The following is a 56,273-nucleotide window of genomic DNA, read 5'->3' as shown; positions in this document are numbered from 1 at the left end:
ACGCCATCCTGCTTGGCGCCCAAGCGCGCGATGGCGGTGCGCGAGGTGACGTTGAACCAGCTGGTTTCCAGTACCACGCTGATGCAGCCCATGGCCTCGAAGGCGTGCTGCAGCAGCAACAGCTTGGCTTCGGTGTTGGCGCCGGTGCGCTGCACGCGCGGCGTGTACCAGGTGTAGCCGAGGCTGAGCCTGGGCACGCTGGCATCCATGTCGTAGAAGCGCGTGCTGCCGATGATGTCACCCGCCGCATCACGGATCACGAACGGCAGCACCTTGCCTTCGCTCTGCGCCTGCACCGCGGCCCGCACATAGGCCTCGGCCTGTTCCGGCGATGGCACCTGGGTGTACCAGAGCTGGTCCAGGCCGCTGCCTTCAAGCGCATCGCGCAGGCCGGGCACGTGCTCCATCTGCAGCGGCTGCAGGGTTACGTGCTGGCCGCGCAGGGTAGGAACCGTGTTCCAGGCATCGAGGTTGCTCATTGCTCAGCCCTGCAGGCTCGGGGTGCGCTGCGCGCAATGATCGACATAGGTCTTGATCCGGTCGATGCCATCGGCACCGAACCAGAATACCTTCCACTGATCCTGCTTGTAGCAGCCATCGGACTCGGCGTAGTAGAAGTGATTGATCGGGTTGCCACGGCGCGAGCGCCAGAACAGCTGCGGCGTTTCTTCCAGCATCACGTTCCAGACCGCACGGCCGAGGCCTTCGCCCTGTGCGTCGTCGAGCACGGCGAACTTGTCCAGGTACACGCCTTCGGCCTCGTCGGTGAGGATGACCGCGGTGCGGTAGTTCTCGCTGACGTAGGCGCGCAGCAGCCTGGTCTTCTGGAAATAGTCCGGCACCAGGGTGCGGCCGAAGCTGGATTCGATCAGGCCCTTCAGGCGCGGCAGGTCCAGTTCGTCCCAAGCGGTGGCGCGCAGCACTTTTTCGCCCTTGCGCACCAGCGTGCCCGAGCCCTTGTGGGTGAACAGTTCCTTGGCCAGGTCGGCCGGGCGGGTGATCGACACCGACGATTCCAGCGGCAGGCGATCGAGCAGATCCTTGATCTGTTCGATCTTCACCTTCATGCCGCCGTGGATCCACGGCTGCGCGATCAGGTGGTCGTACTCGGTGGACAGGTTGATCGAATCGATCACGTTGCCCGCCTCGTCCAGCAGGCCGCCGGTGCCGGTCAGGAAGATGATCTTGTACGGCTGCAGTTCCTGCACCAGCTCGTTGGCGGCGAAGTCGGCGTTGACGTTGAGGATCTGGCCACCGACGGTTTCACCCAGGCTGGTGATGACCGGGATCGAGCCCGCACGCAGGCTGGCCTCGATCGGCGCCAGGTTGACCTTCTTCACCTCGCCGACCAGGCCGTAGGTATCCACGTCCAGGTACTCGGCCTCGAACACGCCACCGGTGATGGAGGTGGCGCGCGCGCCGTTCTGCTGCAGCGCCTCGACCAGGCGCAGGTTGGACTGCTGGAACACCCGGCGCACGATCGCCAGTGCTTCCGGCGAAGTCACGCGCAGGCCGTTCACGGTCTGCTTGTCGATGCCGGCCGCCGACAGCTCGGCATCCAGCTGCGGGCCGGCGCCGTGCAGCACGATCGGGGTCAGCCCGACTTCCTGCAGGAACGACAGCGAAGAGGTCAGCGCGTCGAGATCGTCGCGCAGCACCGCGCCGCCGACCTTGACCACGGCGAAGCGCTTGGCATCCAGCTGCGAAAAGCGCTTGAGGTACTGGCTGATCTCCTTCGCGCTGGCCATGCTGGAAAGCAGGCGCACGATGGTCTGGCGGGTCTGGCGGTGGGGCTGGAGGGCAGGAGACATTTCGGTTTCGTCGGAAAGGGAAGAATCAGGCGCCGGCGGCGATGATGCGGTGCACGGCGTCGGTGTAGCGCTGCAGCTGGTCCAGCGTCACGAACTCATCGGCGGTGTGGGCCTGGGCAATATCGCCCGGGCCAAACACCAGGGTGGTGTAACCGGCGGCGGAGAACAGCGAGGCCTCGGTCCAGAAGTCCACGGCGTTGCCGATCGGCAGCTCAAGCGCGTCGGCCACGTCACGTGCCAGCAGGCGGCGGTTCTCGGCTTCGGCGATGTCGCCGGCCGGCAGGCTGGGGCCACGGAAGGTCTCGGTGAATACCGCCGCTTCCGGCTCGGCGAACCCGGCGAAGGTGGCCAGCAACGCGTCGATGTTCATCGACGGCAGCGGCCGGAAACCGAAGCGCACTTCGGCAGCGGGCGCGATCATGTTGGCCTTGATCCCGCCTTCGACGCGACCGATGTTGAAGCGCAGGCCCGTCAGCCCACCGAAGCGCGCCGAAGCCAGCGATTCCACATGGTCCAGCGCGCGGTTGCCCCAGCGCATCGCCTGGTGCAGCGCGCTGGCAGCCGCATCCTGCTTGCCCGAGGCGTGCCCGGCACGACCGGCGAACTGCATCAGCACCGAGCTGATGCCGCGATGCGCCAGCACCGCTTCGCTCATGGTCGGCTCGGCCACCAGCACCGCTTCATACGGCAGGCCACGGGCCAGGAACGCGGCGATGCAGCGCGGATCGTTGGCTTCTTCATCGCTGGAGAACAGGAAGGCCGCGTCACCGTCGCTGGCATTGGCTGCGGCCACCAGTGCGGCGGCCGCGCCCTTGATGTCACACACGCCCAGACCGACCACGCGGTCGTCCAGGCGGCGCATCACGTGCGGGTCGGCGCTCCAGTGCGGCGAATCGGGCACGGTATCAAGATGTACGTTGAACAGGTACTTCGGCGTCCCGCGCACGGCGTACAGGCTGACCGCACCGGCGCCGTGGTCGATCACCTCGACGTTGAAGCCGGGCAGGTTCGCGCGCAGGTAATCGAAGATGCCACCGGTGGTGATCGCGCGCGGTGGGTTGCGGGTGTCGAAGGACACCAGGACCTGCAGGTGATCGAGCGTCTGTTCAAGCATGAAACAAAGATCCTGTGGAATTCCGCCGGGCATGGCCCGGCGCTACCGTGATGCGTCTGGTGGAGAGCCCCCCTTCTTGTTGAAGGGGGCGCGCCAACGGCGCAGGGTTAAGGTGGAATGCGCGGGAGACGCGCGCGCAATTCAATCGCTCAGCGATTGACTTGCGCGTAAAGCGTCGAGCTCATACCGAACAGCTTGATGAAGCCTTCAGCCTCCTCCACGCCCCAGTCGGCCGACTGCGCGTAGGTGGCACCCTTGGTGTTGAGCAGGTGCGGCGACTTCACGGCCACCGCATCGACGCGGCCACCACGGGTTTCCAGCACCACTTCACCGTTGACCTTGGCCTGCGAGGACTTCAGGAAGGCTTCGATGTCGGTCTTCAGCGGGTCGTGGTAGAAGCCTTCGTACACCAGCTCCACCCACTTGCGTGCCACGTCCGGCTTGAAGCGGTTCTGCTGCTTGGTCAGCACCGCATCTTCCAGCGCGCGGTGTGCGGCCAGCAGCGAGACCAGGCCCGGGGCCTCGAACACGATGCGGCCCTTCAGGCCGATCACGGTGTCGCCGGTGTAGACGCCGCGACCCACGCCATACGGGGCGAACAGCTTGTTGAGCTGGGCCAGGATCTGGTCGCCCGGCAGCGCCTTGCCGTTCAGTTCAACCGCTTCGCCTTCAATGAACTTCAGGGTGACGGTCAGCGCTTGTTCCGGCCATTCGCTGCGCGGCGAGCACCAGCCACGCGCACCTTCGCCCGGGGTTTCCCAACGGTCGATCTCGCCACCGGACATGGTCACGCCCAGCAGGTTCTCGTTGATGGTGTAGGCCTGCTGCTTGGCGCGCACGCCGAAGCCGCGCTCTTCCAGGTATTTCTGCTCGTAGGCACGGGTCTGGGTGTGTTCCTTCTGGATCTCGCGGATCGGCGCGATGATCTGGTAGTCACCCAGCGCCTTCACGGCCAGGTCGAAGCGGACCTGGTCATTGCCCATGCCGGTGCAGCCGTGGGCGATGATGTTGGTGCCCAGTTCGGCGGCACGCTTCAGCGCGGCATCCACGATCAGGTAGCGGTCCGACACCAGCAGCGGGTACTGGCCCTGGTAGCCTTCGCCGGCCCACACGAACGGCTTGACGAAGCCTTCCCAGATCGCCGGGCCACCGTTCACAGTGACATGGCTGGTCACGCCCAGCTCGGCGGCACGCTTCTCGATGAAATCGCGCTCTTCATCATCCACGCCGCCGGTGTCGGCGAACACGGTGTGCACGTTGTAGCCACGCTCCTGCAGGTAGGGCACGCAGAAGCTGGTATCCAGGCCGCCGGAGAAGGCGAGAACGACGTCTTTATTGCTCATGGGGAGGGTATGTCCTGGTAGCGCCGGGCCGTGCCCGGCGGAAATGATTGAATCGGAAAAAATCAGCGCCCGGCAACCGCGGCCATGATCGCCTTCTGCACGTGCAGGCGGTTCTCGGCTTCGTTGATGGCGATGCACTGCGGCGAATCCATCACCGCATCGGTGGCCTTCACGTTGCGACGCAGCGGCAGGCAGTGGCTGAACACACCGTTGTTGGTCAGCGCCATCTTGCGTTCGTCGACGATGAAGTGCTTGAACTGGTCGCGGATCGGCTTTTCCGGTTCCCAGTTGCCAAAGAACGGCAGCGCTCCCCAGCTCTTGGCGTAAACCACGTCGGCGCCGGCGTAGGCGCTGTCGACATCATGGCTGATCTTCAGCGAACCACCGCTTTCGGCCACGTTCTGCTCGGCCCAGCCCATGTAGCGCTCGTCGAGGATGTAGTCGGCGGTCGGGCAAAGCAGTGTCACGTCCATGCCCATGCGGGTGGCGATGGTCAGCGCCGAGTTGGCCACGGCGGTGTTGAGCGGCTTGGGGTGGTAGGTCCAGGTCAGCACGTACTTCTTGCCACGCAGGTCCTGGGTGCCGAAGTGCTCCTGCAGCGCCATGATGTGCGCCAGCTCCTGGCACGGGTGGGTGATGGTCTCCATGTTGATGACCGGCACCGGCGAATACCTGGCGAAGCTGTTGAGGACGATGTCCTGGCGGTCGTACGCCCAGTCCTGGAACTTCGGGAACGCACGCACGGCGATGATGTCGCAGTAACGGCCCAGCACCTTGGCCACTTCCGCGATGTGTTCCTCGGTATCGCCGTCCATCACCGTGCCGAGGTTGAACTCGATCGGCCACGCATCCTTGCCCGGCTGCAGCACCACCGCATGGGCGCCGAGCTGGAACGCGCCCAGTTCGAAGCTGGTGCGGGTGCGCATGGACGGGTTGAAGAACACCAGCGCGATCGACTTGCCCTTGAGCTGGTCGCCGAGCTTGTTGCGCTTGAACAGCGCGGCCTGGGTCAGCAATGCGTCGAGATCGCTGCGGCTCCAGTCCTGGGTGTTCAGGAAGTGCTTGGGGGACATCTTCTTTCCTTGCGTGGCGGCGCCGGGTTCGACGCGGTGGAAGGGAAAACAGGAAGCAAAGGTGAAACGAAAAGGTTGCAGTTGCAGCTTTCAGAACGCGGAAACGAAAAAACCCAGCCGACGGGCTGGGTTTTTTTCGGACGAACAGCAAAAAGCTCCGGTTACCCAGCGAGAATGTGGGGTTCCGGTCGACGCGCACGCGAGGTCATGCCCGACGCCTGTCGGGCTGCGCTGCTGTCGTGCTGGAAGTCGGTGAGCTTCATGGCCGAATATCTTTGCATGCGGCCGTGACCGGCGCAAGGGGCCGGGGTCGCAGAATCAGGGATTGCCGGCGGCGCCCTGCTCAGGACCGACCCAGGGGGTGATCGACACCCGGATCTTGAGCCGGTTGCCCGGGTCTTCCGGCAGCCGCGACCGATACTTGGTGCCCTTGTAGACGTAGTCCACGTCGTAGGCGATGGGCCGGCGGAATTCACGCCCCACCGGCACGATGCGGCAGTCACGGGTCAGCATCGGGCCATTGTTGGCAGGCGCCGGGGCCGGCGTTTCGGGGCCGGCCTCTTCGGAGGGCTCCTCGTCGCTGCGCTTGAATATCGAGCGCACCGAGTCCCAGAAACGGCTGATCCGGCCCTTGTCCTCGACCGGCTCCTCGCCGGTCACGTTGACCGGGGCCAGGGTGCGGGTCGACACCGGCTCGCAATGTTCCTCGGTACGGGTCGCGCGCAGGGTCTGGAATACCGGCTCGACGTTAAGTACCTGGGCGTAGTCGAACTTCACGTTCTCCACGATCACCACCCGGTTGCGGGGCTCGGCCTCCTGCGCCAGCACCACGGCGGGCAGCGCCGACAGGCAGGCCAGGGTCAGCAATGCGGTGGATTTCAGTGGCGACGGGAGCAAGGACACGGCGATAGTGTAGGCAGTGGCGAGCGCAAGGGGCTGAACATTACCCGTCCACGCCGCTCCTGCCCACCCCACCCTGGCTCCCTCCGGCGTCCACCGGTGGCAACCAGCGCCCCCAAAGGGAGCGACACGTTCTAAAATCACAGACTTGTCCCCCAGCCACAGCCCCATGACCCTGCGCCTGCACAACAACCTGACTCGCCAGCTCGAACCGTTCACCCCGCTCGACCCGGCCTGTCCGACCCTGTATGTGTGCGGCCCCACGGTCTACAACTACGTGCACATCGGCAACGCCCGTGGCCCGGTGGTGTTCGGGGTGCTGGCCGACCTGCTGCGGCGGCGTTTCGGCGCACTGCGCTACGCCCGCAACATCACCGACGTGGACGACAAGATCAACACCGCCGCGCGCGAGCAGGGGGTGCCGATCAGCACCATCACCGACAGGTTCGCCGCCGCCTACCGTGAAGACATGGCCGCGCTGGGCGTGGTGCCGCCTGACATCGAACCGGAAGTGACCGCGCACATGCCGCAGATCATCACCATGATCGAGCAGTTGATCGCCAGTGGTCATGCCTATGCCGCCGAAGGCCACGTGCTGTTTGCGGTGGCCAGCTTCGATGGCTACGGCAAGCTCTCCCGCCGCGACCCGGAAGAAATGCTGGCTGGCGCCCGCGTCGATGTCGCCCCCTACAAGCGTGATCCGGGCGATTTCGTGCTGTGGAAGCCATCCAGCGACGACCTGCCCGGCTGGGAATCGCCCTGGGGCCGTGGCCGCCCGGGCTGGCACATCGAATGCTCGGCGATGGCCGCCGCCCACCTGGGCGAGACCATCGACATCCATGCCGGCGGCGTCGACCTGCAGTTCCCGCACCATGAAAACGAGATCGCGCAGAGCGAATGCGCGCATGGCGGCAGGATCTTCGCCCGCTACTGGCTGCACAACGGCATGCTCAACTTCGGCGGCGCCAAGATGAGCAAGTCACTGGGCAACATCGAGCGCGTGCATGACCTGGTTCGCCAGCATCCGCCGGAGGCACTGCGCCTGGCCCTGCTGTCGGCCCACTACCGTCAACCGCTGGACTGGTCCGATGCGCTGATCGAACAGTCGGTGCGTACGCTGGACCGCCTGTACGGCACCCTGCGCGAACTGGCCTCGGTCGAGGCCAGCGCGGTGATTCCGGCCACGGTCGAAGCGACCCTCGACGACGACCTCAACACCCCGCAGGCGCTGGCCGAAGTGGCCCGCATCGCGGCCGAGGCGCGTCGTGCCACGGACCCGGCCGAACAGTCGCGCCTGAAGGCCGAGCTGCTCGGTGCCGGCCTGGCACTGGGCCTTCTGCAGGCCGATCCGGCGCAGTGGTTTGGTACCGCTGCGGGCGCTGACGGCGACGATGCCCGTATCCAGGGCCTGATCGACGAGCGCGCTGCGGCCAAGAAGGCGCGCGACTTCGCCCGTTCCGATGCCATCCGCGACCAGTTGGCCGCCGAAGGCATCGTGCTGGAAGACACCCCGCAGGGCGTGCGCTGGTCGCGCAAGCGCGGCTGACCTGCTGCCCTGCCCCGTGGCCGGCCCGCCGGCCACGCCCCCACTGTAGAGACTGTTGTGACCGACTCCCCGTTCCCGCTTGAACCCACCGCCGCCGAGGCCCAGACCGCCATCGCCGAGGAATTCGGCTTCTTCGGCGACTGGTCCGAGCGCTACCAGTACCTGATCGACCTCGGCCGCAAGCTGCCGGCCTTCCCGGAAGAATGGAAGACCGAAGAGCATCGCCTGCTCGGCTGCCAGTCGATGGTCTGGATCGTGCCGGAAGGCAATGCGCAGTCGCTGCGCTTCCATGCCATCAGTGATTCGGCCATCGTCTCCGGCCTGATCTTCCTGGCGCTGCGCGTGTACTCCGGGCGCTCGGCGCGGGAGATCCTGGACACCGAACCGAGCTATATCCAGGACATCGGCCTGGCCCGCCACCTGTCTCCGACCCGCAGCAATGGTGTGGCTGCGATGCTGGCCTTCATCCGCGAGACCGCGCAGACCCAGCTGCAGCGCGATCCGTCGTGAACGAGCCTGCCACAGCCGAGGACACCGCGCTGGGCCTGCTGTCCCGGCCCGGCTTCGCCAAGCTGCTGGCCTACCGCATCTTCGCGATGCTGTCCTACCAGGTGGTGGCAGTCACCGTCGGCTGGCACATCTACGAAGTCACCCGCAATCCGTTCTCGCTGGGCCTGATCGGCCTGGCCGAGGTGCTGCCGTTCTTTTGCGTGGCGCCATTCGCCGGCTACCTGGTCGACCATCTGCCGCGGCGTCGGTTGGGCATGGCGGCCTGTTCCGGGCTGATCGCCACCGCGCTGGTACTGACCAGCGTGGCCAAGGGCTGGCTGCCGTTTGAAGGCGTGTGGCCCATCTATGCAGCCATTGCCCTGACCGGCATGGTCCGCGCCTTCCTGTCACCTATCTACAACGCACTGTTCGCCCGCGTGCTGGCCCGCGATCAGTTCGCGCGCGGCGCAGGCCTCGGCGCGGTGGTGTTCCAGGCCGGCATGGTCGCCGGCCCGGCGCTGGGCGGCGTGCTGGTCGGCTTCGGCGGCAAGGGCCTCTCCTACGCGGTGGCTACGGCCTTTGCGCTGGTGGCGATGGCCTGCCTGGCTACATTGAAGGTGGAAGAACCGGTGCACACCGGTCCCGCCGCGCCGATCTTCAAGAGCATCGCCGAAGGCGCGCGCTTCGTGGTCGGCAACCGGATCATGGTCGGGGCGATGGCGCTGGACATGTTCTCGGTGCTGCTGGGGGGCGTGGTGGCGATGCTGCCGGCCTTCCTGCACGAGATCCTGCACCACGGTCCGGAAGGCCTGGGCATCCTGCGCGCGATGCCGGCGCTCGGCTCGGTGTGCGTGGGCCTGTGGCTGGCCCGCCACCCGCTGCACCGCAATGCCGGCCGCGTGTTGCTGTTCGCGGTGGCCGGTTTCGGCCTGTGCGTGATCGGCTTCGGCCTGTCGCAGCACTTCTGGCTGTCGGCGCTGATCCTGCTGTTCTACGGGGCCTTCGATGGCATCTCGGTGGTGATCCGATCGACCATCCTGCAGTTGGCCACGCCGGAAGAGATGCGCGGCCGGGTGTCGTCGATCAACGGCATCTTCATCAGTTCGTCCAACGAGCTGGGCGCGTTCTATGCAGGCACGATGGCGAAGCTGCTCGGCCTGGTGCCGGCCGTGGTGCTGGGTGGGTTTGCGGTGCTGAGCGTGGCCGGGATCACCGCGTGGAAGAACCCAACGCTGCGGAAACTGAATCTTCGCGACCTGCAGTGACGCTGCTAACAGCGGATTCGGCGGCGCCGGGTGTTTGGCTGGGGCCGTTGCTCTCCCTCGATGATTGGGCTTGTCACTTTCTTTTTGCGAAAAGAAAGTAACTAAAGAAACGCTCCGCCATCCGCGAGCCGGCGCTGCGCGCCGGTGCCCTGTGCTCCTCGGTGAATCAGGGGACGGCGCGGAGAGCCAGCCGACTAGCAGTCGGCTCTACTGGATAGAGCGGCCTCTTCGCCCCTGATTCCCCTGCGGTGCTCGGCTCGCTACAAAGCGGACTCAACAGCCGCGAGCACGCATGACCGCTCCTGTCGGCCTGAGCAGAGCGTGGGCTCGGCTCTACATCGGCCGCGCACGCAGGAAACCGTCGAGAGCCTGCGGGTGGGTCCGGGCGGGACCGTCCGCGGCATGGATGCCGCGGCCGAGCTTACAGGGATGGCTTGCAGCGTGTCCTGCCCGGACCCACCCGCAGGCTCCACCCGATACCCGGAAGGCGCTGCTCTACACAGCCAACTCGAACCCAACAAAAAACCCGGCCAAGGCCGGGTTCTTCGCATGACCAGACAACGAACTGGAATCAGTCGCCCTGCTGCTTCTGCAGGTGCTCCCAACGCTCCTGGGCGTCGATGGTGCGCTCGGCGGTCAGGCGCGCTTCCAGGCGCTCCAGGCCGATTTCTTCGCCGGTGTCGACGCAGTACCCGTAGTCGCCGGCTTCCAAGCGCTTCAGGGTGCTGTCGATCTTGCCGATCAGCTTGCGGTAGCGGTCGCGGGTACGCAGTTCCAGCGAGTTCTCGGTCTCGCGGGTCGCGCGCTCGGCTTCATCGCCGATGTCACGCACTTCCTCACGAAGATTCTCGATGGTCTGCTTGGACTCTTCCACCAGGTCCGCGCGCCAGTTCTGCAGACGCTGACGGAAGTACTCCTGCTGCAGCGGGCTCATGTATTCCTCTTCCGAGGACGGCTTGTAGCCAGCCGGCAGGATCGGGCGGCCGGTGGCCTCGTCGGTCTTGTATTCGACCACCTTGTACTTGCTGCGCGGGGCCGGTGCTGCCGAGCGGGCGGCGACGGCCACGGCAACCTTGCCGACAGGGCGCGACACGGTCTTCGGGGCGGAATCGGATTTCACGGCGGTTTTGGCAGGCGATTTCGAAACGGGCACGGGATTCTTGGATTGCGGGGCCTTCGAAGCGGCAGGAGCGGCGGCCGGGGCCGGCTTGGAGGCCGGTTGGGCTGCTGCCACTGCCACGGTCTTGGCCGGGACAGGCTTGGCCGGAGCCGGCTTGGCAGCAGGCTTCGGTGCGGACTTCACTACTGGGGCCGGGGCCGGCTTTACGGCCGGTGCGGCAACATTCTTGGCACCCTTCTTTACAGCGGCAGGCGTGGCGACCGGCTTGGCCGCAGCGACCTTCTTTGCTACGGGCTTGGCGACCGGCTTGGCTGCAGCCTTCTTCACCACCGCCTTCGGCGCCGGCTTGGCGGCGGCCTTCTTGGCCACCGGCTTGGCGGCAGCTTTCTTCACCGGCGCAGCCTTGCTGACGGTCTTCTTCACCGGCGCCTTCTTGCTGGCAGCGGCTGGCTTGGCCTTGGCGGGCGCAGCGGCCTTCTTCGCCACCGGCTTGGTTGCCTTGACCGGCGTTTTCTTTGCGGTGGCCTTCCTGGCCGCCGGTTGCGAGGACGCTGCCTTGGTCGCCGGCTTGCTGGCCGGCTTCTTGGCAACGGGCTTTGCCGCCAACTTCTTCACAACAGGCTTGGCGGTTTTCTTGGCGGCCGTTGCGGCCTTCTTTGCAGTTTTTTTAGCAGCCACGAAACGCTCTTCCTTGGATTCCCCGGGGCCCGGGAAAGCGGGCCTTTATAGCCTACCCGACCCGCAGCAGCAACCTCGGCACCCTGCCCCATTCAGTCCTGGAGCCAAGGCGCCCAATGGGCAGTCCGACGAACACGGACCGCCTTGCGCGGTACGGAACCTGGCCAGCACCCGACGGTGCTGGTACCGGTCGCAGGCCATCGGCGACATGCGACCAACGGCCCATCCTGCACAAATGCGGCCTTCATGCCAACTGGCATAAGATGACTGGGTGATCTCGCGCCTGCTCATTGCCCTGCTGCGCTTCTACAAGCGCTTCATCAGCCCCCTGCTGGGGCCACGCTGCCGTTTCGTGCCGAGCTGTTCTGAATACGCGATGGAAGCCATCTCGCGGCACGGCCCGCTGCGCGGCAGCTGGCTGGCTGCGCGCCGGCTGGGCCGCTGCCACCCGTTCCACCCCGGCGGCTTCGACCCGGTGCCCGAATCCAACCACGCCCCCTCTTGCCGTTGCACAGGAAAACACTGACATGTCCTCCACCCTCATCACCAACGCCCGGATGGTCAACGAAGGCCGCACCTTCGACGGCGACCTGCGCATCGAGAACGGCCGCATCGCGCAGATCGGCAATGGGCTGGCGCCGCGCGACGGCGAGCAGGTGGTGGACGCGGCCGGGCGCTGGCTGCTTCCCGGCATGATCGATGACCAGGTGCACTTCCGCGAACCGGGCCTGACCCACAAGGGCGACATCGCCAGCGAATCGGCGGCGGCCGTGGCCGGTGGCCTGACCAGCTTCATGGACATGCCCAACACCAACCCGCCGACGCTGGATTCAACCATCCTGGAAGCCAAGTACGAGCTCGCGCGCGGCCGCGCCTGGGCCAACTACGGCTTCTACCATGGCGCCAGCAATGACAACCTCGAAGCGATCCGTGCGCTGGACCCGAAGAAGGCCCCGGGCGTGAAGGTGTTCATGGGCGCCTCTACCGGCAACATGCTGGTGGACAACCCGGAAACGCTGGATGCGATCTTCCGCGAATGCCCGACCCCGATCATCACGCACTGCGAAGACACGCCGATGATCGATGCCAACCTGAAGGCCTTCCAGGAAAAGTACGGCGACGCGCTGACCCCGGACATGCATCCGGATATCCGTTCGCGCGAGGCCTGCATCAAGTCGACCCGCCTGGCGATGTCGCTGGCGCGCAAGCACGGCACCCGCCTGCATGTGCTGCACATCTCCACCGCCGACGAGCTGGCGCTGTTCGAGAAGGGCCCGCTGATCCGCGCCGATGGCAGCCGCAAGCAGATCACCGCCGAAACCTGCGTGCACTTCCTGCACTTCGCGCGCCCGGACTACGCGACCAAGGGCAACCTGATCAAGTGCAACCCGGCGATCAAGGAAGTGTCCGACCGCGAGGCAATCACCGCTGCACTGGCCGATGACGTGCTGGACGTGCTGGCCACCGACCACGCGCCGCACACCTGGGAGGAGAAGCAGAAGCCCTACGCGCAGGCGCCGTCGGGCCTGCCGCTGGTGCAGTACGCGCTGGTGGCCGCGCTGGAGCGGGTGCACGAAGGCAAGCTGACCCGCGAGCAGGTGGTGCAGAAATTCGCACATGCGCCGGCGCAGCTGTTCGACGTGGAAGAACGCGGCTTCCTGCGCGAAGGCTACTTTGCCGACCTGGTGCTGGTGGAGGACGTGCCGTTCACCGTCAAGCGCGAGGACGTGCTGTCCAAGTGCGGCTGGTCGCCGTTTGAAGGCACCACTTTCCGCTCGCGCATCGCCTCCACCTGGGTCAACGGCCAGCTGGTGTGGGACGGCAGCAAGCTGGTGGGCGAACCCGCCGGCCAGCGCATGACCTACGACCGCTGATGCGTTCGGCACTTCTGTTCGGAGCGCTGCTGCTGGCCGCGCCCCTGTTCACCGCACCGTCGGCGCAGGCACAGGACGGCATCGGCAGCCTGATCGACAGCCGCGTGGTGTTCCCGGCCAGTGCGTCACAGGGCGCGCTGGTGATCGGCAAGGTGCCCGCTGGCAGCCGCGTGCAGTACGCCGGCCGCCAGCTGCGGGTGAGCGGCTATGGCAGCGTCGTGTTCGGCATCGGCCGCGACGAGAAGGGTCCGCTGCACGTGCAGGTGCAACGCCCCGATGGTGGCAGCGAGACCGCAACCATCGCGGTGACGCCGCGCGACTGGCCCACCGAGCGGGTCAACGGGGTGCCACCGAAGACGGTGAATCCGCCGGCGGCGATTGCCGAGCGGATCAAGCGCGAACAGGCGCAGGTAACCGCTGCACGTTCGCGCGACGACGACCGTACCGACTTCACCCAGACCTTCATCTGGCCGGTCCAGGGCCGCATCAGCGGCCGCTTCGGCAATGCGAGGGTGTACAACGGCCAGCCCGGTGCCGGTCATTCCGGCATGGACATCGCGGTGCCGACCGGCACGCCGGTAAAGGCACCGGCCGCCGGCATCGTCACCTTCGCCGGCCCCGACCTGTACCTGACCGGTGGCACGCTGCTGCTCGACCACGGTTTCGGGGTCAGCTCCAACTTCCTGCACCTGTCGCGCATCGACGTAAAAGTCGGCGACCGTGTGGAGCAGGGCCAGGTGATCGCTGCCGTCGGCGCCACCGGCCGTGCCACCGGCCCGCACCTGCACTGGGGCATGAACTGGTTCGAGACCCGTATCGACCCGCTGCTGGTGCTGGAGCGCAAATAACGCCCATCGCCCGGTGCAGCGGTGAGCCACTGTTGTAGAGCCGAGCCCACGCTCGGCTGCTGTCGCGCAGAGATGGGCCGAGCATGGGCTCGGCTCTGCAGACAGCATTCAATCAACCGCGCGAGGTAGCGCCGGGCCATGCCCGGCGGAGCGCGGGATCAGCCGCGCGCCGCCCACCACACGCGCAGCAGGGTGCGCACCGGAGTGGCTTCGATTGGCTTGCCTGCGGCCTGCGCGGCCACACGGGCACGTGCCAGGCTGGACCACACGCGGCGCGGGCGCGGGCCGGGCACGCGGGTGCCCCACCCCTTCAACAGATGCTGCGCCCAGCGCTGCGCAGCGGTGCTGGCATCACCGTCCAGCAGGCTGCGCGGCACACCGGCCACGCCGGCATCCTGCAAGCGCTGGGCCAGGGTCTGCAGCTGCACCGCGCGACCGGCACCGGTGCGCGGCTTGTCCGCGAACAAGGTTGCCTCCACTGCGGCTACGGCCTCGGCGTAGTTGGCCAGCGCGCGCTCGGCGCCGGCTGCATCGGGCGCGACGGTGCGTGCTTCAACCAGATCCGGCAGCGCTTCGGCCAACTGCGCCCACGGCGCACGCACCGGCTCCAGCAGCCGGCCCAGCGGATGGCGCGAACGATGCCCGGCCCAACTGCGCAGCTCCTCGCCCCACCACGCCAGCTTGGCGTCGGCCGGCAACGGGTCGCCGCTGGTGTTGAGCATGTCGTCGAACTCCTGCAGCAGCGCAAACCACGCCACGGCCAGCTCGCGTTGCGATTCGGCCACGAACGGGGCGGCCACCGACCATTCCGGCCAACGGCTGCGCCACTTGTCGAGGAAACTGTCCAGCGCGGTACTGCTCACTACACCATTCCTTACGGCTGGGCCGGGGCTGCCGGCCGGGTCGGCCAGAGACTGGCCAGTTGCAGAAGTTCAGCGTTCTCGACCAGCACGTCGGCCTGCCAGGCCAGCGGATCGTCGCTGTGCAGGCGGTAGCCCCACAGCGCCGCCACCGACGGCATGGCCGCGGCCCGCGCGGCGATGATGTCGCGCTCGTCGTCACCCACGTACACGCAGTCTTCGGCAGCAACGCCAATGGCCTGCGCAGCGTGCAGCAGCGGCAGCGGGTGAGGCTTGCGCTCGGCCAGGCTGTCACCGCCGACCAGCACCGCGCAACGCTGCTGCCAACCATGTTGCGGCAGCATCAGGCGCGCCAGGTACTCCGGCTTGTTGGTGACGATGCCCCACACCGTACCGGCCTCATCCAGCGCGGCGAGCATGCCGGCCACGCCGTCGAACAGCACTGCGTGCTGGCCGATCAGCGCTTCGTAGCGCTGCAGGAATTCCGGGATCAGCGCGTCACGTGCGGCGACGTCCAGTTCCGGGAAGGCAGCCGAGACCATCGCCCGCGAGCCCTTCGACACCACCGGGCGCAGTGCAGCCGGATCGATGGGTGCACGACCACGTTCGGCCAGCATCGCGTTGCAGGTAGCGACGAAGTCCGGCGCGCTGTCCAGCAAGGTGCCATCCAGATCGAACAGCACCGCGCGCGGGAAGCGTGCGGCGGTCATGCCGGCTTGACCGCGTAGGCCAGATAGTTGATGTCGGTGCGGCTGCTCAGGCGGGCATGGTTGCGCCACGGCTCGTAAGCCATGCCACTGACATCCACCAGCTGCACATCAGCCTCGCGCAGCCAGCGCGCCAGCTCGGCCGGCTTGATGAATTCCTGGTAGTGGTGCGTGCCCTTGGGCAGCAGTCGCGCCACGTACTCGGCGCCGACGATCGCCACCGCGAACGCGGCGGCGGTGCGGTTGATGGTCGACAGGAACAGGTGGCCGCCCGGCTTCAGCAGGCGATTGCAGGCGTCGATGATCGCGCCCGGGTCGGGCACGTGCTCAAGCATTTCCATGCAGGTGACCACATCGAAACTGCCCGGCTGCTCGGCGGCCAGATCCTCGGCGGCCTGCACGCGGTAGTCGACCTTGGCGCCGCTTTCCAGCGCATGCAGGCGCGCGACCTTCACCAGCTCCGGGGCCAGGTCGATGGCGGTGACATCGGCGCCGGCCTGGGCCAGCGCTTCGCTCAACAGGCCGCCACCGCAACCGATGTCGAGCACACGTGCGCCGCGCAGCGGCACGCGGTCGGCCACGTATTTCAGGCGCACCGGGTTCAGCGCATGCAGCGGCTTCTGCGGGCCGTCAGCGTCCCACCAGCGGTTGGCCAGCGCGGCGAACTTGTCCAGCTCGGCCTGATCGAAATTGGAGGAAGCGTGGGGGGCAGTCATGAGGGGTCCTTGCGGCGCCAGGGATCAGGCGCGGATATGACGGATGCGCTCGCGCCACTGGCGCGCGTTGGCGATGATGCCCGGCAGGTCCATGCCGACCAGCTCGCGCTGCACCAGCTTCGGCTTGCCGGCGATCCAGACGTCGCTGACCTGCTGGCGGCCGGTGGCGTACACCAGTTGCGACAGCACGTTGTGCAGCGGCTGGGTTTCCAGCGCAGACAGGTCGACGCAGACCAGGTCGGCCTGCTTGCCGACTTCGATCGAGCCGATGCGGTCACCGAAGCCCAGCGCGCGTGCGCCACCCAGCGTGGACGCGCGCAGCGTGGTTGCCGCATCCAGTGCAGTGGCGTCGTCGGCCACGGCCTTGGCCAGGATCGCCGCGGTGCGGTTCTCGCTGAACATGTCCAGGTCGTTGTTGCTGGCGCAGCCATCGGTACCGATCGCCAGGTTCACGCCTGCGCGCTGCAGGGCGCAGGCCGGGCAGAAACCGGAGGCCAGCTTCAGGTTGGATTCCGGGCAATGCACCACGCTCACGCCGCGCTCGGCGCACAGGTGGATTTCCGCATCGGTCAGCTGGGTCATGTGCACCGCAATCAGGCGGTCGTTGACCAGGCCGAGCCGGTCCAGCCGCGCCAGCGGGCGCTGGCCGTGCAGCCTGATCGAATCGTTGATTTCCTGCGCGGTCTCGTGGGTATGCAGGTGCACCTGCATGTCGAGCTGGTCGGACAGCATCCGCACCCGCTCGAAGTTGGCATCGTTGACCGTGTAAGGCGCATGCGGCGCGAACGCGGTGGCGATCAGCGGATCGGTGCGCCACTGGTCGTGCAGTTCACCGGCCTTGGCGAAGTACTCGTCGTCGGTCTTGGCCCAGGCGGTGGGGAAATCGATGATGACCGCGCCCACCAGCGCGCGGAAACCGTGTTTCTTGTAGACCGCGGCCTGCACGTCGCCGAAGAAGTAGTTCTCGTTGGCGCAGGTGGTGCCGCCGCGCAGCATCTCGGCGATGGCCAGGGTGGTGCCGTCGGCAACGAATTCGGGGCCGATCACCGCCGCTTCCACCGGCCAGATGTGCTGCTGCAGCCAGGTCATCAGCGGCAGGTCGTCGGCGACGCCGCGCAGCAGGGTCATCGGGTTGTGCGTGTGGGCGTTGACCAGGCCCGGCATCAGCGCGGCCTCGGGGCGACTGACTACCTGGGCGGCACGGAAGCGCGCGCGCGCCTCGGCACGCGGCAGGATGGCCACGATCTCGCTGCCACGCACGGCGACGGCATGGTCTTCCAGCACCACCGCATGCGGCTCGATCGGAACGACGTAACCGGCTTCGATGAGCAGGTCGCAGGCTTCGGGGAGGTGCGGGCTATCGCTCATGCGGGCTCACTGGCTATTGGAGAAGGGCCTGGCGGGAGGCGGTAGCGCCGGGCCATGCCCGGCGGCTGTCCGCTGCGGCGCCATGGGCGCCAGCAACGGGTTCCGGGTTATGCCCGGAAAGCCGAGCATGGCTCGGCTCTACAGGTAATCCGGCTGCGCCGGATTACTTGACGCGTGCGGAGTACTCGCCCGAACGGGTGTCGACGCGGATCACTTCGTCCTGGTTGACAAACAGCGGCACGCGGACCACGGCGCCGGTTTCCAGGGTGGCCGGCTTGCCGCCGCCGCCCGAGGTGTCGCCACGGACGCCCGGATCGGTCTCGGTGATCTTCAGCTCGACGAAGTTCGGCGGCTGCACGAAGATCGGCTCACCGTTCCACAGCGTGACCACGCAGGACTCTTCGCCCTTCAGCCACTTCTCGGCGCCGCCCATGCCGGCCTTGGTGGCCTGGACCTGCTCGAAGGATTCCGGATCCATGAAGTGCCAGTACTCGCCATCGCTGTACATGAAGTTCATGTCGGTATCGACGACGTCGGCTGCATCCAGCGAGTCAGTCGACTTCATGGTGACTTCCTGGGTACGGCCGTCCTTGATCAGGCGGTACTTCACGCGGGTGAAGGCCTGGCCCTTGCCCGGCTTGACGTATTCGGTGTCGATGATGACGGCCGGTTGGTTGTTGACCAGGATCTTCATCCCGTTCTTGACGTCGTTCATGCCGTAGCTGGCCATGCGTAAACTCCTGAGTGGCAGAAACGCCGCGGGTGCGGCGAGCCGTTAGAATGGAAAGCCCACCGGATGCCGGTGGGCGACTGTTTTTCTGCCCCCATGATAACCGCAGGCCCCCTCTCCATGCAGCTTTCCGCCTTCCCCCGGCCCCAGTCGCCAGGCGCGCCCGCGCGCTGGCAGCAGCTCTGGCGCCAGGCACTGCGCGACCCACAGGCCCTGCTGGCCCGGCTGCAGCTGGACCCGGCCGCGCTGGGCGTCTCGGAAGCGGCAATGGCCCAGTTCGCGCTGCGCGTACCGGAGGGGTTCGTGGCCCGCATGCGCAAGGGTGATCCGGCCGATCCGCTGCTGCGCCAGGTGCTGCCGATCGACGAGGAAATGCGTCCCGCGCCCGGGTTCAGCTTCGATGCGGTGGGCGATGGCGCGGCCAAGAAGGCCACCGGCGTCATCCAGAAGTACCGTGGCCGCGCCCTGCTGGTCGCCACCGGCAGCTGCGCGATCAACTGCCGCTACTGCTTCCGCCGCCACTTCGACTATGGCGCGGAGAACGCCGCCAAGGGTGGCTGGCAGGAGGCCGTAGCCGCCATCGCCGCCGACCCGGACATCGACGAGGTGATCCTGTCCGGCGGTGACCCACTGTCGCTGGCCACGCACAAGCTGGTCGAACTGACCGATGCCCTGCGCGCCATCCCGCATATCCACCGCCTGCGCATCCACACCCGGCTGCCGATCGTGCTGCCCGAGCGCGTGGACGATGAGCTGGTCTCCTGGCTGGGCAGTCTGCCCTGGCCGCTGGCGATCGTGGTCCACGCCAACCATGCCAATGAATTCGACGCCAGCGTGGACGCGGCGATGGCCCGCCTGCGCGCTACCGGCGCCCAACTGCTGAACCAGGCGGTGTTGCTGCGCGGGGTCAATGACAGCGTGCAGGCCCTGCAGGACCTGAGCGAGCGCAGCTTCGACGCCGGCGTGCTTCCCTACTACCTGCATCAGTTGGACCGGGTCGAGGGCGTGGCCCACTTCGAAGTGGATGACGCCCAGGCCAAGGCGCTGATTGCCGGCCTGACCGCGCGCCTGTCCGGTTATCTGATCCCGAAACTGGTGCGCGAACTGCCCGGCGACCCGAGCAAGCGTCCGCTGTAGCCCCAAAAAAGGGGACGGAGGGGATTAAGTCGCAAATGCACAAGCGACTTAATCCCCTCCGTCCCTTTTTTTTGTGTCGGTCAGAGGCCCGATTCGATCATCCGCACCACTTCGGTGGCGGTCACCGGATGACTCAGCCAGTAGCCCTGGCCAAGATCGCAGCCGCGCTGCACCAGCAGGTCGAACTGCGCCTGCTGCTCGATGCCCTCGGCCACCACGGTGATGCCCAGTGCGTGGGCCATGGCGATGATCGCCGTGGTCAGCGCCAGATCGTCGGGATCGCGCTGCATGTCGGCCACGAAGCTCTTGTCGATCTTCACCCCGTCCACCGGTACCTGGCGAAGATGGCTGAGACCGGAGAAGCCGGTGCCGAAATCGTCCAGCCAGACCTTCACGCCGGTGCGGTGCAGCTTGTCCAGCAGCTGTGCGGCCACCATCTCGTCGCCGATCACGGCGGTTTCGGTCAGCTCCAGATGCAGGCGCGAGGCCGGTAGCCCGGACTCATGCAGGCACTGCGCCACCAGTGCCGGCAGTTCGCCGCCGCGCAACTGCCGTGGCGACACGTTGACCGACACGAACAGGTCGTCCCCGGCCGTCCCGCGCGGCCATTGCGCGGCCTCCATGCAGGCCGCACGCAGCACCTTCGGGCCGATGACTTCGATAAGGCCACTCTGCTCGGCCACCTCGATGAACACCGAAGGCGGGATCGTGCCCAGGGTCGGGTGCTGCCAGCGCAGCAGCACTTCAACGCCGACCATGCGGCGGTCGCGCATGCGGAAGATCGGCTGGTAGGCCAGGCGCAGTTCGCCGCGCTCCCAGGCGCCGCGCAGCTCCTGTTCCATATGCACGCGACGCTCGACTGCATGGTCCATCGCCCGGCTGTAATAGCGATAGCAGTTCTTGCCCGCCATCTTTGCCTGGTACATGGCAATGTCGCCGTTCTTCAGCAGGGTGGTGGCATCGGCCGCATCGTCAGGGAACAGGGTCACGCCGATCGAGGTACCCAGGAACAGTTCCCGGCCCTGCACCACCAGCGGCTTGCCCAGCTCCCGCACCAGCACTTCAGCCAGCAGCCGCGCATTTGCGGCCACATCACCATCGCCCACCAGGATCACGAACTCATCTCCGCCGAAGCGCGCCAACAGGGCTTCATCGCCCCCGGCTTCGGTGACCGCGCGATCGATACGCTGTGCAAACTGCAGCAGTGCTTCATCGCCAGCTTCGTGGCCAAGGGTGTCATTGACTCGCTTGAAGTCGTCGATATCGGCGAACAACAGGCCCAACCGGTGATTGGCGGCACGGGCAGCCATCAACCGATGATCAAGCGCCTCGCGGAATGCCAGCCGGTTGGTCAGCCCGGTCAACGCGTCGGTATAGGCCATGCGCCGCACTTCGCGGTCATGGCGGGCGATCGCATCACGCATGCGGGCAAAACCGCGCACCAGTTCACCCACCTCGTCGTCGCGGGTGTTCTCGGCCAGCGGCGTCTGGTAGTCGCCCGCCTCGATGCGACGGGCAGCGACGGCAAGATCACGGATCGGCGCAACCAGAGTACGCTGCACGTACAGGATCACGACCACGCCGATCACCACCAGTAGGCCCAGCATCAACAGCAGCCAGCCCAGGTGACGGCTGCCGACCTGCTGAAGGCGTTCGCCCAAGGTGGCGTTGGCTGCCTGCTCGCGCTGCTGCACCTCATCCAGCGCCATGCCGACGCGGACGCCGCCAATGCGCTGGTTGCCGACCATGATCGGCATGGTGTTGTCGAGCACCTTCGGCGACTCCTGCACGACCAGCGCCTGCGCAGCCGCGGCCTTGGGTGCAAGAGGATCAGCCATCGGCTGGCCGAAACCGGATACTTCGACCGAGCCGTCGTGAACCAGCCGGCCGCGTTCGTCGAACACCAGCACGTAGCGCACCACGGGCTGGCGCGCAGTACTGCGCACCAGTACGCCAACCTGGTCCAGGTCACGGTAGTACAACGGGTTGGCCAGCGCATCGGACAACTCGCGCGCCATCGCCTCGCCGCGGCTGCGCACGCTGCGGTCGAACAATTCATGGATGACGCCACCGCTGAGGTTGCGCACCTCGCCCTGCATCGCCGCTTGCCGCCCCAACAACACTGCCAGGATCGCGATCACCACGACCATTGCCCCGCCCATCGCGAGCAGGAACCGGGCCTGCATCCCCGAGCCAAGCCACTTCATTCCACTTCCATCCGCACGCGCGTCAATCCTTGTTTCAATTCATCCAGCCGCTGCTGCGCATGCGCATCGACACGGTGGAACCCGGAAGTGCCAAAAAACCGATGCAGCGCTCCCCGTGCCCTCGGGTCGCCGGCCGCCTGCAGCAGCACTTCCTGCAGGCGATCGCGCACGCGTGGATCAAGGTCGGCGCGGACCATCTCCACCGCACGCGGGTAGGGTTCGGTGCGCAGCAGCTCGCGGAAGTCGCGCCGGAACGCTGCTGGCATCCGCCGTTCGTCATTCCAGTCCACGCTGCTCACTGCTCCCACGTCAACCACCCCCTTGTGCACGAACGTCGCGATGTTCAGCTCGCTGCGTGCAAATACGTAGCCCACGCTATCTGGGCCCGGCATGTCCCATGCACCGGCCAGGATCTGCGGCGACAGGCCTTCCTGCAGCAACGTCATCACCGGCACCAGGTAGGCACTGGTGGACGCCGTGTTCTGCAGGGCCAGGCGATGGCCCCGCAGATCCTGCATGCGCTGGATCGGGCTGTCGCGGCGCACGAAGAAAACCGTCTGGTACTCCCGCACACCGTTGCGCTCGGTCAGCAGCAGCGGACGGGCGCCACTGCGCTGGCCCAGCGCCACCGCCGTACCCGAGGTTTCCGTGACCCAGTCGACACGACCGCGCCGCAGATAGCTGGCCATCTGCTGTGGATCGCGTGCCATCAGGATCCTCCCCTCCTTGATGCCAACGTCGTGCATGCGCGCCACCACGTAATCCAGCAAGGGCTGAAGCTGCTCGTAGTGGGCCTTGGGATCATCGCTGATCCGGCCCAGCACCAGCACGTGGTCCGGTGCTGCACGCACCGTCCCGGCCAGCAGGACCATGGCCAGGCTCAGCAGTCCCCCCTGCATTGCCTTTCGCAGACCCGACACAGGCTTCATCCCCCCCTGGGTATCCAGACAGACTACCCGAAAAAATGAGAACGTCGTCAGCTATCCTTGTTGCCTGCTTGTGCCAGTCGCGCCATGCGCTGGGTGTCGGCGAGGATGCCGCGCAACAGGCGCACTTCCTGCTCGCTTGGCTCGCTACGCAGGAACAGGCGGCGCAGCTTGCGCATCGCCGATTCCGGCGCGCGGCCCTTGTGGAAATCGATCTCGTCCAGCGTGTCGCCGAGCTGGGCGAAGAAGCTCTCCATCTGCTCATGGCTGGCGGCCTGTTCGCGGAAGCCGGGCTCGGCATTGGGGGCCGGCTGCGCGCCCAGCAGCTGCATGCGCGTTTCATAGGCCAGCACCTGTACGGCGGCCGCCAGGTTGAGCGAGCTGAACTCAGGATCGGACGGGATGTGCACCGCCGCATGGCAGAGCTGCAGTTCCTCGTTGGTCAGGCCGGTGCGCTCACGACCGAACACCAGCGCCACCTCGGCGCCCTCGCCCGCCTTGGCCACCGCGCGGGCGGCGGCATCGGCCGGCAGGTACTCCTCCAGCTGCACGCGGCGGGCACGCGCGGTGCAGCCCAGCACCAGGCGGCAATCGGCCACGGCCTCGGCCAGGGTGGCGACCACCGGGGCGTCCCCCAGCACATCTTCGGCCCCGGCCGAGCGGCGGAAGGCCTCCTCGTCCAGAGGCTTTTCGGGAGCGACCAGCACCAGGCGGGCCAGGCCCATGGTCTTCAGGGCACGGGCGGCGGCCCCCATGTTGCCGGGATGCTGGGTACCGACCAGGACGAATCGGAGGCGGGTGGCGGCGGGAAACTGGGACATGAACAGGGAAAAGGTCGAGCTGGACGATGACCAATGGTAAACTGTGCGGCCGGCCACTGCGCCGGACCCGCTCTTTTCCCCCGCCAGTCCATCTCTTCTGCCTTTCCGGGAGCCCACGCCATGCAGAAACCCGCCGTCACCGTCATGGTCAAGGCCGCCCGCCTCGCCGGCAACGTCCTGTTGCGCAACATCAACAAGCTCGAGGCACTGAACGTGGTGCAGAAGGGCCGGATGGACTACGCCAGCGAAGTGGATGCGGACGCGGAAAAGGTCATCGTCAAGGAACTCAAGCGCGCTTACCCGGACTACGGCATCTTCGGTGAAGAAGGTGGCGTGCAGGGCGAGCGTCGCCAGATGTGGGTCATCGACCCGCTGGACGGCACCAGCAACTACCTGCGTGGCGTGCCGCACTACTGCGTGTCGATCGCGCTGGTCGAGAACGGCGAGCCGACCGACGCGGTCATCTTCGACCCGCTGCGCAATGAACTGTTCACCGCCAGCCGTGGTGCCGGCGCCGTGCTGAACGACCGCCGCATCCGCGTGGCCGACCGCAAGGATCTGGAAGGCACGATGATCCACACCGGTTTCGCCCCGCGCGAGCGCAGCCGCGCCAGCGCCCAGCTGAAGGCGGTCGACGCCCTGCTGGTGCACGGCGAGGACATCCGCCGCACCGGTTCGGCCGCATTGGACCTGGCCTACGTGGCCTGCGGCCGCGCCGACGCCTACTTCGAAGCCGGTGTGAAGGCGTGGGACATCGCCGCCGGCCTGCTGCTGGTCCGCGAGGCGGGCGGCAAGGTCTGTGACTTCAAGGGCGCGACCCTGGGCCGCATGGACAACCGTGGCCCGGAGACCCACCAGATCGTAGCCGGCAACCTGAAGGTGGCCGAGTCGCTGCAGAAGGTGCTGGTGAACACCGGCTACGCCGCCGAGTTCGACGCGAAGTTCTGAGGTTTCGCGTAAAGCGGTTCATGGGGACGGCATCTGCGAAGGTGCCGTTTTCGTTTGTGCGCACGGAGAGTCGTTTCCGCGACCGCGGAGGGGTGTCACTTTCTTTGCGCGCAAAGAAAGTAACCAAAGAAACACGCCGCCGGGGCGCGAGCCGACGTGCTGCGCACGCCGGTACCCTGCGCTCCTCGGACCGTCGAGGGACGGTGCGGGAACTCGCTGCGCTCAGACACCCGCACCTCTTCGCCCTCGCCGGACCTGCGGTGCTCGGCTCGCTCAAGGCGGACCCAACGTCAAATGCCACAGCTGCACCCAGTAGATCCGCGCCACGTGTGGATGCTGTCGATCTTGATCTTGATCTTCCAGTCCGCCTTGAGCGAGCCGAGCATCGCAGGGGAATCAGGGGCGAAGAGGCGCCGGTGTCTGAGCGCAGCGAGTTCGGCGCCGTCCCCTGATTCACCGAGAAGCGCAGGGTACCGGCGCGTAGCGACGGCTCGCGGCTGGCGGAGCGTTTCTTTGGTTACTTTCTTTGCGCGCAAAGAAAGTGACACCCCTCCGCGGTCGCGGAAATGATCCTAGGCATCGCCTGGCGCCACCAATGCGTGCGCGCGCAAAACAAAAACGCCCGGCGCGGGGCCAGGCGTTCCTGCACTAACAAGGAGCAGAGAGTTACGCCACCGTCGACGCCCGCAGCGCGGCGATGCGCTCTTCCAGCGGCGGGTGGCTCATGAACAGCTTCTTGGCCGTCGAACCGGCAATACCGAACGCGGCGATCTGGGTCGGCAGCGTGCTCTGGCCGTGGTTCAACTGCAGGCGCTCCAGCGCGGCGATCATCTTCTGGCGGCCAGCCAGCGAGGCACCGCCTGCATCGGCGCGGAACTCGCGGTGGCGCGAGAACCACATGGCGATCATCGTCGCGAACAGGCCGAACACCATCTCCAGCACGAACACGATGATGTAGTAGGCGAAGCCGCGGCCGCCGCCTTCGCGGTTGCCCGACAGCGCGCTGTCGATGATGCCGCCGACCACGCGGGCCAGCACGATCACGAAGGTGTTCAACACGCCCTGCAGCAGTGCCATGGTGATCATGTCACCGTTGGCGACGTGGGCGATCTCGTGGCCCAGCACCGCTTCGGCCTCGTCTTCACTCATGTTGTGCAGCAGGCCGGTGGACACCGCCACCAGCGCGTTGTTGCGGTTGGCACCGGTGGCGAAGGCATTGATCTCCGGGCCGTCATAGACCGCCACCTCGGGCATGCCGATGCCGGCCGCCTTGGCCTGCCGCTCGACGGTGGCCAGCAGCCAGCGCTCGGTCTGGTTGCGCGGCTCGGTGATCACCACCGCACCGGTGGAGCGCTTGGCCATCCACTTGGACAGCAGCAGCGAGATGAAGGAGCCACCGAAACCGAAGATGCCGGCCATGATCAGCAGACCGCTCATCTTGCTCGGGTCGGTTCCCGCCAGCGACATCACGATGCTGGCGAGGATCAGGACCGCGAAGTTGGTCGCCAGGAACAGGGCAATACGGGTGAACATGGGAAAATCCGGCTCGGAAGGGGTCGATATCCGTCAATTTGCGGTGCGCTCAGCTTGAATTCAAGCGCCAACCTGACCGACGATTCAGCCTGCATGACCGCCATTGTTCCCTGCGGCCGCTTCGCGCCCTCGCCGACCGGCCTGCTCCATCCCGGATCCCTGCTCGCCGCCTTCGGCAGTTGGCTGCTGGCCCGCCACCATGGCGGCCTGTGGCGGCTGCGCATCGAAGACGTCGATCCGCCGCGCACCGTGCCCGGTGCCGCCACATCACAGCTGCAGGCGCTGGCCGCGTTCGGCCTCGCCCACGACGGCCCGATCCTCTGGCAGAGCACCCGCGGCGAGGCCTACCAGGCCGCACTGGACATGCTGCTGGCCAGCGATCTGGCCTTCATCTGCCACTGCAGCCGCAGCGAGTTGGCCGCCAACGGCGGCATCCATCACCGCTGCGTTGCGCGGCAACCGCGACCGGACCCTGCCGTCCGCTTCCGCGTGCCGCCGGGCAGCATCGTGCACTTCGACGATGGCCTGCGCGGCCCGCAGCAGCAGGACGTGCATGCCGAAGTCGGCGACTTCGTGCTGCGCCGTGCCGACGGCTGCTGGGCCTACCAGCTCGCGGTGGTGGTCGATGACGCCGCGCAGGGGGTGACCGAAGTGGTGCGCGGCGCCGATCTGCTCGATTCCACCGCGCGGCAGATCCTGCTGCAGCAGGCGCTGGGCCTGGCCGTGCCGCGCTACTGGCACCTGCCGCTGCTGCTGGACGCCCCCGGCCACAAACTGTCCAAGTCGCTGGCGTCGCTGCCGGTGGACAGTACACGGCCGGTGCCGGTACTGCGCGCGCTCTGGCAGCTGCTGGGCCAGGCCCCTGCCGCACTGGACGGCGCCGATGACCGGGATGCGCTGCTGCACACTGCGCAACGGGCATTCGACCCGGCTCGACTGCCGCGGACCGACATCCTGTTGCCGGCCGGCGCACTTTCCGCGCCGATGTTGCAGAATCCCCCTTCCCCCACCTGATTCCGGACAGCATTCCATGACATCTCGCGTCGCACTGGTCACCGGCGGAACCGGCGGCATCGGTACCGCCATCTGCCAACGCCTGGCCGACCAGGGCCACCGGGTCGCCACCAACTACCGCGACGAGGACAAGGCCCGCGCATGGCAGCAGGCGATGACCGAGCGCGGCTACAGCGTGTCGATCTTCCCGGGCGATGTCTCCGATCCAGGCAGCGCCGAGGCGCTGGTGCGTGCGGTCGAGGCCGAGCTGGGCCCGGTCGAGATCCTGGTCAACAACGCCGGCATCACCCGTGACACCACCTTCCACCGCATGCGCGCGGACCAGTGGCACGATGTGATCAACACCAATCTCAACTCGGTGTTCAACGTCACCCGGCCGGTCATCGAAGGCATGCGCCGCCGCGGCTGGGGCCGGGTCATCCAGATCAGCTCGATCAACGGCCTGAAGGGCCAGTACGGCCAGGCCAACTATGCTGCGGCCAAGGCCGGCATGCACGGCTTCACCATCTCGCTGGCCCGCGAGAACGCCGGCTTCGGCATTACGGTCAACACCATTTCGCCCGGCTACGTCGCCACCGACATGGTGATGGCGGTTCCGGAGGACGTGCGCGCCAAGATCATCGCCGACATTCCCACCGGGCGCCTCGGCAAGCCGGAAGAAATCGCCTATGGCGTGTCCTTCCTGGTGGCCGAGGAAGCCTCGTGGATCACGGGCAGCAACCTGGACATCAACGGCGGCCACCACATGGGCTGGTGAGCCGCGCAGGGGGCGCCGCGGCATGCACCGGCGGCCCCTGCCGATGGTCATGCTGCGCAGCACGCAAACCCTTGTTGCGCAACATGATCGCCCCTGAAAGCCAAGCCTGGCGGGGGCTGGGGCGGTTGCAACCGCTGCTGCACTGCGCCATGCTGCGCGTCTACTGTGACGAGTACCGCTTCATGGCTGCGACCCGCATCATCAAGAAGTATCCGAACCGCCGTCTCTACGACACCGAGATCTCCAGCTACATCACCATCGAGGACGTGCGCCAGCTGATCCTGGACGGTGAAGACTTCGAAGTCCGCGACGCCAAGAGCGGCGACGACCTCACCCGTTCAGTCCTGCTGCAGATCATCGCCGACCAGGAACAGGACGGCGAACCGATGCTGTCCACGCAGCTGCTGAGCCAGCTGATCCGCTTCTACGGCGATTCCCTGCAGGGCTTCATGGGCAACTACCTGGAGCGCAGCATGCAGGTCTTCCTCGACCAGCAGCAACAGTTCCGCCAGCAGATGGGCAACCTGCTGGGCCAGACCCCGTGGGCGATGATGAACCAGCTGACCGAGCGCAACCTGGAGCTGTGGCAGGAATTCCAGCGCAGCATGGGCAGCGGCTTCGGTGGCCCGCGCCCGGGCGGCACCGGTACGGGCACCGGCAACAAGCCGAACGAACCGGGCACCGGCACCGGCAGCAAGACCCGCCGCTGAGCCGCTTCACAGGCTGACACGAGAACGGCGCGCCCCTGGCGCGCCGTTTCTGTCTGGATCGCGCCAACGATACGTCAGCGTTTCGCCTTGCACGCCGAGCACACGCGCTCGACCTTGTACCCTTTCGCCTTCAGTTTCTCGACCACGCCATCACTGCCCAGCAGGTGCAGCGTGCCGACCACCACCAGCGTACCGCCCTGCCCGGCCTGCAGGTACGGCTGCAGCTTCGGCACCCAGGCATCGTTGCGCCCGGTGTTGATGCGCTGGTACAGCTGCGGGTACTGCTGGCGCATCTCTGCCGCCATCTTGGTCCACAGCAGGCGATCATCACCGCGGCGCCACGCATCATGCAGCAGCCGCGCCTGCTCATCGGCCTTGCCGGCCTGGTCCAGTGCTTCGGCCAGCATCTGCCGCTGTTCCTGCAGCGTCATTCCGTCAAGCATGCCGATCTGGGTATCAATGTCCTCCAGTCCCGCCGTCTTGCGGCCGGTCTTCTGCGCGCGCTCCATGAAGTGGCGGTCCAGGCCCAGCGCCGGGTCCAGGCCGAGCTTCTGCATCTGCCCGATCGAAATGCTCAGGCCGACGAACCAGGGCTTCATGCCCTGCATCTGCGCCAGCGGCAACTGGTTCTCGGCAGCAAAGGCCTGCAGCTTCTGCCAGGTGGCCGCATCCAGATCACGCTTCAGCTCGCTGCCATCGGTGCGGATCGCCGCCTGCACCATGCGGCTGGCCAGCTGGGGCGACTGCATGTCTTCCGGCGACAGTTCGAACACTACCCGCTGTGAGGCCTCGAACGCCTGTTCGACATCGGGCGACAGCGGGTAGTCCTGCGGCTTCAGCAGGTGGAAGGAACCGAGCAGGTAGAGGCGTGAGTCGCCTGGGCCAGTCACTTTCCACAGCAACGGCACCGGCGGCCTGGCCGCCGCTGCGCCAGCGGTGTCGGCTTGCAGGGTACGTGCTGCAACCAGCGGTGCCAGCGCACAGGCCGCCAACAGAACGGCGGCACGCAACAGTGATCTGATCGGCATCTCAGCCTTCTCCTTCAGGCAGGTGGTAGACCTTCTCGCCCGCTTCCACGCGCAGGTCCAGCCGGTTTTCAGGCGGCGCCAACGGGCAGGTTGCATAGGCGGTGAACGCACACGGTGGGTTGTAGGCATGGTTGAAATCGATGCGCACCGTACCATCGGCGCCTGGCGCATCGGTGTCCAGGTAACGCCCAGCCGGATAGCTGCCGCGACCGCTGGTGCGGTCGGCGAAGATCAGGAACAGCGGCTGCCCGGGTGCACCTATCGCCTCCAGCCGCCAGTTGCGGCCATCACGCTGGAACTCGACCGCGCCCGCGTTCGGCATCTCGGTGGTCAAGCCAGTGATATCGACGATCGGCAGGGTCTTGCCTGGCGGGTGCGCGATGAAGCGCGCCTGCACCTGCCAGTCAGGACCGCCCGGCCAGTACTCCAGGCCGGCGAACCCACGGCGTGCAGGCGCATCGGCGTGCTTGACCCGCAGCGCATCGCGCGGACCGCGACGGATGATGCTGAGCTGGCCTTTGCCACCATCGAAGGCCAGCAGCGTCGGCTGCGGATCCTTGTCGGTGTCGATGCGGATGCGGCCGCGGACCGGTTTGCCCCCATGGCTGACGTCCGTACCGGCTTCGGGAGTGAACCACCATTGGCTGCCTTCGCGGCGCAGCAGGCCCAGCTTGTCCGGCCCCACCGCCAGGCGGATGCCATTGGTCGCGCCACTGCCGACAAAGTGCGATCTGTTCTGCAGCCAGTGCAGGCCGACCAGCGCTGTCCAACCGTCCGGGCGGGTAAGGTCCTGATAGCGTGCCACCCGCCACTGCTGCTGCCCGGCGGCATAGGACGGATCCTCCGCGGCCGAAGCCGGTGCCGGCGGCGGCGCGGGGCTGCAGGCGGCCAACACCATGGCGACCAGCAGGCCGCCCATTCCCCGATAACGCATCGATGCTCCCCTCAACGTCCGCGCAGGAACCAGCGGTCGATCTCCGCCAGCGAAAAACGGGCCCAGGTCGGCCGGCCGTGGTTGCATTGGCCGGACCGCTCGGTGATCTCCATGTCGCGCAGCAGCGCGTTCATTTCCGGCACGGTCAGGCGACGGTTGGCACGCACCGCGCCGTGGCAGGCCATGGTCGACAGCAGCTCGTCGCGCGCGCTGGCCACGCGGCGGCTCTGGCCGTGCTCGCGCAGGTCGGTCAGCACGTCGCGCAGCAGGCCTTCCGGTTCGGCATGCGCCAGCAGTGCCGGTATGCTGCGCACGTGCAGTGAACCGGGGCCGGCACGGGTCACTTCGAAGCCGAGTGCGGCCAGCGTGTCGGCTTCGCTTTCGGCGGTATCGGCCTCGCGCTCGCCCACCGCCAGCGTGATCGGCACCAGCAACGGCTGCGACTGCAGGCCGATGCCATCGTGCGCGTTCTTCAGGCGCTCGTAGCCGATGCGTTCGTGTGCGGCATGCATGTCGACCACGATCAGGCCTTCGGCGTTCTCGGCCAGGATGTAGATGCCGTGCAGCTGCGCGATCGCATAGCCCAGCGGCGGCACTCCGGCATCGGCACTGGTGACCGGCAGTCCGTTCTCGGTCGGCATCGGCGGCAGCGCCGCCCCGGGCTCGGCACCGGCCGGCGTGGCATACAGCGCGGCGTAGGCCGCCGGAGCATCAGCAACCTGCAGCCCAAGGGGCTGCTGCGGGCGCCAGCCGGAAAAGCCACCGCCGCCTGCGCCCGAGCCGGCACCGGGCGCAGGCCCACGCACCAGCCCGAAACCCGATGCGCCCGCGCTCGATGCCATCGATGCAGCAGCGGCGTCCACCGGATGCACCGGACCCGCACCGATCTCCTGCGCCGACATGCCCGCGCGGGTATCAGCCAACGCGTCCTTCAGCGTGCGATAGACGAAGTCATGCACCAGCCGCGAATCACGAAAGCGCACCTCGTGCTTGGCCGGGTGCACGTTGACATCAACACGGGTCGGGTCCAGTTCGAGGAACAGCACATAGGCCGGCTGCCGACCGTGGTACAGCACATCGCCGTACGCCATCTTCACCGCGTGGGCGACGCTGCGATCGCGCACCGAACGGCCGTTGACGTACAGGTACTGCTGGTCGGCGCTGGCACGCGAGTAATGCGGCTGCGCGATCCAGCCATGCAGGCGCAGGCCGGCGCCACTGTGATCCACGCGCACGGCCTGGTTGGCGAAATCCTCGCCCAGCGTTTCTGCCAATCGCGTATCGGAATACAGATCGCCCGGCTTGTAACGGCGCGAGGCCTTGCCGTTGTGGGACACGCGCAGTTCGACGTCCGGCCGCGCCAGGGCCAGCGAGCGCAGCCATTCTTCGATATGGCCCAGCTCGGTGCGCTCGGCGCGCAGGAACTTGCGCCGCGCCGGTACGTTGTAAAACAGCTCGCGCACTTCCACCGTGGTACCCGGCGCATGCGCGCGCGGCGTCACCTCACCGATCTTCCCGCCTTCGATCTGCAGCGCGGAACCATGCTCGTCATGTGCGCGACGCGAGGCCAGGGTGAAGCGACTGACCGAGGCGATCGACGGCAGCGCTTCGCCACGGAAACCGAGCGTGGCCACCGATTCAAGATCGTCCAGATCGGCGATCTTGCTGGTCGCGTGGCGCGATACCGCCAGCGGCAGCTGCTCCGGCGCGATGCCACTGCCGTTGTCGCGGATGCGGATCAGGCGTACACCGCCCTCTTCAAGATCGATATCTACGCGGCTGGCACCGGCGTCGATCGCGTTCTCGACCAGCTCCTTGACCACCGAAGCGGGACGCTCGACCACTTCGCCAGCGGCGATCTGGTTGATCAGGATCTCCGGCAAGGGCCGGATCGGGCGCGGACCGGGCGCGCTCATGGGAGATGATGGGCAGCAGACTTCATGGGTCGATGATAGCGGAGCGCCCGTGGGTAGAGTCGACTGTCAGTCGACTGCTCTCCGCCCGGGCGCCGAAAAGCCCCGCGCTGCGCACGTAGTCAACCAACAGTCGACTCTACCGCGCTCTACAGGAAGCGGATTACTTGCTGCCGCCGGCCATGGTGGCTGCGGCGTCGATCTCGGCCTGGGCACGGGCCGCGTACAGCGTGCCCGGCGGTGGCTGGCGGCTGAAGAAGGTGTGCACGCCATCGAGCACGGCACCGGCGATCTTGCGCTGGTAGGCCGGGTCGGTCAGGCGACGCTCTTCATCCGGGTTGGAGATGAACGCGGTTTCCACCAGCATCGCCGGCATGTCCGACGTACGCAGCACCGCGAAGTTGGCGCGCTCGATGTTCGGCTTGTGGTTGTTGCCGATCCGCTTAAGGCCGCCCAGCACGTGGCCGGCGGCGTCTTCGGACGCCTTCATGTAGCCGCTCTGCGCGAGGTCCAGCAGCACATTGGCAAGCGTGCCCTCGGTCTGCTGCAGGCGAACGCCACCGACCAGATCGGCCGCGTTTTCCTTGTCTGCCAGCCAACGGGCGCGCTGCGAAGAGGCACCCTTGGTCGACAGTACGTACACCGACGAACCGGTGGCCGAACGGTTCTCGGCCGCGTCGGCATGGATGGAAATGAAGATGTCGGCCTTGTTTGCACGCGCCTTCTGCGCGCGCATCGGCAGCGGAATGAACACGTCGCTGTCGCGCGTAAGGTAGGCCTTCAGGCCTGGCGTCGCATTGACCTGACGGGCCAGTTCCCGCGCCACCGCCAGGGTGACATCCTTCTCACGCTTGCCGGTCGGGCCGATCGCGCCCGGATCCTGGCCTCCGTGACCGGGATCGATGGCCACCACCAGATGGCGCATGCCGGCCTGCATGCGGATGCGGGAGGCATCACTGGGCATGGCCGGGCGCGGCGGTTCCACCGGCGTCGGTGCCGGCGCAGGCACCGTGGCCGGCGGCGTGGTCACCACCGCTGCGGTGCGCTGCCCAGCGAGGATCGCGGCCGGCGAGGAAGAAGGCGAACTGCTGGCCACGGTACCCGCCGCCGCGACCTGGGCCGGCGCGGTGGATGGCGCCGGGGTAGGCGTGGCCGGCGCGGCGGCGGTGGCACTGGCCTGCTGCCGCACCTGGGCAGTCAGCAGCGCCGTGGCACGCGCGGCATCGGTACGCGCCTGCGCGCTCTCCGCCGGCGTCGGCGTCGGTGCGGGCGTGTTGGCCGGCGCCTGCGGCGGCACCGCTGGCGTCGCTGCCGGACGGCTGGCGGCCACGGCCGGGCCATCGCCCGGCCATTCGATCACCAGCTTGGATTCATTGCCCTCGCGCTGCATCTGTGGGCGGAACGGCGCCACCGATTCAGCAAGGTCGAAAACGACACGGAAGGTACCCGGCACCGGCTGTCCGGTGCGCACCGCGGTGACCACGCCCTGCGCCGCTGGCATTTTCAGGTTGCGTACGGCGCTGGAGTCCGGGAAATCGACCACCAGGCGGTTCGGTCCGGCCAACGACATCGTCTTGTAACCGCCACTGCCCACCAGCGAGATCTCGGCACGGGTGCCGGTGGCACCGGTATTCAGCAGGACCTGGCGAATTTCACCGGCCCACGCGCTGACGCTCGCCAGACCCAGTCCGACGGCGGCACAGATGGCGATGAGACGGTTCCCCGGGCGCATGGCTCAGGATTCAATCACCGCGCTGAACGGAATGCAACACCTTTTTCCTTAATAATCCGTAACCTGCCGGTGTTTGTTCTCGTCAGCCGACAGATATGGCCTGCAAGTCGCCTCCTTGGGGAAGCCGTTTCAGCCATTCATGCCCCGCGTCGCTGGCGCCAGTGAGACGAACGCGACGCCCTTGTCCCTCGATCTCCAGCGCCACCACCAGGTCGGTTGGCGGCAGCGCACCGGCACCGCGTTCCGGCCATTCAACCAGCCACAGTACCGCGCTGCCCTCGTCCAGCCCGAGGAAATCGAGTTCGCCGGCCTGCCCGATCCGGTACAGATCCAGATGCCAGGCCTCGCCACCGCCGGCCAGCGGATAGCGCTCGACCAGGGTGTAGGTCGGGCTGCGGATGGCGCCCTGGACACCCAGCGCGCGCAGCAGTGCGCGGGCCGTGGTGGATTTGCCGGCCCCCAGGTCGCCGCGCAATTCGACCAGCGCCTGCGGCGGCCGCGTGGCCGCCAGCCATTGCCCGAGCAGTTCAGTGGCATCGCTGTCGGCAAGGAAGAAATCGATCATCGGGAAAGTTCCGGGTTGGCCAGTCGCCGCAACGGCGACAGCAGATCAGTAGGAAGCAGGCCGCGCGCGCCATCGGCGGCCGCGGCGTCGCCCGCGAGCCCATGCAGCAGCGCACCGGCCGCGGCGGCGTCGAAGGCGGCCAGGCCCTGCGCGCGCAGGCTGGCGATGATGCCGGTGAGCAGATCGCCCATGCCTCCCACGGCCATGCCGGGATTGCCTGCAGCGATCAGCCGTGGCGCCTGCCCGGGCGCCGTCACGATGCTGCCTGCGCCCTTCAACACCACCACGGCGTGGAAGCGTTCGGCCAACGCCTGCGCACAACGGTAGCGATCGGCCTGGATGTCAGCGGTACTGCAGCCGAGCAGACGCGCGGCCTCGCCCGGATGTGGCGTAAGGATGGCGTCCGGCAGCGCGCGCGGATCCTGCGCCAGCAGGTTCAGTGCATCGGCATCGACCACCAGCGGTTTGGCGCTGGCCAGCGCCCGCGCAAACAGCGCGCGCGCCCATTCGTCCTGGCCCAGGCCCGGCCCGATCGCCACCACCCTGGCCTTGTCCAGCAGCGCCGGCAGCACATCGCCGTCTTCCAGCGCATGGGTCATCGCTTCCGGCAGGCGCGCCAGCAACGGGCCGACGTGATCGCGGCGGGTGCCCAGGCTCAGCAATCCGGCGCCGGCACGCAGCGCGGCCTCGGCCGCCATGGCGATGGCACCGCCGCTGCCATGGTTGCCGCCGACGCACAGCACGTGCCCGGATTCGCCCTTGTGGCTGTTGGCGCGGCGCGGCGGCAGCAGTGCCGGCAAGCGCGCCTGGGTCCAGTGCTCCACGGCAGGTGACACGCCCTGCCATGCGGCCGTGGGCAGCTGCAGCGGCGCCAACGCCTTCCGCCCGCAATGATCCAGCGCATCGCCGGTATACAGCCCGCGATGCGGCACGATGAACTGCAGGGTCAAAACAGCCTTCACCGCCTCGCCCGGTACGGCGCCCCGGTCGGCATCGACGCCACTGGGGACGTCCAGCGCCAGAACCGGTGCCGCCTGCGCGTTGAGGGCGGCGATCAGCGCCTGCGCCACACCTTCCGGCGCACGGTCGAAGCCCAGACCGAACAGGGCATCGACCCAGATATCGGCCTCGGGCAGCGCGCCGTCGAAATCGGTGAGGGTGCCGCCACCGGACGTGAATTCCGATGCGGCACGCTGTGCCAGCGACGTCGCCGGTGGCTTGCCCGGCAAGGCGATCACCGTCACCGTACGCCCGGCCTGTCGTGCATGGCGGGCCAGCACCAGGCCATCGCCGCCGTTGTTTCCTGCGCCAACCACCACGCCGATCCGCTGCGCTTGTGGCCAATGCTGCAGCAGGCACTGCCAGGCGGCGTGGCCGGCCTGCGCCATCAGGCTCCAGCCGCCCTCGGCAGCCAGTGCCGAGGCCTGCGCATCAAGCGCGCGCGCGGCAGCGGAATCGAACAGAGCGGCAAGGTTGGCCATGCGGGGATTTTATACTGGTGCATATGTCTCCCGCCCCCTCCCCTGTCGATCCGGTCCAGGCCGTACAGCGCATCCGCGAACTGGCGCGTGCGCATGGCTTCCAGCGCTGCGGCATCGCCGGCATCGAGCTGGGCGAGGACGAGGCGCACCTGGCCGACTGGCTGGGCCAGGGCCTGTACGGCACGATGGACTGGATGGCGCGCCACGGCACCCTGCGCGCGCGCCCGGCCGAGCTGCTGCCCGGCACGGTGCGGGTGATCTCGGTAGGCATGGACTACAGCCACAAGGACGACACCGAAGCCTGGGCAACCCTGGCCGACCCGGGCCGCGCCTACGTGGCCCGTTACGCCTTGGGCCGCGACTACCACAAGCTGATGCGCAACCGCCTGCAGAAGCTGGCCACGCAGATCAACGATGAAGTGGCACCGCTGGGCTACCGGGTATTCGTCGATTCGGCGCCGGTGCTGGAGCGCGCACTGGCGCGCAACGCGGGGCTGGGCTGGATCGGCAAGCACACCTGCCTGATCGACCGCAACGGCGGTTCCTGGTTCTTCATCGGCGAGATCTACATCGATATCCCGCTGCCGATCGATGCGCCGGCTACGGCACACTGCGGCACCTGCACGCGCTGCATCGATGTCTGCCCTACCCGCGCGATCACCGGCCCGCAGCGGCTGGACGCGCGGCGCTGTATTTCCTACCTGACCATCGAGCACGACGGTGCCATCCCCGAAGACATGCGGCCGTTGATCGGCAACCGCATCTACGGCTGTGACGACTGCCAGCTGGTCTGCCCCTGGAACAAGTTCGCCAAGCGTACCGACGAAGCCGATTTCCGCGCGCGCAACAACCTCGATACCGCGCGCCTGGACCAGCTGTTCGCCTGGGACGAAGCCGAGTTCCTGCGCCGCACCGAAGGCAGCCCGATCCGGCGCAGCGGCCATGAGCGCTGGCTGCGCAACATCGCCGTGGCGCTGGGCAATGCGCCGTCCTCGGCCGAAGCGCTGGCTGCCCTGCAGACCCGCATCGACGATCCCTCGCCGCTGGTGCGTGAACACGTGCAGTGGGCACTGGGCCAGCACACGGTGCGCTGACGTGCGATCCTGAGCCCCCGTTCCGCCCGCAGCACGCCGTTCCCATGCAGCCACGCAACAACGACATCCTCACCCCCAGCCAGCTCAACACCCTGGCCCGCGACCTGCTGGAAGGCAGCTTCCCGGCGATCTGGGTCGAGGCCGAACTGGGCAGCGTGGCGCGTCCCGCCTCCGGGCATCTGTATTTCACCCTGAAGGACGCACGTGCGCAGCTGCGCGCGGCGATGTTCCGGATGAAGGCGCAGTACCTGAAGTTCGTGCCGCGCGAAGGCATGCGCGTGCTGGTGCGCGGCAAGGTGACCCTGTACGACGCCCGTGGCGAGTACCAGATGGTGCTGGACCACATGGAGGAAGCCGGCGAAGGCGCACTGCGCCGCGCCTTCGAGGAGCTGAAGGCACGGCTGGAGGCCGAAGGCCTGTTCGACCCGGCACGCAAGCGGCCGCTGCCGGCGCACGTGCAGCGCCTTGCGGTGATCACCTCCCCCACCGGCGCCGCTGTGCGCGACGTGCTGAGCGTGCTCGGCCGCCGCTTCCCGCTGCTGGAAGTGGACCTGCTGCCGACCCTGGTGCAGGGCAGCAGCGCCGCTGCACAGATCACCCGCCTGCTGCAGGCCGCCGATGCCAGTGGCCGCTACGACGTGATCCTGCTGACCCGTGGCGGCGGTTCACTGGAAGACCTGTGGGCCTTCAACGATGAAGCACTGGCCCGTGCGATCGCCGCCAGCCGCACCCCGGTAGTGTCGGCGGTGGGCCATGAAACCGACTTCAGCCTGAGCGACTTCGCCGCCGACCTCCGTGCACCGACGCCATCGGTGGCAGCCGAGCTGCTGGTACCGGACCAGCGCGAACTGGCCCTGCGCCTGCGGCGCACCGCGGCACGCATGGCGCAGCTGCAGCGGCACACGATGCAGCAGGCGATGCAACGTGCTGACCGTGCCCTGCTGCGCCTGAACGCGCAGAGCCCGCAGGCGCGACTGGACCTGTTGCGCCGCCGCCAGCTCGATCTGGGCCGGCGCCTGCATGCCGCGTTCAACCAGCAGCAGGAGCGCCGTGCTGCGCGCCTTCGCCATGCAGCGGCGGTCCTGCGCGGGCACCACCCACAGCGCCAACTCGACACGATGCAACGCCGCCTGGCCGCCCTGCGCGGACGACCGCAGGCAGCGATGCAGCGTCTGCTGGAACGCGATGCGCTGCGCCTGCGCGGGCTGGCGCGTTCGCTGGAAGCGGTCAGCCCGCTGGCGACTGTAGCGCGCGGCTACAGCATCCTGACCCGCAGTGACGATGGCACGCTGGTGCGCCAGGTCGATCAGGTACAGCCCGGCGACGCATTGCAGGCGCGCGTGGGCGACGGCGTGATCGACGTGCAGGTCAAGTAAAGGGGTTCGGCAGGGCTGCGCCCTGCACCTGCAGAGGCAAATGCAACAGCCGAAGCAACAGCGAAAGCGGCTCTGGATTGCTGATAGCTTGGCGGGGTGGTGTGGCTGTGCAGGACACGCCGTAAACCCATCCCTGGGGGCTCGATGGCGCCATCCATGGCGCCAACGGTCCTGCACAGCCACACCGCCCCACCCTCGACAGTGTCCCGATGACGGTCGGTAGATCCACGCCATGCGTGGATGAATCTCTTTCAGATATCGAATCAATTCGGGGTCAGATCCGTTTTCCTGCGGAAAACGGATCTGCCCCCAAGCGCCATTCCGGCAGATCGCGGACATCTGTCGAAGGCGGGGTGGGTCCGGTTGCGGGGGCGTGAGCCGCATGGATGCGGCGACCGAGCTTACATGGACGTACTTGCAGCGGCCCCCGCAACCGGACCCACCCCGCCATCCCACGGAATGCACGCTGTTGCTGTTGCTGTTGCTGTTGCTGTTGCTTCGGCAGGTGCAGGGCTGCAAGCCCTGCCGAACAACCCCCTACTTTGCCTGCTCGCAGAACTTCTGCCGGTACTCGAGTGCCTTCGGCATCAACGCCTGCAGGTTCTGGATACGGGTACCCGGGTTCGGGTGAGTCGACGCGAACTCCGGCGGTGACTGGCCACCACTGGCCTGGCCCATGCGCTGCCACAGCGGCACCGCCTCGCGCGGGTCGAAGCACGCCGCCGCAGCCAGCATCAGTCCCACTTCATCGGCCTGCGTCTCGTGGCTGCGCGCATAGGGCAGCAGATACCCGTAGCCCATCGCCGACATCATCATCTGTTGCTGCTGCGCATCCATGCCGCTGGCGGCGCCGGCCATCTGCCCGATCTGGGTCAGCTTCTGCTGCGCCATCCGCTGCGCACCGTGGCGCAGCAGCGCATGGGCAATCTCGTGGCCCATCACCACCGCCATCGCGTCGCGCGTGCGCGCCACCGGCACCAGGCCGGTATAGACCGCCATCTTGCCACCAGGCAGGCAGAATGCGTTGGCCTGTTCAGATGGGATCACGTTGACTTCCCACTGGAAATCACGCGCGAAATGCGCCGGCTGAACGCCGTGCTCCTGCGCCAGTGCAGTCTCCACCACATCAACCTTGGCAATCAGGCGCTGGGCGATGTCGCGCACATCGCGGGCGATCGGCGCGTTGGAGTCCATCGGCGGCTCCTCCGAGAGGATCTGCTGGTAGGCCTGCAGGCCCAAGGCGGTCTCCTGGCGGGCGTCCAGGCTGCTGTCAATCATCACCTTCTCGCCGGTGTAGGGGTCCACCGTGCGATTGGAAAACCAGTAGAAGAGCGCATAGCCGGCGGCCAGCAGCAGCACCCACCAGCGGATGTTGCCAAACAGGCCGCGACGCTGCGGACCTTGGGGCGAGCGGGAAAAGGGATCATTGCGCATCAGGGGTCGTCCAGCAGGCCCCGCCGGCCGGCGGGCACGGCGCAATCTTAGTGCGCGGGCGCCAGCAGCGGGTGAAGCCCGGTGCCGCTCAGATGCCCCGCACCAGGCGGAAACCGATGCGAGCGCTGGTGGTGTCCGAATCCTGCGACTGCCGCCACGCCGCACGGGTCTGCTCCGGCGCGTTGGCCCAGTTGCCCCCGCGGATCACCCGTGCGCGGCAGCCCGGGTTGAACCAGGCCGCGCCATCGGAGGGCGCGCGCCGGTAGCTGGCATGCCAGCAATCGGCCACCCACTCGCTGAGATTGCCCGCCATGTCGTGCAGGCCGAAGGCATTGGCCTGGAAACTGGCCACCGGCGCGGGCCCCCACCAGCCATCGCCATAGCCGATGAAGGCGTTGTGCCAGTGCCGTCCCGATGGCGAGACATCCTTGCTGCCAGTGAAGTTGCCAGCACCGGGCGGCGGCGTGCCGGCGGCGCCCCACGGATAGCGGCCACTGCTGCCGGCGCGCAGCGCGTATTCGAACTCGGCCTCGCTGGGCAACCGGTAGCTGCGCCCGGTCTGCTCGGACAACCACGCCGCATAGTTTTCGGCATCGCGGATACTGACATGCATCACCGGCGAATTGGCCATCGCGAGGCCACCGTCGTAGTCCGAACGCCAGTCCACGCCGCTGCGGCGGATGAAGTTGCCGCTGCGTTCGTCATAGACCACTGAATGGCCGCGACGGGTCGCACGCGGGCGCGCATTGGTCGCCTTCACGTAGCGCTGGAAATCGCTGACCGTCACCTCGGTGATCGCCATCGCGAAGCCTCGATCAAAGCGTACATAATGCGATGGCCGCTCGGCATCGCTGGCGCCCGGCTCGGCATCACCGGCCCCCATCTGGAAGCCGCCGTGCGGGACCACCACCATCTGCGGCCCGCGCCCGCCATCGCGCATGGCATCGCTGAATACCTGCCCCGGGCGGAAGCTGCCGTAGTGCGTGGCCAGGTCAATGCGCTCACGCAGCTGGGCCACCACCGGGTCTCCCGGCAGGGCGATGCGCAGGGCCTCGGCCAGCTTCTCGCGTGCCGGCTTCAGGCCCTGCGGCGTGGACAGGTCGCGCAGGCCGTCATCGCGCAGCTGCAGCAACACCGCCGCACGGATCTGCTCGATGCGCTCGAACGCGTCGGCAATGGTCGGCGATGAGTCGCGCACCTTGCTGGCTTCGGCCAACCAAGTGCCCGCGCTGGCGAAATCGCGCGCGCGTGCAGCATCTTCGGCGCGGCGGATCAGCCCGCTTTCGGCTGCGGCCAGTCCCTGCCGCGCACGGCTGTTGTTCCCATCCAGTGCCAGTGCCTCGCGGAAGTTGCCAATAGCCCCGTCCCCGTCCTCGCCGATCCGGTCCGCGCGCAGGTCCTCTTCACCGGCGCGGTTGTAAGCGACCACCCGCTGGGCAAGCTCCACCCGACCCTGCAGTGCGCGTACCTTCTCGTCCTTGGGCGCCAGGGTCAGCAGCACCAGCGCCTGGCGGCTGGCCTCGGCCAGCGCCTCGCGCTGCTTCAGCGGCCGCACCAGCAACGCATCCGCCTGCTGCTGCAGGCGCTGGCGGGCACGCTGCAGGCCCTGGCGGGCCTGGCGGTCATCCGGGTCCTCTTCCTGTACTGCCAGCCACAGCGGAATGGCGGCATCGGCATCCTCATACAGCCGGCCCTCAGTGAAGGCCTGCCCGGCCGCGCGGCGCAACTGCGCCAGGCTGCGGCCTTGGCGGTCCACCCGCGGCGGCGTCCACTGCTGTACATCCTCGGCGGCATCCTCACCGGCGATGGTCACGCTGCCCTGCCCGGCCTGCGGGCGCTCGTCGCTGTCTGCGTTCGCGGACGGGCGCGCCTCCTCCCCGGCACTCCGGTCCACTGCCGTGGGGGGCGACGGCGTGCAGCCTGCCAGGGCCATGGCCAAGGCGGTGCACAGCACGGACGACAGCGGAAAACGCAAGCAGGATCTCCTTCGGCAGGGACGCGCACCGACGTTAGGCTATTCTCCCCTGCCTGAGCAAACCCGAGTAGTAGGCCCTGACCCGTGGCAACCTGGATCACCACCCCCGCCGAGCTGGATGCGTACTTCCAGCAGCGTCCGGCCCGCATCGGCCTGGACACCGAATTCATCCGTGAACGCACCTTCTGGCCGCAGTTGGCTCTGGTGCAGATGGCGGTCGGGCAGGACATCCTGCTGATCGATCCGCTGATTCCCGGCATGACCGAGGCACTGGCGCCGTGGCTGGCCGATGAATCGATCACCAAGGTGATGCACAGCGCCAGCGAAGACCTGGTTGCCTTCAAGTGGACCTGCGGCGTGTTGCCGCGACCGCTGTTCGACACACAGATCGGCGCCTCGCTGGCCGGCATTGGTGGCGGCATGGGCTACCAGAAGCTGGTCGCGGAAATCACCGGCGTGGCGCTGGCCAAGGGCGAAACCCGCTCGGACTGGATGCGCCGTCCACTCTCGGAGTCGCAACTGCAATACGCCGCCGACGACGTCGAGCACCTGTTCGCGCTGCATGACGCCATTGATGCCAAGTTGCAGGCACTGGGCCGCCAGCAGTGGCTGCACGACGACGGCGAGCGCCTGCTGGCCAGCGTCGCCAATGACGAGGACCGCTGGCCGCATCTGGCGATGCGCTCAGCGCAGTTTCTCGATGCTCCCGCGCAGCGCCGCCTGCTGCGCCTGCTGCGCTGGCGTGATGTGCAGGCACGCAGCAGCGACCGCCCGCGCAGCTGGATCCTGGACAACGAACTGGCCGCCACGCTGGCACGCACGCCACCGGCCGATGCCGCCGCGCTGGCCACGCTGTTTGAACAGTTCCCGAAGGCACCGCGCAAGCTCGCCGGCGCGGTGTGGCAGGCGCTGGACACGCCGCTGGCCGATGAGGCCGAGGCACCGCTGGCGTTGCCCGCCAACGACACCAACAAGCAGGCACTGAAGAGGCTGCAGGACGCCGTTGCCGAGCGCAGCCGCGAGCTGGGCCTGCCGGATGGCGTGCTGGCCTCGCGCAAGCATCTGGAAAGCTACCTGGAGCGCCGCCAATGGCCGGCCGCTCTGGCCGGCTGGCGCCAGCAGGAACTGGAGTCGCGGCTGCAGGCGCTGCTGCCGGCACGCTGATGACAAGGCGCCGGACCACGCCGGCGCCGTGCACCTCAAGCCTGCAGGGGCCGTGCTAGGGTTGGGCGGTACTGACAAGGAGACGTCGATGCAGACCCTCAAGATCGCGACCGCCTGCGCACCGCTGCTAACCACGTTGGGCCTGGCATGCTCTGGGCAGGCCGCACCGCTTTCCTACGCACAGGAAAAGGAGAACACAGCCAAGCTGGTGGACATCATTGACGGTGCCACCCGCGACGGTCTGGTTGCCGTGCTGGTGCCGGCCCCGTATGTCGTGCACAACGGCGGGCCAGGTGTCGGCTCTCCGGTCCCCGGCTTTCATCTGGGCAACCGCTCGACCGACCTACCCGGGTTCTCGACGCGGGTGTCCTTCCAGCACAAGGATATTCCCTCCCAGGGCTATGTGCAGCTGTTCAACACCAACGAACTGGAAACCGGCCCGCAGCGGACGGTGTTAATGGACGTGTTCGAGGTGCATCTGATTCCGCCGGGCACCTATCTGCTGAACGGTGCGGAGAACTACCGCCTGAACACCCGCGTGGCCAAGCTGAAGCCGCTGGGGACCACGGACGAAGTATCGAAGGACATCGGCGCCACCCGCCTGGCCGACGTCGATTACCGTTTCTATTCCTGGAAGAAGGTCTGGGTACCACCCGGCGTCCTGACCGATCAGCACTCCCAGCAGGTCTGCATCTCGGTGCATGTGGCCTCCGGCAACTGCGTGGCATGGGGCACCCAGAACTACGAAACCTCGCGCCCGACCGAAGGCTACTGGGATGACAGGATCGTCCCTGAAGACATCCCTGCCGTACGCATCCAGGCGGTCATCGCCAAGGCCCACGCGCCACTGGCCTTCACTGCCCGCGAAGGGCAGATCCTGCTCAGCCCCTTCATTGTTGCCGCCGACGGCGATATCGATTTCAACGCCAACGACTGCGCACCGGTCGACAAGCTGATGGGATGCGCCCTGCGCCGCTTCACGGTGCACTACCAACCCGCGCCGCTGGACGCTGCACGCAAGCACATCGCAATCACCTCGCGCGGCCTCAACGGCAAGCAGCGCAAGGTACTGGAGCGGATGGAGGCGATGCAGCTGCAGGTGCTGGGCCCCAGTGCGCCGTCCGATGCAGCGCTGGGCAAGGGCGTCAGCGCCACGCCTTGAGCACGGATGATGCCTGGCCAGCAACGAAAAACGGCGCTCGATGAGCGCCGTTTCCGGTACACGACGGGGTAAGGCTTACCAGTTCATGTTCAGCGAGACACCGACGGTGCGCGGTTCGTTGTAGACCGCGGCCATGTAGTTCTCGATCACACCCTTGAGGTTCTTCTCGTTGGTGATGTTGCGCGCGAACAACGCCACTTCATAGGCACCGTAATTGCCCGAGTAGCCGATCTTCAGGCCACCTTCGAAGTCACCCTTGGAGTTGAACTCCTTGCTGTCGTACAGCACGAAGCTGGTGTAACCCTGCTTGTTCCAGTCGGTGGACACGAACATGGTGCCGGCGTCGCTGACCGGGAAGTCGTAGCGGGCGGCCAGGTTCACGTTGTACTTCGGTGCGTTCGGCAGCGGGTTGCCGTCGATCTGCGCGAAGGTGTTGGCGCCGACCTTGATGGTCGGGTCATTCACCGTGCACACCACCTGGCCGTTGAGGCCGCAGACCTGTGCGTAGACGCGCTTGTCCTTGATCTCGCTGTGCAGCAGGCTCAGGCCGGCGCTCAGGGTCAGGTTCGGGATCGGGCGCAGCTCCATGTCGGCTTCGAAGCCGTAGGCCTTGGCCTTGTCGGCGTTGAACAGCACGCCGTTGCCGTCCGAATCGTTGCCGTTGAGCTGGATGTCGTTGACGGTGTAGGTGAACGCGGTGGCGTTCAGGCGCAGGCGGTTGTCCCACAGGCTGCTCTTCACGCCCGCTTCCCAGGACAGGATCGTCTCGGAATCGGCGGTGGTGAAGTCGGCATTGAACACTGCCGAACGACCCTGGATGGTCGGGCCACGGAAGCCACGCGCGACCTTGGCGTAGACGCTCACGTCCGGCGTGACCTGATACATCGCGCTCAGATCCCAGCTCGGGGTGGTGTCGGACATCTTGACGTCGGTGCGGCCCTTGTAGGTGACCACGCCAGCGGCAGTGTCAGCCGTCTTCAGCAGGCGGGTGTGCTTCTCGTCCCGGGTCTGGCGCAGGCCGGCGGTAACGGTGAACTTGTCGGTGAAGGCATAGCTCAGCTGGCCGAAACCGGCCCACGAGGTGTTCTTGTTGCGCAGGCGCACCCAGTTGTTCGGGTTACGTGCCGGGCTCTGCAGGAACCACGCGCGCTGGTAGAAGTCGGTGGTGTCGCTGCCGTTGAAGTAGAACGCACCGGCCTGCCACTGCAGCGCGCGGTCGTCATGGCTGGCCAAGCGGAATTCCTGGGTCCACTGATCCAGGTCGCGGATGCGGCCCATCGACTGGCCGTAGCCGTTCGGCACGCCGTTGACCGGGAAGTTCGCCGCGGCGCCACCGTCGGTGTCACCACGGCTGTAACCGGAAGTGGTCTCGTAGGCGGTGATCGAGGTGAAGTCGATCGCACCGAAGTCGTAGCGTGCCTTCACCGAGCCGCCGTAGGTCTTGTAGGCCTGCGGGTTGTTGTCGGCCTCGTCGTAGGCGACCTTGTCGCGCGGCACGTCGGTCTTGTTCGAGCCCTTGGTCAGCGCACCGCGCAGGAACAGGGTCGAGGTGCCTTCATAGTCGCGGGCGTGGGCCGAGGCCAGGATCGAGAACTGGTCGCTCGGGGTCAGCAGCAGCTGGGCGCGCACGTTACGGTCGTCGAAGCCGCCCATGGCGTTCTTCTTCGGGCTGACCGTGCCATCGGCGCTCGGGCCCTTGTAGGTGTTGTCGACGTAGTCATCGCGGTGCTGGTACAGCGCCGACACGCGGAACGAGGCGATGTCGTTGATCGGGCCGCCGAAGCCGCCGTCGATCGACACGCTGTTGTAGGTGGCGTAGCTGGCGCTGACGCGGCCGGTGTAGTCCTGGGTCGGCTTCAGGGTGTCGAACTTGACGATGCCGGCGGTGGTGTTGCGGCCGAACAGCGAGCCCTGCGGGCCGCGCAGCACTTCCACCTGGTCCACGTCATAGACCGGGTTGGACTTCAGCACCACGTGCTCCAGCACCACGTCGTCCTGGATGATCGACACCGGCTGCGAGGCTCCCAGGTAGAAGTCGATGTTGCCCAGGCCGCGGATGTAGAAGCGCGGGAAGATGCGGCCGGTGGTGGTTTCCGCATACAGGCTCGGCACGCGGCCGGACAGTGCCAGCAGGGTGTCGTCGCCGCCGGCGGTGAAGTCGCGCATGCGCTCCCCCTGCACCACACCCACCGAGACCGGCACTTCCTGCAGGTTCTGCTCACGGTGTTCGGCGGTCACGGTGATCGTGTCCAGGCCGGTTGGGGTCGGCGCGCTGTCCTGCGCGGCGGCACCGAAGCTGCCCGCCAGGGCCAGGCCAGCACAGGCCAGGGCCAGCGGGTGACGGCGGAAGGAAACAAAGGAAGACGACAGACCCGACAGGCGGCGGGAATCGGAATGGGAGGGCATGGAATGCTCTGAGGAGGCGTCCGTGCGGCCTGCGCGAGCCGGGCGGCAAAAGGGAGGAGAACTGCGCAAGCGGCCATTATCCCCCAAATTGTTACGATTTCGTTGCGTGGTGCCCAAGCCCGTCGAAACAAGCGGTTTCGGCACAGTCACCCGCTGTGCCTCGCGTCTCGACATGAAATTCCTTTGATCGGCTTGGCAAGCGGCAAGCGCTTGGCTAGACTGAAGCCCTGCCGTGGGGCCATAGCTCAGCTGGGAGAGCGCGTCGTTCGCAATGACGAGGTCAGGAGTTCGATCCTCCTTGGCTCCACCACTATTCAGAAGAACCCGTAGATCTTCGTGATCTGCGGGTTTTTCTTTTTAGCGCCCGCAACTCAGGCCGGCTCCTGGTCGCCGTCCTTGCGCTGCGGGCCGCGTGAGTGCGCATCGCGCACCTGTTGGTCGCGCTGCCCGGGCCGCTGCTTGGCCACATCGTCCTGCTTCCTGTCCTGGCGGCTTTCCTGGACGCCCTGCTTCGGGTCCTGATCCCTGCTTTGCTCGTTCATCGAAAACTCCCTCGCCGGCAGCAGGCCAGCGCTGCCACCACGCTAGAGGTTGCCGGGTGAGCCGCAGGTCAGTCCCGCGCCAACATCCTGTGCAGGAAGCGGCTTGCCGCCACCGCCCCGCCCAGCCAGAATCCGGGGCACCACGCTCGCCGGTGTGCCATGCCCTCCTCTGCCCAGCACGCAGCCCACGCGTTGCCGATGCTCCTCAATGCGGCCGACGGCAGCATCCAGCTCGGCAACCTGCCCGCATTGATCGGCCCCACCTTGTTACTGGACGAAGCGCGTGCCGCCTTTGCCCCGCTGGTCCGAGGGGAGCGCGATGTCGGCACCGGCTATCGCTGGCTCAGCCTGCACCAGCTCAGCCTGGGCGGTGCGCCCGCTGGCATCAGCCTGTGCTTCCACGGGCAACAGCTCGACGTGGTGACAATGGGCGTCGATCTACCCGGTGCAACGTTGGAAGACGGCTGGCCGACCCAGGCCGCGATCGATGCCGAAGTCGCCTTCATGCGCCGCACGCTGGGTGCGGCGCTGGGTCGCAAGCTGGCCGGCGGCCACGCCCAGTTCGGCTGGGGCGAAGCCTGGGCCCGTTTCGATCCGAAAGGCTTCATGGCCAGCAGCGGTATCCGCTACGCGCCACGCTCCTGACCCCGCTCAGGTACGTGTGATCGACACCCCACCTTCCACACGCATCGCGGTACCGGTAACGAAACTGCTTTCATCGCTGGCCAGGAACAGCGCCGCATTGGCGATCTCCTCCGGCTCGGCCAAGCGCTTGAGTGCGTGCAGCGAGCGCACGAAGTCACGTGCATCGCCGGTGGGCGCCGCCTGCCGGCCCATCTCGGTATCGGTACCACCGGGCAGCAGCACATTGCTGCGTACGCCGCGCGCACCGTATTCGGCGGCGATCACCTGGCTCAGGCCGATCAGCCCGGCCTTGCTTGACGCATAGGCCGCCATGCCCGGGAATCCCACGGTGTGACCGACGAAAGTGCCAACGAACACCAGCGAGCCGCCGCCGCGCGCCAGCAGTGCCGGCAACTGCGCACGTGCGGCATGGAACGCGGCATCCAGATTGGTGGCCATCACTTCACGCCAAGCGTCCACCGGGAACTCCGCTGCCGGCACGCCCGGCCCGAGCATGCCGGCATTGTTGAGCGCGATGTCCAGGCCGCCGAAGGACTGCTGGGCCAGATCGACCAGCGCTTGTGCCGTGCCCGGGTCAGCCACGTCAGCGGCATGCGCCACGGCTTCGCCACCGGCGGCGCGAATCTGCTCGACCAGCGCCTGCAGCGGCTCCGGCCGCCGTGCGTTGAGCACCAGCTTCGCCCCTTCGGCGGCGAAGCGCAGCGCGCTGGCGCGGCCAATGCCAGCGCTGGCACCGGTGATGAGAGCGATCTTGTTGTTCAGGCGCATGGTCGTGGTGCCGGTTGTGAAGTGGCCGCCACGATGCCGCGCCTTCGGCCTGCCAACACTCCGTTTCCGGGCCTGGCCCGTCGGTGCAGGAAACGGAGTTTCCGCAGAACCGGCGCGTGCCAGAATCCGGCCATGGACAGTACCGCCACCACCGCCCTCGATGCCCGCGTCGAACGGGTCTGCCGCCACCTGCAGACCAGCCTCGACGAACCCTCACTGCAGGAACTGGCCGACATCGCCGGCTGCAGTCCGACCCGGCTGCACCGCCTGTTCAAGCAGGCCACAGGGTTGACCCCCAAGCAGTACGCTGCCGCGCTGCGCGCCGACCGCCTGCGCACCGGGCTTGAACAGCAGGAACGCATCACCGATGCCTTCCATGATGCCGGCTTCGGTTCCAGTGGGCGCTTCTACGAGAACGCACCGAAGTTGCTGGGCATGACGCCCAAGCAATGGCGCGCAGGTGGTCGCGGCGAAGTCATCCACTTCGCGCTTGCCGAAAGTTCACTGGGCAGCGTGCTGGTGGCCAGCAGTGCCACCGGCGTGGTCGCGATACTGCTCGGCGACGATCCGGAGACGCTGCTGCAGTCATTGCAGCAACGCTTCCGCCAGGCCGAACTGATTGGCGCCGACCAGGGCTATGAGCAACTGGTGGCGCAGGTCGTGGGCCTGGTCGAGGATCCTTCGCGGGGCGCCACGCTGCCGCTGGATATCCGCGGCACCGCATTCCAGCAACGGGTGTGGCAGGCGCTGCAACAGATCCCGCGTGGACAAACCGCCTCCTATGCGGATGTCGCTGCGCGTATCGGTGCGCCACGCTCGAGTCGTGCGGTGGCACGTGCATGCGCAAGCAACCCGCTGGCGGTGGCAGTCCCCTGCCACCGCGTGGTGCGCCGCGACGGCGACCTGTCCGGCTATGCCTGGGGCGTGGCACGCAAGCGCGAACTGCTGCGCAGGGAAAAGGCCTCGACTGCCTGAAGTGGGTGCCGACCTTGGTCGGCACACCGCCAAGCCCTCAATCCAGCTTCACCACCAGCTTGCCGAAGTTGCGTCCCTGCAGCAGCCCGAAGAACGCCTCCGGCGCATTCTCCAGCCCTTCCACCACATCCTCGCGGTACTGGATGCGGCCTTCGCGCAGCCACTGCCGCATCTCACGTTCGAAGTCCGGCCACAGATGGTTGAAGTCGTGCACGATGAAGCCACGCACGGTCAGGCGCTGGCGCAGGATCTGGCTGAACAGTGCCGGCAACCGGTCCGGGCCGGGCTGCTCGACGCCCCGCTCGTTGTAGGTGGCGATGGTGCCGCACACCGGAATGCGGGCGAAGTTGTTGAGCAGCGGCAGCACTGCATCCTGCACATGGCCACCGACATTCTCGAAGTACACGTCGATGCCGGCAGGTACCGCCGCGCGCAGCTGCTCGGCAAAATCAGCCGCGCGATGATCCAGCGCCTCGTCCACGCCCAGCGTCTGCAGATAGGCACGCTTGGCCTCGCCACCAGCGATAGCCACTACGCGCGCGCCCTGCAGCTTGGCCAGCTGCGCTACGGTCGCGCCGACCGGCCCCGTTGCGGCAGCCACCACCAACGTCTCGCCCGGCTTCAGACGGGCGATTTCATGCAGGCTGGAATAGGCGGTGAAGCCGGGCATGCCATATACCCCCAGCGCCGTACTCAGCGGCAGTCCGGCCGGGTCCAGGCGGCGCCCCAGTGCCGTGGCCGGCAGCACCGCGTGGGTCTGCCAGCCACCCGGCGCCAGCACCAGCTCACCTGCAGCTACACCCTCGGCGTTGGACTGCAGCACCTCGGCCACGGTCTGCCCTTCCATCACCGCGCCCACCGCCACCGGCGCGGCATAGGACGGTCCCTCATCCATGCGTCCACGCATGTACGGGTCAAGCGACAGATAGCGATTGCGCAGCAGCACCTCGCCGTCGCCCAAGGGCGGCAGCGCGGCATGCTCCAAGCGGAAATTGGCTGCAGTAGGCGCCCCCAGCGGACGCGACGCCAGCACGATGCGGGTGGTGGTCGATGAGTCGGACATGACGACGATCTCTGCTGTTGCCAGCGTCAGGAAGAGAACGCCGACACTACGCCGCAGCGTGCCCCAATGGCGGTCACGAAAACAGCGTTCCATGTCAGGTGTCGGTGCCGTCCACGCGCTGGCCCCGCCACACCGCTTTTGTCGATCACCGTGGCCCGCTGAATTCCGCCGCAGGCGATGATCACCGCGCCGCCGCGCCCCGATGAATCGGCTCCAGCGCGCCCCCGCCCCGCGACGGCGGATCAAGTACTTGCGCCTGCGCAGACGGCAATGTGAAGGTTTTTTGCCAAAATGCTTGCCGTGGGCGACTGACCTCCGTAATATGCGCGTCCTTGGCAGCGACCTCGCTGCAATGAACTACGTGGCCGAGTAGCTCAGTTGGTAGAGCAGGGGATTGAAAATCCCCGTGTCGGCGGTTCGATTCCGTCCTCGGCCACCACGTTCGACAGCCTGCAGAAATGCGGGTCTTTTTTTCGGGAATCGCAGTTGATCGTGATTGCCACACAGTTTGGCCGAGTAGCTCAGTTGGTAGAGCAGGGGATTGAAAATCCCCGTGTCGGCGGTTCGATTCCGTCTTCGGCCACCATCTTTCGAGACCTGCAGAGATGCAGGTCTTTTTTTTGTCCGTGCTTCGCGCACTGCACAAGTTGCGGATGCGGCGCCTGCGCACACGCCCGGTTGACGAAACATTTACACCGGCATGCGCGGCGGCACCTACGCTCCAGACTCCTGCCTGGAGCCTAACGATGCCTCTGCGTCCTGCCCTGCTCGCCTGCCTGCTGCTGGCCGCCTTCCCGGTGATCGCCACTGAACCTGTGCGCGCGGTCGAGCGCCTGGACATCGATCGCTATGCCGGCCAGTGGCACGAGATTGCGCATCTTCCGGTTTCGTTCCAGAAGCAATGCGTGGGCGATATCACCGCCAACTACGGGCTGCGCCGCGATGGCCGCATCAGCGTCACCAATGCCTGCCGCAACGGCGACGGAGAACGCGTGGTTGCTGAAGGCGTGGCGCGCCCGGTTGCCGGCCATCCCGGCCAGTTGCAGGTGCGATTCGTTCCGGACTGGCTGAGCTGGGTGCCACTGGTCTGGGCCGACTACTGGGTCCTGGCACTGGACCCGGACTATCAGTGGGCGTTGGTCGGTGAACCGGACCGAAAGTACCTGTGGATCCTCTCGCGCCTGCCGGAAATGGATCGCGCCCAGTTCGAACAGCTGAAAGCCAAGGCCGAGACGATGGGCTACGACCTCGGCCCGCTGCGCCTGATGGCCCCGATTCGCGATACACCCGCCGACTGAACCTCCCCGCATCCGGCGCACCACGCGCGCGCCATCCGGCGCCGCGCACGCCCGGCCGCCATCTTCACGCGCTACCCTCTGCGACGGGTCGCCACAGGCGATCCAAACGACCATACGCCGTAGTATGCTTATCCAACGCACCCCTTCAGAGGAACTGCGCCCATGCTCCACCGTTTCCGTATCGCCTTGATCGTCCTGTGCACCCTCGCCCTTGTTGCCTGCAACAACGGCATCGTCAAGCGTGTTTCGGAACCGGCGGCCAGCCTCCAGCAGCTGACCGTGCGCGCCGACGGCAACTGGACCGTGGCCCTGCGCCTGCAGAACTACAGCTCCATGCCCATGACCTTCGATGACGTCGCGCTGGCGCTGACCGTCGGCGACAGCGACGCCGGCACCCTGCAGGCCAAGCCGGGCATCTCCATTGGCGGCACCTCAGCCGATGTCATCAATGTTGACCTCGTGCCCAGCTCGGCCGCACGCCTGGTGGTGGCCGACGCGCTGGCCAGCAACCGCACCCTGGCTTACGGCCTGAAGGGAACGGTGGCGGCCACGCCGCAGGAAAAGAAGCAGCGCAGCTTCGATATCAGCAGCCGCAGCACCCTCAACCAGGCGCCCGGCCTGCCGGGCGTGCTGCGCTGATTTCCACCTTCCGTCGCGGCGCCTGGCGCCACTCTCCCCTGCCCTGATCAAACCGAGACGTACCGATGAGCAGCTACACCGCCCCGCTTTCCGACCTCCGTTTCGCCCTGCACGACGTGCTCAAGGTCGAACCCCTGTTCGCCCGCCTGGGCTTCACCGACGCCACCGCCGACGTGGTCGATGCCGTGCTGGAGGAAGCCGGCCGCTTCAGCGCCACCGTGCTGGCCCCGCTCAACAGCGTCGGCGACGAGATCGGCTGCGTGCTCGACCAGGCCACCGGTGAAGTGACCACCCCGCCCGGCTTCAAGCAGGCCTACGACCAGTTCGTCGATGGCGGCTGGACCGGCCTGACCGCCTCGCCGGAACTGGGTGGGCAGGGCCTGCCGCACACCCTGGGCGTGCCGCTCAACGAAATGATCAACGCCGCCAACCTGGCGTGGGGCAACTTCCCGCTGCTCTCGCACGGCGCCATCGAAGCGCTGAAGCAGCACGGCGAAGCCTGGCAGCACGAGGCCTTCCTCAAGCCGCTGATCGAAGGCCGCTGGACCGGCACCATGTGCCTGACCGAACCGCACTGCGGCACCGACCTGGGCCTGCTGAAGACCAAGGCCGAGCCGAATGCCGATGGCAGCTACGCGATCACCGGCACCAAGATCTTCATCACCGCCGGCGAGCACGACCTGACCGGCAACATCGTGCACCTGGTGCTGGCCAAGCTGCCCGACGCCCCTCCGGGCGCCAAGGGCATCTCGCTGTTCGTCACCCCCAAGTTCAAGGTCGACCGCGAAGGTAACGTCGGCGAGCGCAACGCACTGCGCTGCGGCTCGATCGAGCACAAGATGGGCATCAAGGGGTCGGTCACCTGCGTGATGAACTTCGATGGCGCACAGGGCTACCTGGTCGGCCAGCCGCACAAGGGCCTGCAGGCGATGTTCACCATGATGAACACCGCGCGCCTGGGCGTTGGCCTGCAGGGCATCGGCCTGTCCGAGCGCGCCTACCAGAACGCACTGAAGTACAGCCGTGAGCGCCTGCAGTCGCGCGCCCTGAGTGGCGCCAGGTTCCCGGACAAGCCGGCCGACCCGATCCTGGTCCACCCGGATGTGCGACGCATGCTGCTGACGGTGAAGTCGCTGGTCGAAGGCAGCCGCCTGCTGGCGCTGCACGCTGCCACCCTGATCGACATTGCCCACCATGCCGGCGATGCCGCCGAGCGCGAGCGCGCCGACACCCTGGTGAGCTTCCTCACGCCCATCTCGAAGGCCTGCCAGACCGAATGGGGCATCGAGAACACCTACAACGCCCTGCAGTGCTTCGGTGGCCACGGCTACATCCGCGAACACGGCATGGAACAGCTGGCCCGCGATGCGCGCATCACCACGCTGTATGAAGGCACCACCGGCATCCAGGCGCTGGACCTGATCGGCCGCAAGACCGCCTCCAGCCAGGGCGCCGGCCTGAAGCTGATGCTGGCCGAGATCGAAGCCTTCGCCAAGGAACACGAGGGCAACGAAGCGCTGGCCGAGTTCATTGGCCCGCTGCGCGCCAAGGCCGCCGAATGGGGCAAGCTGACGATGGACGTGCTGCAGCGCGCGGCCGGCAATCCGGACGAACTGGGCGCAGCCAGCTACGACTACCTGTTCTATTCGGGTTACGTGGTGCTGGCCTACTGGTGGGCCCGCAGCGTGGCCGCCGCCGATGCCAGCGCGCACGGTGCCGCTTTCGCCCAGGGCAAGCGCGAAACCGCGCGCTTCTACTTCGCCCGCGTGCTGCCGCGCACCCTCAGCCACGCCGCCGCCATCCAGGCCGGCGCCGCCCCGCTGATGGCAATGGACGACGAGCGCTTCGGCGCCTGAGCCGGGCTGCCGCCCGGCACCCGCGGTAGTGCCGGCCGCTGGCCGGCAACCGCAATAGGAACAGCTGGATCCCGGTGGATGGCGGGGCGGTGTGGGCTGGCAGGACACGCCGTAAACCCCGCTCTGCGGTCCGGCCCAGCCGCTGGCGGCTGGGCGTTCGGGCGCTTGCGAAGCAGTGCTTCGCAAGCAAAGCGCCCTCACCCCTGGGGGCTCGATGGCGCCTTGCTCGTGTGCGCTGTCCTGCGCACACGGCAAGACCGGGGTTGGGGCGTCCTGCCCAACCCGCCCGAGGCATGCCTCGGGCCCATGGCGCCAACGGTCCTGCCAACCCACACCGCCCCGCCTCTGACAGTTCCCCGCGATCTGAAATCCACGCCACGCGTGGATGAAAGCCACCGAAATCCCTCTGGGGAAAAGCCCCCCCTTGTTAAGGGGGGCGCGCCGATGGCGCAGGGGATAGGAGGAATGCGTGGGCATCCCAACCCGCCATCGGCGGCCTGGAATGCGGAATGCGCGGACCTGAATCTTGCGATTTGGGTTTCGCCCACAGGGCGATACCCAAATCGCAATGATTCAGGTATAAGCTGTTCTCCCGATGGAGACAGACACTACACGCTTGGGTCTGATCGAAGCCGGAGCTCCCCTTTCTGCTCCGGGCGCCGAAGCATCGCCCAACGCCACGACGCTGCATCGCCCCGGATCGGTCCGGCTGCTCTCGCTTGATGCCCACGGACGCGTACTGGACTGGATCACCTGGCAGGACGCAGCCTGCCTCTACGCCCGCGAAGCGGTTGCCTGGACGCTGGGCGATCCCTGCCTGCACATCCACGGCGGCACCAACCGCTTCAGCGGCCTGCAGAGCGGCATGGACCTGCACCCGATCATTGCCGCCCGCGGCCACGCCCGCTCCCGCGCGATCGATCCGACACCGAACCTGACCAACCCGGCCCTGTTCGCTCGCGACGCCCATCTGTGCATGTACTGCGGCCAGCAGTTCAACCGCCCCACGCTCACCCGCGACCACGTCGTGCCGCTGTCCAAGGGCGGCCTGGATTGCTGGGAAAACGTGGTTACCGCCTGCTTCCACTGCAATTCGCGCAAGAGCGACCGCACCCCGCAGCAGGCCGGCATGCCCCTGCTGGCAGTCCCCTACCGGCCCAGCTGGATCGAGCACCTGATCCTGTCCAACCGCAACATCCTGGCCGACCAGATGGCCTTCCTGAAGGCGCAATTGCCCAAGCGGTCGAAACTGAGCACCTGAACGCCTGAAAAAATGCAACCCTCACCGTCCTGTCACGGGCGGCGGCGTTTGCTTGCCCCACCCCCGTTTGAGGGCGAAAATGGGCGTTCAGAAAAAGTGCGAACATGATGATCGACTCTGCCCGCTATCCCCGCCTCGCGCGCATCCAGACTCCGGATGACCTTCGCACGTTCGACGAATCCGAATTGAGGGCGGTCGCCGACGAACTGCGCGCCTACCTCATCGAATCGGTGGGCAAGAGCGGCGGCCACTTCGCCGCCGGCCTGGGCGTGATCGAACTCACCGTGGCCCTGCACTACCTCTACCAGACTCCGGTCGATCAGCTGGTCTGGGACGTGGGTCACCAGACCTACCCGCACAAGATCCTGACTGGCCGCCGCGACGAGATCCATACCGTCAAGCAGAAGGACGGCGTCGCGCCGTTCCCGAAGCGCGAGGAAAGCGAGTACGACACCTTCGGCGTCGGC

Annotated in this window: 50 protein-coding genes and 3 tRNA genes (2 of these 53 cut by a window edge); 25 read left to right on the top strand and 28 right to left on the bottom strand. The window is 67.1% G+C overall.

Annotated features, from left to right (window positions below; genetic code table 11):
• From AC5P65_RS06935 to AC5P65_RS06910, 6 genes are all read right to left on the bottom strand, one after another.
• Positions 1-479, bottom strand: partial view of a GNAT family N-acetyltransferase gene (locus tag AC5P65_RS06935; RefSeq protein ID WP_111102826.1) — the 5' portion only. It extends 124 nt beyond the left edge of the window; 479 of the gene's 603 nt are visible here — the first part of the coding sequence; the start codon lies at positions 477-479; the stop codon falls past the left edge of the window.
• Positions 480-482: 3 nt separating this feature from the next.
• Positions 483-1,811 carry an acetylglutamate kinase gene (locus AC5P65_RS06930; RefSeq protein ID WP_180832180.1) on the bottom strand — a complete coding sequence of 443 codons (1,329 nt, stop codon included), beginning with the start codon at positions 1,809-1,811 and terminating at the stop codon, positions 483-485.
• Positions 1,812-1,836: 25 nt separating this feature from the next.
• Entirely contained in the window at positions 1,837-2,925 is a 1,089-nt protein-coding gene (locus AC5P65_RS06925) for an acetylornithine deacetylase (protein WP_111097865.1), read from the bottom strand.
• 149 nt (positions 2,926-3,074) lie between these two features.
• Positions 3,075-4,268: an argininosuccinate synthase gene (locus AC5P65_RS06920; RefSeq protein WP_021204186.1), complete on the bottom strand. Its 1,194-nt coding sequence runs from the start codon at positions 4,266-4,268 to the stop codon at positions 3,075-3,077.
• A 62-nt stretch (positions 4,269-4,330) separates the two neighbouring features.
• The gene (locus AC5P65_RS06915; protein ID WP_019660502.1) at positions 4,331-5,341 is read right to left on the bottom strand and encodes an N-acetylornithine carbamoyltransferase; all 1,011 of its coding nucleotides are present in this window, start codon (positions 5,339-5,341) and stop codon (positions 4,331-4,333) included.
• A 318-nt stretch (positions 5,342-5,659) separates the two neighbouring features.
• Positions 5,660-6,223, bottom strand: a complete 564-nt coding sequence (locus tag AC5P65_RS06910; RefSeq protein WP_026347073.1) for a glycine zipper 2TM domain-containing protein — start codon at positions 6,221-6,223, stop codon at positions 5,660-5,662.
• A 187-nt stretch (positions 6,224-6,410) separates the two neighbouring features.
• On the opposite strand from AC5P65_RS06910, the gene cysS reads away from it, so the two are divergent.
• Genes cysS through AC5P65_RS06895 form a run of 3 tightly spaced genes read left to right on the top strand, consistent with a single transcriptional unit; the run spans position 6,411 to position 9,541 of the window.
• Complete coding sequence (gene cysS / locus AC5P65_RS06905) at positions 6,411-7,787, top strand: cysteine--tRNA ligase (protein WP_021204184.1); 1,377 nt, start codon at positions 6,411-6,413, stop codon at positions 7,785-7,787.
• A 57-nt stretch (positions 7,788-7,844) separates the two neighbouring features.
• Entirely contained in the window at positions 7,845-8,297 is a 453-nt protein-coding gene (locus AC5P65_RS06900; protein WP_021204183.1) for a SufE family protein, read from the top strand.
• A complete protein-coding gene (locus tag AC5P65_RS06895; protein WP_111102822.1) occupies positions 8,294-9,541 on the top strand; it encodes an MFS transporter in 1,248 nt (415 codons plus the stop codon). Before AC5P65_RS06900 ends, AC5P65_RS06895 begins: the two co-directional genes overlap by 4 nt.
• A 571-nt stretch (positions 9,542-10,112) precedes the next feature.
• Here the strand turns inward: AC5P65_RS06895 and dksA are convergent.
• Entirely contained in the window at positions 10,113-11,339 is a 1,227-nt protein-coding gene (dksA, locus tag AC5P65_RS06890; RefSeq protein ID WP_111097866.1) for an RNA polymerase-binding protein DksA, read from the bottom strand.
• Between the two features lie 271 nt (positions 11,340-11,610).
• Here dksA and yidD point away from each other — a divergent pair, with 271 nt between their 5' ends.
• Genes yidD through AC5P65_RS06875 form a run of 3 tightly spaced genes read left to right on the top strand, consistent with a single transcriptional unit; the run spans position 11,611 to position 14,061 of the window.
• Positions 11,611-11,865: a membrane protein insertion efficiency factor YidD gene (gene yidD, locus AC5P65_RS06885; protein WP_010486626.1), complete on the top strand. Its 255-nt coding sequence runs from the start codon at positions 11,611-11,613 to the stop codon at positions 11,863-11,865.
• A 1-nt stretch (position 11,866) separates the two neighbouring features.
• Complete coding sequence (locus AC5P65_RS06880) at positions 11,867-13,213, top strand: dihydroorotase (RefSeq protein ID WP_111097867.1); 1,347 nt, start codon at positions 11,867-11,869, stop codon at positions 13,211-13,213.
• Positions 13,213-14,061, top strand: coding sequence for a M23 family metallopeptidase (locus AC5P65_RS06875; protein WP_164144710.1), 849 nt, complete (start codon positions 13,213-13,215; stop codon positions 14,059-14,061). Before AC5P65_RS06880 ends, AC5P65_RS06875 begins: the two co-directional genes overlap by 1 nt.
• 158 nt (positions 14,062-14,219) lie before the next feature.
• Here AC5P65_RS06875 and AC5P65_RS06870 read toward each other — a convergent pair whose 3' ends face one another.
• The 5 genes from AC5P65_RS06870 to efp form a co-directional block, all read right to left on the bottom strand.
• Positions 14,220-14,924 (bottom strand): squalene/phytoene synthase family protein, encoded by a 705-nt coding sequence (locus AC5P65_RS06870; protein ID WP_019660510.1) that lies wholly within the window; start codon positions 14,922-14,924, stop codon positions 14,220-14,222.
• 11 nt (positions 14,925-14,935) lie between these two features.
• Entirely contained in the window at positions 14,936-15,631 is a 696-nt protein-coding gene (locus AC5P65_RS06865) for a phosphoglycolate phosphatase (RefSeq protein ID WP_180832179.1), read from the bottom strand.
• A complete protein-coding gene (gene ubiG / locus AC5P65_RS06860; RefSeq protein ID WP_019660512.1) occupies positions 15,628-16,344 on the bottom strand; it encodes a bifunctional 2-polyprenyl-6-hydroxyphenol methylase/3-demethylubiquinol 3-O-methyltransferase UbiG in 717 nt (238 codons plus the stop codon). Before ubiG ends, AC5P65_RS06865 begins: the two co-directional genes overlap by 4 nt.
• 24 nt (positions 16,345-16,368) lie before the next feature.
• Positions 16,369-17,712, bottom strand: coding sequence for a TRZ/ATZ family hydrolase (locus AC5P65_RS06855; RefSeq protein ID WP_019660513.1), 1,344 nt, complete (start codon positions 17,710-17,712; stop codon positions 16,369-16,371).
• Positions 17,713-17,875: 163 nt separating this feature from the next.
• Entirely contained in the window at positions 17,876-18,442 is a 567-nt protein-coding gene (efp, locus tag AC5P65_RS06850) for an elongation factor P (RefSeq protein ID WP_005410381.1), read from the bottom strand.
• A 96-nt stretch (positions 18,443-18,538) separates the two neighbouring features.
• Between efp and epmB the strand changes: the two genes are divergently transcribed.
• Positions 18,539-19,579, top strand: a complete 1,041-nt coding sequence (epmB, locus tag AC5P65_RS06845; protein WP_111097878.1) for an EF-P beta-lysylation protein EpmB — start codon at positions 18,539-18,541, stop codon at positions 19,577-19,579.
• A gap of 80 nt (positions 19,580-19,659) precedes the next feature.
• Here epmB and AC5P65_RS06840 read toward each other — a convergent pair whose 3' ends face one another.
• From AC5P65_RS06840 to AC5P65_RS06830, 3 genes are all read right to left on the bottom strand, one after another.
• Positions 19,660-21,786: a putative bifunctional diguanylate cyclase/phosphodiesterase gene (locus AC5P65_RS06840; RefSeq protein WP_111097869.1), complete on the bottom strand. Its 2,127-nt coding sequence runs from the start codon at positions 21,784-21,786 to the stop codon at positions 19,660-19,662.
• Positions 21,783-22,685 carry a phosphate/phosphite/phosphonate ABC transporter substrate-binding protein gene (locus tag AC5P65_RS06835; RefSeq protein WP_032953776.1) on the bottom strand — a complete coding sequence of 301 codons (903 nt, stop codon included), beginning with the start codon at positions 22,683-22,685 and terminating at the stop codon, positions 21,783-21,785. Before AC5P65_RS06835 ends, AC5P65_RS06840 begins: the two co-directional genes overlap by 4 nt.
• 77 nt (positions 22,686-22,762) lie before the next feature.
• A complete protein-coding gene (locus AC5P65_RS06830) occupies positions 22,763-23,533 on the bottom strand; it encodes an RNA methyltransferase (RefSeq protein ID WP_111097870.1) in 771 nt (256 codons plus the stop codon).
• Positions 23,534-23,653: 120 nt separating this feature from the next.
• Between AC5P65_RS06830 and AC5P65_RS06825 the strand changes: the two genes are divergently transcribed.
• The gene (locus tag AC5P65_RS06825) at positions 23,654-24,481 is read left to right on the top strand and encodes an inositol monophosphatase family protein (RefSeq protein ID WP_005417749.1); all 828 of its coding nucleotides are present in this window, start codon (positions 23,654-23,656) and stop codon (positions 24,479-24,481) included.
• Positions 24,482-25,147: 666 nt separating this feature from the next.
• Here AC5P65_RS06825 and htpX read toward each other — a convergent pair.
• Positions 25,148-26,014 (bottom strand): protease HtpX, encoded by an 867-nt coding sequence (htpX, locus tag AC5P65_RS06820; RefSeq protein WP_111097871.1) that lies wholly within the window; start codon positions 26,012-26,014, stop codon positions 25,148-25,150.
• Between the two features lie 93 nt (positions 26,015-26,107).
• Here htpX and gluQRS point away from each other — a divergent pair, with 93 nt between their 5' ends.
• The 3 genes from gluQRS (at position 26,108) to phaR (ending at position 28,495) form a co-directional block, all read left to right on the top strand.
• Complete coding sequence (gluQRS, locus tag AC5P65_RS06815; protein WP_111097872.1) at positions 26,108-27,028, top strand: tRNA glutamyl-Q(34) synthetase GluQRS; 921 nt, start codon at positions 26,108-26,110, stop codon at positions 27,026-27,028.
• Between the two features lie 16 nt (positions 27,029-27,044).
• Positions 27,045-27,785: an acetoacetyl-CoA reductase gene (gene phbB, locus AC5P65_RS06810; RefSeq protein ID WP_005417754.1), complete on the top strand. Its 741-nt coding sequence runs from the start codon at positions 27,045-27,047 to the stop codon at positions 27,783-27,785.
• A 182-nt stretch (positions 27,786-27,967) separates the two neighbouring features.
• Positions 27,968-28,495, top strand: coding sequence for a polyhydroxyalkanoate synthesis repressor PhaR (phaR, locus tag AC5P65_RS06805; RefSeq protein WP_026347074.1), 528 nt, complete (start codon positions 27,968-27,970; stop codon positions 28,493-28,495).
• Positions 28,496-28,569: 74 nt separating this feature from the next.
• On the opposite strand, the gene AC5P65_RS06800 is transcribed toward phaR, so the two are convergent.
• From AC5P65_RS06800 to AC5P65_RS06775, 6 genes are all read right to left on the bottom strand, one after another.
• Positions 28,570-29,523: a TraB/GumN family protein gene (locus AC5P65_RS06800; protein WP_021204168.1), complete on the bottom strand. Its 954-nt coding sequence runs from the start codon at positions 29,521-29,523 to the stop codon at positions 28,570-28,572.
• A gap of 1 nt (position 29,524) precedes the next feature.
• Positions 29,525-30,457: a DUF1684 domain-containing protein gene (locus tag AC5P65_RS06795; RefSeq protein WP_021204167.1), complete on the bottom strand. Its 933-nt coding sequence runs from the start codon at positions 30,455-30,457 to the stop codon at positions 29,525-29,527.
• 11 nt (positions 30,458-30,468) lie between these two features.
• Positions 30,469-32,373 (bottom strand): DNA mismatch repair endonuclease MutL, encoded by a 1,905-nt coding sequence (gene mutL / locus AC5P65_RS06790; RefSeq protein WP_021204166.1) that lies wholly within the window; start codon positions 32,371-32,373, stop codon positions 30,469-30,471.
• Between the two features lie 160 nt (positions 32,374-32,533).
• Positions 32,534-34,102 carry an N-acetylmuramoyl-L-alanine amidase gene (locus AC5P65_RS06785; RefSeq protein ID WP_021204165.1) on the bottom strand — a complete coding sequence of 523 codons (1,569 nt, stop codon included), beginning with the start codon at positions 34,100-34,102 and terminating at the stop codon, positions 32,534-32,536.
• Between the two features lie 82 nt (positions 34,103-34,184).
• A complete protein-coding gene (tsaE, locus tag AC5P65_RS06780) occupies positions 34,185-34,667 on the bottom strand; it encodes a tRNA (adenosine(37)-N6)-threonylcarbamoyltransferase complex ATPase subunit type 1 TsaE (protein ID WP_019660526.1) in 483 nt (160 codons plus the stop codon).
• The gene (locus AC5P65_RS06775; RefSeq protein WP_111097873.1) at positions 34,664-36,148 is read right to left on the bottom strand and encodes an NAD(P)H-hydrate dehydratase; all 1,485 of its coding nucleotides are present in this window, start codon (positions 36,146-36,148) and stop codon (positions 34,664-34,666) included. The genes tsaE and AC5P65_RS06775 overlap by 4 nt, the downstream gene beginning before the upstream one ends.
• A gap of 23 nt (positions 36,149-36,171) precedes the next feature.
• On the opposite strand from AC5P65_RS06775, the gene queG reads away from it, so the two are divergent.
• Positions 36,172-37,242, top strand: a complete 1,071-nt coding sequence (queG, locus tag AC5P65_RS06770; RefSeq protein WP_111097874.1) for a tRNA epoxyqueuosine(34) reductase QueG — start codon at positions 36,172-36,174, stop codon at positions 37,240-37,242.
• Positions 37,243-37,286: 44 nt separating this feature from the next.
• Positions 37,287-38,618: an exodeoxyribonuclease VII large subunit gene (gene xseA / locus AC5P65_RS06765; protein ID WP_111097875.1), complete on the top strand. Its 1,332-nt coding sequence runs from the start codon at positions 37,287-37,289 to the stop codon at positions 38,616-38,618.
• A gap of 537 nt (positions 38,619-39,155) precedes the next feature.
• Here xseA and AC5P65_RS06760 read toward each other — a convergent pair.
• Positions 39,156-40,052, bottom strand: a complete 897-nt coding sequence (locus AC5P65_RS06760; RefSeq protein WP_019660530.1) for a M48 family metallopeptidase — start codon at positions 40,050-40,052, stop codon at positions 39,156-39,158.
• An 88-nt stretch (positions 40,053-40,140) separates the two neighbouring features.
• Positions 40,141-42,027: a formylglycine-generating enzyme family protein gene (locus tag AC5P65_RS06755; RefSeq protein WP_111098298.1), complete on the bottom strand. Its 1,887-nt coding sequence runs from the start codon at positions 42,025-42,027 to the stop codon at positions 40,141-40,143.
• A gap of 84 nt (positions 42,028-42,111) precedes the next feature.
• Between AC5P65_RS06755 and rnd the strand changes: the two genes are divergently transcribed.
• Entirely contained in the window at positions 42,112-43,191 is a 1,080-nt protein-coding gene (gene rnd / locus AC5P65_RS06750; protein ID WP_019660532.1) for a ribonuclease D, read from the top strand.
• Positions 43,192-43,279: 88 nt separating this feature from the next.
• Positions 43,280-44,353, top strand: a complete 1,074-nt coding sequence (locus AC5P65_RS06745; protein ID WP_058979641.1) for a hypothetical protein — start codon at positions 43,280-43,282, stop codon at positions 44,351-44,353.
• Positions 44,354-44,428: 75 nt separating this feature from the next.
• Here the strand turns inward: AC5P65_RS06745 and AC5P65_RS06740 are convergent, their stop codons facing one another.
• Entirely contained in the window at positions 44,429-46,759 is a 2,331-nt protein-coding gene (locus AC5P65_RS06740) for a TonB-dependent receptor (RefSeq protein ID WP_111098299.1), read from the bottom strand.
• Between the two features lie 234 nt (positions 46,760-46,993).
• Here AC5P65_RS06740 and AC5P65_RS06735 point away from each other — a divergent pair.
• Positions 46,994-47,069, top strand: a tRNA-Ala gene (locus tag AC5P65_RS06735).
• Between the two features lie 61 nt (positions 47,070-47,130).
• On the opposite strand, the gene AC5P65_RS06730 is transcribed toward AC5P65_RS06735, so the two are convergent.
• Positions 47,131-47,301, bottom strand: coding sequence for a hypothetical protein (locus AC5P65_RS06730; RefSeq protein WP_021202167.1), 171 nt, complete (start codon positions 47,299-47,301; stop codon positions 47,131-47,133).
• A 159-nt stretch (positions 47,302-47,460) separates the two neighbouring features.
• On the opposite strand from AC5P65_RS06730, the gene AC5P65_RS06725 reads away from it, so the two are divergent.
• Entirely contained in the window at positions 47,461-47,946 is a 486-nt protein-coding gene (locus AC5P65_RS06725) for a hypothetical protein (RefSeq protein WP_111098300.1), read from the top strand.
• Between the two features lie 6 nt (positions 47,947-47,952).
• Here the strand turns inward: AC5P65_RS06725 and AC5P65_RS06720 are convergent, their stop codons facing one another.
• Positions 47,953-48,714: an SDR family oxidoreductase gene (locus AC5P65_RS06720; RefSeq protein WP_111098301.1), complete on the bottom strand. Its 762-nt coding sequence runs from the start codon at positions 48,712-48,714 to the stop codon at positions 47,953-47,955.
• 132 nt (positions 48,715-48,846) lie between these two features.
• Between AC5P65_RS06720 and AC5P65_RS06715 the strand changes: the two genes are divergently transcribed.
• A complete protein-coding gene (locus AC5P65_RS06715; protein WP_031269378.1) occupies positions 48,847-49,689 on the top strand; it encodes a bifunctional transcriptional activator/DNA repair enzyme AdaA in 843 nt (280 codons plus the stop codon).
• A 37-nt stretch (positions 49,690-49,726) separates the two neighbouring features.
• On the opposite strand, the gene curA is transcribed toward AC5P65_RS06715, so the two are convergent.
• Positions 49,727-50,752 (bottom strand): NADPH-dependent curcumin/dihydrocurcumin reductase, encoded by a 1,026-nt coding sequence (gene curA, locus AC5P65_RS06710; protein WP_111098302.1) that lies wholly within the window; start codon positions 50,750-50,752, stop codon positions 49,727-49,729.
• A 363-nt stretch (positions 50,753-51,115) separates the two neighbouring features.
• On the opposite strand from curA, the gene AC5P65_RS06705 reads away from it, so the two are divergent.
• The 7 genes from AC5P65_RS06705 to dxs form a co-directional block, all read left to right on the top strand.
• Positions 51,116-51,191, top strand: a tRNA-Phe gene (locus AC5P65_RS06705).
• Between the two features lie 71 nt (positions 51,192-51,262).
• Positions 51,263-51,338 (top strand) — tRNA-Phe (locus tag AC5P65_RS06700).
• 160 nt (positions 51,339-51,498) lie between these two features.
• The gene (locus AC5P65_RS06695; protein WP_019660542.1) at positions 51,499-52,050 is read left to right on the top strand and encodes a lipocalin family protein; all 552 of its coding nucleotides are present in this window, start codon (positions 51,499-51,501) and stop codon (positions 52,048-52,050) included.
• Between the two features lie 162 nt (positions 52,051-52,212).
• Positions 52,213-52,689: an LEA/WHy family protein gene (locus tag AC5P65_RS06690; RefSeq protein ID WP_010486516.1), complete on the top strand. Its 477-nt coding sequence runs from the start codon at positions 52,213-52,215 to the stop codon at positions 52,687-52,689.
• 65 nt (positions 52,690-52,754) lie between these two features.
• Positions 52,755-54,545, top strand: a complete 1,791-nt coding sequence (locus tag AC5P65_RS06685) for an acyl-CoA dehydrogenase C-terminal domain-containing protein (RefSeq protein WP_111098304.1) — start codon at positions 52,755-52,757, stop codon at positions 54,543-54,545.
• A gap of 595 nt (positions 54,546-55,140) precedes the next feature.
• On the top strand, positions 55,141-55,806 hold the full coding sequence (locus AC5P65_RS06680) for an HNH endonuclease (protein ID WP_019660544.1): 666 nt from the start codon (positions 55,141-55,143) through the stop codon (positions 55,804-55,806).
• A gap of 107 nt (positions 55,807-55,913) precedes the next feature.
• A protein-coding gene (gene dxs, locus AC5P65_RS06675) for a 1-deoxy-D-xylulose-5-phosphate synthase (RefSeq protein WP_032953273.1) crosses the window boundary here: on the top strand, positions 55,914-56,273 show its start. The gene runs 1,548 nt beyond the window's last position; only the first 360 of its 1,908 coding nucleotides appear in the window; its start codon is at positions 55,914-55,916; the stop codon falls past the right edge of the window.

The organism is Stenotrophomonas sp. YJH_SMC_48-3, from assembly GCF_059369375.1.
This window is presented reverse-complemented; position numbering and strand designations above follow the sequence as displayed.

What these genes read in the sequence shown, in the direction of transcription:
- htpX (WP_111097871.1), bottom strand. Translation starts at nt 26,014, where the DNA reads ATGTTCACCCGTATTGCCCTGTTCCTGGCGACCAACTTCGCGGTCCTG.
- phaR (WP_026347074.1), top strand. Translation starts at nt 27,968, where the DNA reads ATGGCTGCGACCCGCATCATCAAGAAGTATCCGAACCGCCGTCTCTAC.
- AC5P65_RS06835 (WP_032953776.1), bottom strand. Translation starts at nt 22,685, where the DNA reads ATGCAGGGGGGACTGCTGAGCCTGGCCATGGTCCTGCTGGCCGGGACG.
- cysS (WP_021204184.1), top strand. Translation starts at nt 6,411, where the DNA reads ATGACCCTGCGCCTGCACAACAACCTGACTCGCCAGCTCGAACCGTTC.
- AC5P65_RS06795 (WP_021204167.1), bottom strand. Translation starts at nt 30,457, where the DNA reads ATGCGTTATCGGGGAATGGGCGGCCTGCTGGTCGCCATGGTGTTGGCC.
- AC5P65_RS06760 (WP_019660530.1), bottom strand. Translation starts at nt 40,052, where the DNA reads ATGCGCAATGATCCCTTTTCCCGCTCGCCCCAAGGTCCGCAGCGTCGC.
- AC5P65_RS06785 (WP_021204165.1), bottom strand. Translation starts at nt 34,102, where the DNA reads ATGCGCCCGGGGAACCGTCTCATCGCCATCTGTGCCGCCGTCGGACTG.
- AC5P65_RS06690 (WP_010486516.1), top strand. Translation starts at nt 52,213, where the DNA reads ATGCTCCACCGTTTCCGTATCGCCTTGATCGTCCTGTGCACCCTCGCC.
- AC5P65_RS06680 (WP_019660544.1), top strand. Translation starts at nt 55,141, where the DNA reads ATGGAGACAGACACTACACGCTTGGGTCTGATCGAAGCCGGAGCTCCC.
- ubiG (WP_019660512.1), bottom strand. Translation starts at nt 16,344, where the DNA reads ATGACTGCCCCCCACGCTTCCTCCAATTTCGATCAGGCCGAGCTGGAC.
- AC5P65_RS06775 (WP_111097873.1), bottom strand. Translation starts at nt 36,148, where the DNA reads ATGGCCAACCTTGCCGCTCTGTTCGATTCCGCTGCCGCGCGCGCGCTT.
- AC5P65_RS06920 (WP_021204186.1), bottom strand. Translation starts at nt 4,268, where the DNA reads ATGAGCAATAAAGACGTCGTTCTCGCCTTCTCCGGCGGCCTGGATACC.
- AC5P65_RS06865 (WP_180832179.1), bottom strand. Translation starts at nt 15,631, where the DNA reads ATGACCGCCGCACGCTTCCCGCGCGCGGTGCTGTTCGATCTGGATGGC.
- AC5P65_RS06720 (WP_111098301.1), bottom strand. Translation starts at nt 48,714, where the DNA reads ATGCGCCTGAACAACAAGATCGCTCTCATCACCGGTGCCAGCGCTGGC.
- mutL (WP_021204166.1), bottom strand. Translation starts at nt 32,373, where the DNA reads ATGAGCGCGCCCGGTCCGCGCCCGATCCGGCCCTTGCCGGAGATCCTG.
- AC5P65_RS06930 (WP_180832180.1), bottom strand. Translation starts at nt 1,811, where the DNA reads ATGTCTCCTGCCCTCCAGCCCCACCGCCAGACCCGCCAGACCATCGTG.
- AC5P65_RS06695 (WP_019660542.1), top strand. Translation starts at nt 51,499, where the DNA reads ATGCCTCTGCGTCCTGCCCTGCTCGCCTGCCTGCTGCTGGCCGCCTTC.
- AC5P65_RS06855 (WP_019660513.1), bottom strand. Translation starts at nt 17,712, where the DNA reads ATGAGCGATAGCCCGCACCTCCCCGAAGCCTGCGACCTGCTCATCGAA.
- AC5P65_RS06875 (WP_164144710.1), top strand. Translation starts at nt 13,213, where the DNA reads ATGCGTTCGGCACTTCTGTTCGGAGCGCTGCTGCTGGCCGCGCCCCTG.
- curA (WP_111098302.1), bottom strand. Translation starts at nt 50,752, where the DNA reads ATGTCCGACTCATCGACCACCACCCGCATCGTGCTGGCGTCGCGTCCG.
- AC5P65_RS06825 (WP_005417749.1), top strand. Translation starts at nt 23,654, where the DNA reads ATGCAGAAACCCGCCGTCACCGTCATGGTCAAGGCCGCCCGCCTCGCC.
- phbB (WP_005417754.1), top strand. Translation starts at nt 27,045, where the DNA reads ATGACATCTCGCGTCGCACTGGTCACCGGCGGAACCGGCGGCATCGGT.
- queG (WP_111097874.1), top strand. Translation starts at nt 36,172, where the DNA reads ATGTCTCCCGCCCCCTCCCCTGTCGATCCGGTCCAGGCCGTACAGCGC.
- AC5P65_RS06685 (WP_111098304.1), top strand. Translation starts at nt 52,755, where the DNA reads ATGAGCAGCTACACCGCCCCGCTTTCCGACCTCCGTTTCGCCCTGCAC.
- efp (WP_005410381.1), bottom strand. Translation starts at nt 18,442, where the DNA reads ATGGCCAGCTACGGCATGAACGACGTCAAGAACGGGATGAAGATCCTG.
- xseA (WP_111097875.1), top strand. Translation starts at nt 37,287, where the DNA reads ATGCAGCCACGCAACAACGACATCCTCACCCCCAGCCAGCTCAACACC.
- AC5P65_RS06730 (WP_021202167.1), bottom strand. Translation starts at nt 47,301, where the DNA reads ATGAACGAGCAAAGCAGGGATCAGGACCCGAAGCAGGGCGTCCAGGAA.
- AC5P65_RS06745 (WP_058979641.1), top strand. Translation starts at nt 43,280, where the DNA reads ATGCAGACCCTCAAGATCGCGACCGCCTGCGCACCGCTGCTAACCACG.
- AC5P65_RS06800 (WP_021204168.1), bottom strand. Translation starts at nt 29,523, where the DNA reads ATGCCGATCAGATCACTGTTGCGTGCCGCCGTTCTGTTGGCGGCCTGT.
- AC5P65_RS06725 (WP_111098300.1), top strand. Translation starts at nt 47,461, where the DNA reads ATGCCCTCCTCTGCCCAGCACGCAGCCCACGCGTTGCCGATGCTCCTC.
- tsaE (WP_019660526.1), bottom strand. Translation starts at nt 34,667, where the DNA reads ATGATCGATTTCTTCCTTGCCGACAGCGATGCCACTGAACTGCTCGGG.
- AC5P65_RS06840 (WP_111097869.1), bottom strand. Translation starts at nt 21,786, where the DNA reads ATGAAGTGGCTTGGCTCGGGGATGCAGGCCCGGTTCCTGCTCGCGATG.
- AC5P65_RS06915 (WP_019660502.1), bottom strand. Translation starts at nt 5,341, where the DNA reads ATGTCCCCCAAGCACTTCCTGAACACCCAGGACTGGAGCCGCAGCGAT.
- AC5P65_RS06830 (WP_111097870.1), bottom strand. Translation starts at nt 23,533, where the DNA reads ATGTCCCAGTTTCCCGCCGCCACCCGCCTCCGATTCGTCCTGGTCGGT.
- epmB (WP_111097878.1), top strand. Translation starts at nt 18,539, where the DNA reads ATGATAACCGCAGGCCCCCTCTCCATGCAGCTTTCCGCCTTCCCCCGG.
- AC5P65_RS06925 (WP_111097865.1), bottom strand. Translation starts at nt 2,925, where the DNA reads ATGCTTGAACAGACGCTCGATCACCTGCAGGTCCTGGTGTCCTTCGAC.
- AC5P65_RS06880 (WP_111097867.1), top strand. Translation starts at nt 11,867, where the DNA reads ATGTCCTCCACCCTCATCACCAACGCCCGGATGGTCAACGAAGGCCGC.
- AC5P65_RS06715 (WP_031269378.1), top strand. Translation starts at nt 48,847, where the DNA reads ATGGACAGTACCGCCACCACCGCCCTCGATGCCCGCGTCGAACGGGTC.
- gluQRS (WP_111097872.1), top strand. Translation starts at nt 26,108, where the DNA reads ATGACCGCCATTGTTCCCTGCGGCCGCTTCGCGCCCTCGCCGACCGGC.
- AC5P65_RS06740 (WP_111098299.1), bottom strand. Translation starts at nt 46,759, where the DNA reads ATGCCCTCCCATTCCGATTCCCGCCGCCTGTCGGGTCTGTCGTCTTCC.